General features: G+C 71.7%; 37 protein-coding genes (1 of these 37 cut by a window edge). 16 read left to right on the top strand and 21 right to left on the bottom strand.

The window, feature by feature from the left end:
• Positions 1-206: 206 nt before the first annotated feature.
• Complete coding sequence (locus ACIOC1_RS30610; RefSeq protein ID WP_355338442.1) at positions 207-1,214, bottom strand: sugar phosphate isomerase/epimerase family protein; 1,008 nt, start codon at positions 1,212-1,214, stop codon at positions 207-209.
• Positions 1,215-1,238: 24 nt separating this feature from the next.
• Positions 1,239-2,393 (bottom strand): Gfo/Idh/MocA family oxidoreductase, encoded by a 1,155-nt coding sequence (locus ACIOC1_RS30605; RefSeq protein WP_355338795.1) that lies wholly within the window; start codon positions 2,391-2,393, stop codon positions 1,239-1,241.
• Between the two features lie 239 nt (positions 2,394-2,632).
• On the opposite strand from ACIOC1_RS30605, the gene ACIOC1_RS30600 reads away from it, so the two are divergent.
• Entirely contained in the window at positions 2,633-3,814 is a 1,182-nt protein-coding gene (locus tag ACIOC1_RS30600; protein ID WP_355338445.1) for an ROK family protein, read from the top strand.
• Positions 3,815-3,909: 95 nt separating this feature from the next.
• On the opposite strand, the gene ACIOC1_RS30595 is transcribed toward ACIOC1_RS30600, so the two are convergent.
• The 4 genes from ACIOC1_RS30595 to ACIOC1_RS30580 form a co-directional block, all read right to left on the bottom strand.
• Positions 3,910-4,647 carry an ABC transporter ATP-binding protein gene (locus tag ACIOC1_RS30595; RefSeq protein WP_355338448.1) on the bottom strand — a complete coding sequence of 246 codons (738 nt, stop codon included), beginning with the start codon at positions 4,645-4,647 and terminating at the stop codon, positions 3,910-3,912.
• 200 nt (positions 4,648-4,847) lie between these two features.
• Complete coding sequence (locus ACIOC1_RS30590) at positions 4,848-5,621, bottom strand: DUF3710 domain-containing protein (protein ID WP_355338451.1); 774 nt, start codon at positions 5,619-5,621, stop codon at positions 4,848-4,850.
• Positions 5,622-5,623: 2 nt separating this feature from the next.
• Positions 5,624-6,154, bottom strand: a complete 531-nt coding sequence (gene dut / locus ACIOC1_RS30585; protein WP_188282019.1) for a dUTP diphosphatase — start codon at positions 6,152-6,154, stop codon at positions 5,624-5,626.
• Between the two features lie 37 nt (positions 6,155-6,191).
• On the bottom strand, positions 6,192-6,797 hold the full coding sequence (locus ACIOC1_RS30580; protein ID WP_355338454.1) for a PaaI family thioesterase: 606 nt from the start codon (positions 6,795-6,797) through the stop codon (positions 6,192-6,194).
• Positions 6,798-6,952: 155 nt separating this feature from the next.
• Between ACIOC1_RS30580 and ACIOC1_RS30575 the strand changes: the two genes are divergently transcribed.
• Positions 6,953-7,846 (top strand): SDR family oxidoreductase, encoded by an 894-nt coding sequence (locus ACIOC1_RS30575; protein ID WP_355338457.1) that lies wholly within the window; start codon positions 6,953-6,955, stop codon positions 7,844-7,846.
• 27 nt (positions 7,847-7,873) lie between these two features.
• Positions 7,874-8,323, top strand: coding sequence for a DUF3093 domain-containing protein (locus tag ACIOC1_RS30570; protein ID WP_355338460.1), 450 nt, complete (start codon positions 7,874-7,876; stop codon positions 8,321-8,323).
• Between the two features lie 54 nt (positions 8,324-8,377).
• Here ACIOC1_RS30570 and ACIOC1_RS30565 read toward each other — a convergent pair whose 3' ends face one another.
• The 4 genes from ACIOC1_RS30565 to ACIOC1_RS30550 all read right to left on the bottom strand — a co-directional run bounded on the left by ACIOC1_RS30565 (position 8,378) and on the right by ACIOC1_RS30550 (position 11,906).
• Entirely contained in the window at positions 8,378-9,142 is a 765-nt protein-coding gene (locus tag ACIOC1_RS30565; protein WP_355338463.1) for a hypothetical protein, read from the bottom strand.
• 117 nt (positions 9,143-9,259) lie between these two features.
• A complete protein-coding gene (locus ACIOC1_RS30560; protein ID WP_103884889.1) occupies positions 9,260-9,559 on the bottom strand; it encodes a DUF4193 domain-containing protein in 300 nt (99 codons plus the stop codon).
• 419 nt (positions 9,560-9,978) lie between these two features.
• On the bottom strand, positions 9,979-11,247 hold the full coding sequence (locus tag ACIOC1_RS30555) for a HAMP domain-containing sensor histidine kinase (RefSeq protein WP_355338466.1): 1,269 nt from the start codon (positions 11,245-11,247) through the stop codon (positions 9,979-9,981).
• Between the two features lie 5 nt (positions 11,248-11,252).
• On the bottom strand, positions 11,253-11,906 hold the full coding sequence (locus ACIOC1_RS30550) for a response regulator (RefSeq protein WP_391163844.1): 654 nt from the start codon (positions 11,904-11,906) through the stop codon (positions 11,253-11,255).
• Between the two features lie 289 nt (positions 11,907-12,195).
• Between ACIOC1_RS30550 and ACIOC1_RS30545 the strand changes: the two genes are divergently transcribed.
• The gene (locus tag ACIOC1_RS30545) at positions 12,196-12,369 is read left to right on the top strand and encodes a hypothetical protein (protein ID WP_188282026.1); all 174 of its coding nucleotides are present in this window, start codon (positions 12,196-12,198) and stop codon (positions 12,367-12,369) included.
• Between the two features lie 199 nt (positions 12,370-12,568).
• Here the strand turns inward: ACIOC1_RS30545 and ACIOC1_RS30540 are convergent, their stop codons facing one another.
• Both ACIOC1_RS30540 and ACIOC1_RS30535 read right to left on the bottom strand, forming a co-directional pair.
• Positions 12,569-13,387 carry an inositol monophosphatase family protein gene (locus ACIOC1_RS30540; protein ID WP_401857158.1) on the bottom strand — a complete coding sequence of 273 codons (819 nt, stop codon included), beginning with the start codon at positions 13,385-13,387 and terminating at the stop codon, positions 12,569-12,571.
• Positions 13,388-13,483: 96 nt separating this feature from the next.
• Positions 13,484-14,617: a ferrochelatase gene (locus ACIOC1_RS30535; protein ID WP_391163845.1), complete on the bottom strand. Its 1,134-nt coding sequence runs from the start codon at positions 14,615-14,617 to the stop codon at positions 13,484-13,486.
• Between the two features lie 216 nt (positions 14,618-14,833).
• Here ACIOC1_RS30535 and ACIOC1_RS30530 point away from each other — a divergent pair, with 216 nt between their 5' ends.
• The 3 genes from ACIOC1_RS30530 to sepH all read left to right on the top strand — a co-directional run bounded on the left by ACIOC1_RS30530 (position 14,834) and on the right by sepH (position 18,856).
• Positions 14,834-16,096, top strand: a complete 1,263-nt coding sequence (locus tag ACIOC1_RS30530) for an MFS transporter (protein ID WP_391048896.1) — start codon at positions 14,834-14,836, stop codon at positions 16,094-16,096.
• Complete coding sequence (locus ACIOC1_RS30525) at positions 16,035-17,375, top strand: D-arabinono-1,4-lactone oxidase (protein WP_355338479.1); 1,341 nt, start codon at positions 16,035-16,037, stop codon at positions 17,373-17,375. Before ACIOC1_RS30530 ends, ACIOC1_RS30525 begins: the two co-directional genes overlap by 62 nt.
• Positions 17,376-17,749: 374 nt before the next feature.
• Positions 17,750-18,856 carry a septation protein SepH gene (gene sepH, locus ACIOC1_RS30520; RefSeq protein ID WP_355338482.1) on the top strand — a complete coding sequence of 369 codons (1,107 nt, stop codon included), beginning with the start codon at positions 17,750-17,752 and terminating at the stop codon, positions 18,854-18,856.
• A gap of 161 nt (positions 18,857-19,017) precedes the next feature.
• On the opposite strand, the gene ACIOC1_RS30515 is transcribed toward sepH, so the two are convergent.
• Positions 19,018-19,851: a sulfurtransferase gene (locus ACIOC1_RS30515; RefSeq protein ID WP_401857155.1), complete on the bottom strand. Its 834-nt coding sequence runs from the start codon at positions 19,849-19,851 to the stop codon at positions 19,018-19,020.
• 227 nt (positions 19,852-20,078) lie between these two features.
• On the opposite strand from ACIOC1_RS30515, the gene ACIOC1_RS30510 reads away from it, so the two are divergent.
• Both ACIOC1_RS30510 and ACIOC1_RS30505 read left to right on the top strand, forming a co-directional pair.
• A complete protein-coding gene (locus ACIOC1_RS30510) occupies positions 20,079-20,846 on the top strand; it encodes a VOC family protein (protein ID WP_391163847.1) in 768 nt (255 codons plus the stop codon).
• A 33-nt stretch (positions 20,847-20,879) separates the two neighbouring features.
• A complete protein-coding gene (locus tag ACIOC1_RS30505; protein WP_401857152.1) occupies positions 20,880-21,086 on the top strand; it encodes a hypothetical protein in 207 nt (68 codons plus the stop codon).
• Between the two features lie 110 nt (positions 21,087-21,196).
• Here ACIOC1_RS30505 and ACIOC1_RS30500 read toward each other — a convergent pair whose 3' ends face one another.
• Positions 21,197-24,430, bottom strand: a complete 3,234-nt coding sequence (locus tag ACIOC1_RS30500) for an AfsR/SARP family transcriptional regulator (RefSeq protein WP_401857150.1) — start codon at positions 24,428-24,430, stop codon at positions 21,197-21,199.
• A 166-nt stretch (positions 24,431-24,596) separates the two neighbouring features.
• On the opposite strand from ACIOC1_RS30500, the gene ACIOC1_RS30495 reads away from it, so the two are divergent.
• Entirely contained in the window at positions 24,597-27,029 is a 2,433-nt protein-coding gene (locus tag ACIOC1_RS30495; protein ID WP_401857148.1) for a tetratricopeptide repeat protein, read from the top strand.
• Between the two features lie 442 nt (positions 27,030-27,471).
• Here the strand turns inward: ACIOC1_RS30495 and ACIOC1_RS30490 are convergent, their stop codons facing one another.
• The gene (locus tag ACIOC1_RS30490) at positions 27,472-28,707 is read right to left on the bottom strand and encodes a hypothetical protein (RefSeq protein WP_401857146.1); all 1,236 of its coding nucleotides are present in this window, start codon (positions 28,705-28,707) and stop codon (positions 27,472-27,474) included.
• Positions 28,708-29,000: 293 nt separating this feature from the next.
• Between ACIOC1_RS30490 and ACIOC1_RS30485 the strand changes: the two genes are divergently transcribed.
• The 4 genes from ACIOC1_RS30485 (at position 29,001) to ACIOC1_RS30470 (ending at position 33,680) form a co-directional block, all read left to right on the top strand.
• Entirely contained in the window at positions 29,001-31,547 is a 2,547-nt protein-coding gene (locus tag ACIOC1_RS30485; protein WP_401857144.1) for a DUF4118 domain-containing protein, read from the top strand.
• A gap of 56 nt (positions 31,548-31,603) precedes the next feature.
• Positions 31,604-32,287 (top strand): response regulator, encoded by a 684-nt coding sequence (locus ACIOC1_RS30480; RefSeq protein ID WP_401857173.1) that lies wholly within the window; start codon positions 31,604-31,606, stop codon positions 32,285-32,287.
• 118 nt (positions 32,288-32,405) lie between these two features.
• Positions 32,406-32,804 (top strand): OB-fold nucleic acid binding domain-containing protein, encoded by a 399-nt coding sequence (locus ACIOC1_RS30475; RefSeq protein WP_188282613.1) that lies wholly within the window; start codon positions 32,406-32,408, stop codon positions 32,802-32,804.
• Between the two features lie 114 nt (positions 32,805-32,918).
• Positions 32,919-33,680 carry a DUF3159 domain-containing protein gene (locus tag ACIOC1_RS30470; protein WP_401857171.1) on the top strand — a complete coding sequence of 254 codons (762 nt, stop codon included), beginning with the start codon at positions 32,919-32,921 and terminating at the stop codon, positions 33,678-33,680.
• Between the two features lie 211 nt (positions 33,681-33,891).
• Here the strand turns inward: ACIOC1_RS30470 and ACIOC1_RS30465 are convergent, their stop codons facing one another.
• Both ACIOC1_RS30465 and ACIOC1_RS30460 read right to left on the bottom strand, forming a co-directional pair.
• A complete protein-coding gene (locus ACIOC1_RS30465) occupies positions 33,892-34,575 on the bottom strand; it encodes a TrkA family potassium uptake protein (protein WP_355338506.1) in 684 nt (227 codons plus the stop codon).
• On the bottom strand, positions 34,575-35,240 hold the full coding sequence (locus ACIOC1_RS30460) for a TrkA family potassium uptake protein (RefSeq protein WP_355338509.1): 666 nt from the start codon (positions 35,238-35,240) through the stop codon (positions 34,575-34,577). The genes ACIOC1_RS30465 and ACIOC1_RS30460 overlap by 1 nt, the downstream gene beginning before the upstream one ends.
• Positions 35,241-35,485: 245 nt before the next feature.
• Between ACIOC1_RS30460 and ACIOC1_RS30455 the strand changes: the two genes are divergently transcribed.
• Both ACIOC1_RS30455 and ACIOC1_RS30450 read left to right on the top strand, forming a co-directional pair.
• The gene (locus ACIOC1_RS30455; RefSeq protein WP_355338512.1) at positions 35,486-37,549 is read left to right on the top strand and encodes an APC family permease; all 2,064 of its coding nucleotides are present in this window, start codon (positions 35,486-35,488) and stop codon (positions 37,547-37,549) included.
• Positions 37,550-37,717: 168 nt separating this feature from the next.
• Positions 37,718-39,055, top strand: coding sequence for a class I SAM-dependent RNA methyltransferase (locus ACIOC1_RS30450; protein ID WP_401857140.1), 1,338 nt, complete (start codon positions 37,718-37,720; stop codon positions 39,053-39,055).
• A gap of 174 nt (positions 39,056-39,229) precedes the next feature.
• Here the strand turns inward: ACIOC1_RS30450 and ACIOC1_RS30445 are convergent, their stop codons facing one another.
• The 4 genes from ACIOC1_RS30445 to ACIOC1_RS30430 all read right to left on the bottom strand — a co-directional run.
• Positions 39,230-39,946 (bottom strand): FCD domain-containing protein, encoded by a 717-nt coding sequence (locus tag ACIOC1_RS30445; RefSeq protein ID WP_391048870.1) that lies wholly within the window; start codon positions 39,944-39,946, stop codon positions 39,230-39,232.
• 148 nt (positions 39,947-40,094) lie between these two features.
• Positions 40,095-42,863 carry a fibronectin type III domain-containing protein gene (locus ACIOC1_RS30440; RefSeq protein WP_401857138.1) on the bottom strand — a complete coding sequence of 923 codons (2,769 nt, stop codon included), beginning with the start codon at positions 42,861-42,863 and terminating at the stop codon, positions 40,095-40,097.
• 52 nt (positions 42,864-42,915) lie between these two features.
• Positions 42,916-43,842: a carbohydrate ABC transporter permease gene (locus tag ACIOC1_RS30435; RefSeq protein WP_355338524.1), complete on the bottom strand. Its 927-nt coding sequence runs from the start codon at positions 43,840-43,842 to the stop codon at positions 42,916-42,918.
• Positions 43,842-43,930 carry the end of a sugar ABC transporter permease gene (locus tag ACIOC1_RS30430; RefSeq protein ID WP_355338527.1) on the bottom strand. It continues 805 nt past the right edge of the window, so 89 of the gene's 894 nt are visible here — the last part of the coding sequence; its start codon lies beyond the right edge, outside the window; its stop codon occupies positions 43,842-43,844. The genes ACIOC1_RS30435 and ACIOC1_RS30430 overlap by 1 nt, the downstream gene beginning before the upstream one ends.

Here is a 43,930-nt window from a genome sequence, read left to right as displayed (position 1 = left end):
CCACCCCCCGCCCCCCGGTGAGCACCCGGCGGGCCCCCCCCCGGGGCGCCTGCCCGGGTTGCGCGTGCGGGCGGGGGGGCTCCCCCCCCGGGGGGCCCCGCCCCCGGGGGGGGGGCCCGCCGCGCCGAGCGCCGCCCGGCAGGCCAGCCTGTCAGGACCGGGCCCGCCGGGAGGAGCCGCAGGACGTCAGCGACGATCCCAGACGTTCATGAGGACGAGCTGAACGCCGAGTCGAAGGAGGCCGCGGGCGGCTCGATCGCGGCCAGCGCCCGTACGTGCGCGAGCGCGGCGGGCGCGCCCGTCATCCGGTCCATCCCCGCGTCCTCCCACTCCACCGAGATCGGCCCCTCGTACCCGATGCTGTTGAGCATCCGGAAGACCGGCTCCCACGGCACGTCGCCGTGCCCGGTCGACACGAAGTCCCAGCCGCGCCGCGGGTCGCCCCACGGCAGATGCGAACCGAGCCGCCCGTTGCGGCCGTTGAACTGCTTGACCGACTCCTTGCAGTCCACGTGGTAGATACGGTCGCGGAAGTCGTACAGGAAGCCGACCGGGTCCAGGTCCTGCCACACGAAGTGGCTGGGGTCGAAGTTGAGCCCGAAGGCCGGGCGGTGGCCGATCGCCTCCAGGGTCCTCACCGTCGTCCAGTAGTCGTACGCGATCTCGCCCGGGTGCACCTCGTGCGCGTACCGGACCCCGACCTCGTCGAAGACGTCCAGGATCGGATTCCAGCGGTCGGCGAAGTCCGCGAATCCGCGGTCGACCATCTCCTCCGGCACCGGCGGGAACATCGCCACCGTGTGCCAGATCGACGAACCGGTGAAGCCGACCACGGTGTCCACGCCGAAGGCCGCGGCGGCCCGCGCGGTGTTCTTGATCTCCTCCGCCGCCCGCTCCCGCACCCCCTCGGGCGAGCCGTCGCCCCAGATACGGGCGGGCAGGATGCCGCGGTGCCGCTCGTCGATCGGGTGGTCGCAGACCGCCTGGCTGGTCAGATGGCAGGAGATGGTCCAGCTCTTGAGTCCGTGCTTGTCCAGGGTGTCGCGCAGCCGCGGCAGATACGCGTCGTCGCTGAGCGCCGCCTCCACGTCGAAGTGGTCACCCCAGCAGGCGATCTCCAGGCCGTCGTACCCCCACCGCGAGGCGAGCGCGCACACCTCGGTGAAGGGCAGGTCGGCGAACTGGCCGGTGAAGAGCGTGACGGGTCGGGCCATGTGCGTCCTCCAGGGATCGGGGCTTCAGGACTGAGGAGCGGGCACCGGGATGTGCACGCCGAGGGCCGCCGCACTGGTCTCCACGGCCGCCAGCACCCGCTGCACCTGGAGCCCGTCGGCGAACGACGGCCGCGGATCCGTACCGCCCGCCACCGCCTCGGCGAAATCGCGCACCTGGTGCGTGAAGGAGTGCTCGTAGCCGATCAGATGGCCTGGCGGCCACCACGCGTCAAGGTAGGGGTGGGTGGGCTCGGTGACCAGGACGCGGCGGAAACCGGCGGTGTCCGGGTCCTCGGAACGGTCGTGGAAGGCCAGCTCGTTCATCGACTCGGCGTCGAAGGCGAGCGTGCCGCGCGAGCCGCTGACCTCGATCCGCATGGCGTTCTTGTGCCCGGTGGCGAAACGGGTCGCCTCGAACACGCCGATCGCGCCGCCGTCGAACCGCGCGGTGAACAGCGCCGCGTCGTCCACCGTGACCCGGCCGCGCTCGGAACCGCCCTTGCCCGACAGGCCGCTCGCCGACTCCGGCAGCGGCCGTTCGGTCACGAAGGTCTCCAGCAGCGCGCCGACCGAGCTGATCCGCTGACCCGTCAGATACTGCGCCGCGTCGATGCTGTGCGCGCCGAGATCGCCCAACGCCCCTGACCCGGCGCGGTCCTTGCGCAGCCGCCAGGCCAGCGGGAACTCCGGGTCGACCAGCCAGTCCTGGAGGTACTGCGCCCGCACCTGGTGGATCGTGCCCAGCCTGCCCTCCTCGATCAGCCGCCGCGCCAGCACCAGCGCGGGCACCCGGCGGTAGTTGAAGGCCACCATCGAACGCACCCCGGCCTGCCGGGCCTTGTGCGCCGCGTCGACCATCGCCTCGGCCTCCGCCACCGAATTGGCCAGCGGCTTCTCGCACATCACGTGCTTGCCCGCCGCGAGCGCCGCCTCCGCGATCCGCGCGTGGCTGTCGCCCGGCGTGCAGATGTCCACCACGTCGATGTCCGGCCGCGCCACCAGCGCCCGCCAGTCGGTCTCGTACGACCCCCAGCCGTACCGCTCGGCGGCCGACGCCGCCCGCTGGGCCGACCGGCCGCAGACGGCGGTGAGTTCGAGCCGTACCGGCAGGTCGAAGAAGCGGCCCGCGGTGCGCCAGGCGTGGGAGTGCGCCGCGCCCATGAAGGCATGGCCGACCATGCCGATCCGCAGCGCGGGGACCGGGGGTGGTGTCGTCGTCACGTACGTCCTCCTGGCGGAATGCCGCTCCTGGTACGGGCCGTGAATCGTTATTCATCCGGCATCGACTGAAACTCACGGCGCCGGATAGAACAGTTCGGCAGTTTCTGCCTGAACTTCGGCATAAGTCAAGGCTCTTGACGTCGGTGACGGCAACAGGGCACCGTGCGGTTGCCGAGACGTCACACATCCGGGGGGCAGTGATCGACACTCCAGTCAATCTCCGCGAGGTCGGCAGGCTCCGGGTCCTCGAGGCCCTGCACACCACCGCACGCAGCAGCAGGCCCGAACTCGTGCGCGTCACCGGCCTGTCCAGGGCCACCGTCTCCTCGCTGATCGCCGACCTCATCACCGTCGGCCTGGTCACCGAGGACGAGGGCCCCGAGGAGCCGGAGCCCCGCCGCACCGGACGGCCCGCCCAGTCCCTCTCGCTGGTCCCCAGCTCGGGCTACGCCATCGGCGCGGACATCGGCCACCAGCACGTACGCGTCATCCTCTGCGACCTGTTCGGCGCCGTCCTGTGGGAGCACTGGGTCGCCAAGGACGTGGACCGCGCCCCGCAGGAGACCCTCGACCTGGTCGCCGTCCTCGTCGGCCGCGCTCTCCAGGAGACCGGCGTCGCCCGCGAACGCGTCCTCGGCATCGGCGCCGGAATCGCCTCCCCGGTCGAGAAGGGCAGCGGCGCCCTCGGCGCCGAGGGCATCATGCCCGGCTGGGTCGGACTGCGCCTCACCGACGAACTGCGCCACCGCACCTCGCTGCCGGTCCGCGTCACCAACGACGCCAACGCCGGCGCCCTCGCCGAGCGCATGTACGGCGCCGGACGGCAGGCGGGCGACATGGTCTACGTCCGGCTCTCCGCCGGTATCGGCGCGGGCATCGTCAGCGACGGCCGCCTCCTGCTCGGCTCACGGGGCCTCGCCGGGGAGATCGGCCATCTCCCGCTCATCACCGACGGCCTCATCTGCCGCTGCGGCAACCGCGGTTGCCTGGAGACCGTCGCCAGTCCGGTCGCCATCGCCCGCCTGCTGTCCGACAGTTGGGGCGAGACCGTCGCACCCCGTGACCTCCCCGCCCTCATCCGGGACCGCAACACCGGCGCCCTGCGCGCCGTCCGCGACGCGGGAGACGCCGTCGGCCGCGCGCTCGCCACGCTCGTCACCCTCCTCAACCCGCGCCTGATCGTGGTCGGCGGCGACCTCGCCGCCGCGGGCGCCGACATCCTCGAACCCATGCGGGCCGGTGTCCGCCGCCACACGCTGCCCTCCGCCGCGGAGGGCCTGGAGATCGTCACCGGCGGTCTCGGGGACGGCGCCGAGGTCCGCGGGGCGGCCGGTCTCGTCCTCGCCGACGCCGCCTCACTGCTCGCCGGAGCGGCCTGACCGGAAAGCGGCCTGCCCCGGAGCTGTCTCACCCGGAAAGCGGCCTGACCCGGAAAGCGGCCTGATCCGTACCGGCCTGACCCGCGTCAGGCCGCTCAGTCCGTGGTCTGGACGATCTGCCCGTCGCGCAGTTCCAGGACGCGGTCGGCCAGGGCGAGGAGCTGCGTGTCGTGGGTGGCGACGAGGGCGGTGACGGACTCGCTGCGGACGACCGCGCGCAGCAACTCCATGACGGCCAGGCCCGTGTCGGCGTCGAGCTGCCCGGTGGGCTCGTCCGCGATGAGCAGGACGGGGCGGTTGGCGAGGGCGCGGGCGATGGCCACGCGTTGCTGCTGGCCGCCGGAGAGTTCGCCGGGGCGCTGGGCGGCGTGGTCGGCGAGGCCGACGAGGGCCAGGAGGAGTTCGACGCGCTCCTCGCGCTCCCGCGGCGGGGTCTTGCGCAGCCGCATGGGGACCCCCACGTTCTCGGCGGCGCTGAGGATGGGGAGCAGCCCGAAGGACTGGAAGACGAAGCCGATACGGTCCCGGCGCAGGGCGAGCAGTTCGTCGTCGCCGAGCGAGGCCAGATCGGTGCCGTCGAGCATGATCCGGCCGCCGTCGGGGCTGTCGAGACCGCCCACGAGGTTGAGGATGGTGGTCTTGCCCGAGCCCGAACGGCCCTTGAGCGCGACGAGTTCGCCGCGCGGGACGGAGAACGAGACACCGCGCAGGGCGTGCACGGCGGTGTCGCCGCTGCCGTAGGTGCGGCGCAGATCCTCGACGACGACCATGTCCCCGGACGGCGGACCGTCCGCGACCGCCGTCGCCGCACGTCCCGTGGACCCCTCGCTCATGCGTCCTCCCCGTCCTGGCCGCGTCCCCTGCCGGCCCCCGCCCGCGGCGCGCCGGCCACCGTACGGCCGTCGCGTATCCGTACGGTACGCGCAAACGCCGTGGACGGTACGCGCAAACGCCGTGGCCCGGACCCGTGGGAACGGATCCGGGCCACGAGGGGCCACGAAGGCCGCGAACGGCGCGTACGCGGAGCGACGCCTCAGTGCAGCTCGGTGATCTCCGGGCCGCGGCGCAGCGGGTCGATGCCGTCGCCGAACTTCGACGGCTCGCCCTGCTCGGTCGGCGCGGCGCCGTCCGGCACCATCTGCGCGTCGTTCGGCAGCTTCAGCACGATCGGGTCGCGCGGCGCCATCGGGGTGTCGCCGCGCAGCACCACGGTGTCGCGGAAGACGGACTCCAGCACACCGGCGGCGGCGGGCTGCACCGCGCCCTGGCCGGAGATCACCCCGCGCAGGAACCAGCGCGGGCCGTCGCAGCCGATGAACCGCACGAGCTGCACGCCATTGGTGCCGTCGGGGAGCTGGACGGGCACCTGGGCCCGCAGCTCCCAGCCGAGCGGCCCCTCCAGCTCGTCGACGATGCCGCCCTGCTGGGTGATACCGGCGGCGATCTCCTCGCGGACCTCGCCCCAGATGCCCTCGGACTTGGGGGCGGCGAACGCCTGGAGCTGCACGGCGCTGTCCCGCAGCACCACGGTCGCGGCGACGATGGACTCGCCCGCGACCTCGACCCGCAGCTCCATGCCCTCGACTCCGGGCACGAACAGTCCGCCGAGGTCGACGCGGCCCTCGCCGGGCTCACTGACCTCGCTCAGGTCCCACGGGCCGTCGGGCCTCGGGGCGGGCGGAAGGTTGTACCGGAGGGACTCACCGGAGTCGTCCGACTCCTCGGCGTCCTCGACCTGCTCGTCAGGGCCTGCGGCCTCGTCGAGCTCGTCGAGATCGTCTTCGCGCTCCTTGCGACGACGGAACACGGTCACTGTCCTTCCCGGTCTGCAACGACCGATGCGAATCCGACTCTGGACGTGTCGGCCGACGGCGTCTCCACCGCGGCATGACCCCCCGTGGAGCCGAAGCCCCCCGCGGCCCTGGCAGAGCCGGGCAGCTCCGCCACCTCATGGAAACGGACCCGCTCGACCTGCTGGACGACCAGTTGGGCGATCCGGTCACCTTTTTCGAACCGCACGGTCTCGCGCGGATCGAGGTTGACGACGATCACCTTGATCTCTCCACGGTACCCGGCATCCACCGTTCCCGGGGCATTCACCAGGGCCACACCGCAGCGCGCTGCCAGCCCGGAGCGGGGATGCACGAAGGCCGCGTACCCGTCGGGCAGGGCGATCGACACCCCGGTGGGCAGGACCGCGCGCTCACCGGGCGCGAGGTCCGCCGCCAGCGTGGTCGTCAGGTCCGCGCCCGCGTCACCGGGATGCCCGTAGGACGGTACGGGCACGGACTCGTCGAGCCGGTGCAGCAGTACGTCCACCGGCTGTCGCTCTGTGCTCACGGGTTCACCTCGCTGACGAGGCGCAGCGGCTCACGGCTCATGGGTTCACCTCGAAGGCGCGGGCGACCTTCACCTGGTCGGGGTCCGACATCGCCGCGCGGATCTCCTCCGCGCGGCCGTTCTGCGTGAAGTGGTCGAGCTTGACCTCGACGAACAGCGCCTCCGCGCGGACCGCGACCGGCCCGTCGTGGCCCCCGATCCGGCCCTCGGCCGAGCTGTAGATCTTGCGTCCGGCGACCGCGGTGCAGCGCGCCGACAGGTACAGCGTGGCGCCGACCGGGACCGGCAGCAGGAAGTCCGACTCCAGCCGTCCGGTGACGGCGATGGCGCGCAGCATCCAGTTGACCGAGCCCAGCGTCTCGTCCAGCGCCGTGGCCAGGACCCCGCCGTGGGCGAGGCCCGGCGCGCCCTGGTGGGCGGGCTTGACGGTGAACTCGGCGGTGACGCTGACGCCCTCGCCCGCCCGCGCCGCCAGGTGCAGCCCGTGCGGCAGACCCTCGCCGCAGCCGAAGCACTGGTCGTAGTGCGCCCCGAGCAGCTCGCCCGGCGCCGGGGCGTCCGGGTGCCGCGTGGGCGCGGTGGCGTCGGGCGGCGGCGTCAACGACGACCGTCCGGCGCTTCTGGGTGTGTTCGCTCCACTCACGCCCGAGACCCTACCCTTCCGCGGGATCCTTTCCCTGCCGGTGTCCGTTGGTCCCGGGGGAGCCGCCCGGCGGCCGGCGGAAACCGCCCCCTGTACCACCCTCGTACCGCCCCCGCAGTCCCCCCGTTGTCATCTGGTAGCACCGGAGCGCGCGCATGTCCCCAGGAGTAGGCCAGTCCGTCGTCGTCACCGGAGCCGGACGCGGCATCGGCCGTGCCATCACGCTGGAGCTGGCGCACTGCGGCTTCGACGTGATCGGCACGGTCCGCAACGACCGGGACGCGCGGGCCCTGCGCGCGGCGGTCGACCGTACCGGCGCGGCGGTGCGCACCGCGGTGCTCGACGTGGCCGACGCGACGTCCTGCGTCCGGGCGTTCACCGAGATCGCCACGATGACCGACGGCGGGCCGTGGGCGGTGGTCAACAACGCGGGGTTCGCGCAGCCGGGCGCGGTGGAGGACGTGGACGACGAGCAGGTACGGCGCCAGCTGGAGACCAATCTGGTGGCGCCCGCGCGGATCGCCCGCCTGGTGCTGCCCGCGATGCGGGACCGGCGGGCGGGCCGCATCGTCAACGTGTCGTCGATCGCCGGGCGGGTGTCGCTGCCGATGCTCGGCTGGTACTGCGCGAGCAAGCGCGGCCTGGAGTCGGTGACGGACGCGCTGCGGATGGAGACCGCGCCGTTCGGCGTGCAGGTCTCGCTGATCGAGCCGGGCTCCTACGGCACCGGGATCTGGGAGACCGGCGCCGGGCTGCTGCCCGACGAGCGGGCGTCGGCGTACCAGGAGCAGTACGCGGCGGCCGGGGACGTGCTGCGCGGCAGCCGCGACCTGCCGGGGCCGCGCCCGGTGGCGCTCGCGGTGCGCAAGGCGCTGACCGCCCGGCACCCGCTGCCGCGCTATCTGGTGGGCGGCGGCGCCCGCTCGACCGCGGTGCTGGACGCGGTGGCGCCGACGGCGGCCTCCGACTGGGCGAAGCAGCTCGCCACCGGGCTGCGGCAGGCGCCGCCGAGGGTCACCCGTGCGCTGGCGCGCCTTCGCGGCAGATAGCACAGGACCGCATGGCAGTCTGGTGCCATGCAGCCTTACGACGAACGTCTCACCGTGCCGCGCTCCTGGTGGTTCCTGGCCGCCGGGGTGGGTGTGGCGATGGCGCTGATCCTCTTCCCGTTCGGCCCGCTGCCGATGCTGGCCGGGCTCGCGGCCGGCGCGGCCGTCGCCATGATGGCGGTCAGCTCGTACGGGTCCGCGCGGATCCGGGTGGTGGCGGGTTCGCTGGTGGCGGGCAAGGCCCGGATCCCGCTGGCGGCACTGGGCGAGGCGACCGTGCTCGACGCGGCGGAGACGGTGGCCTGGCGCTCCCACAAGGCCGACCCGCGGGCGTACATGCTGCTGCGCTCGTACGTGCCGACGGCGCTGAAGGTCGACGTGACCGATCCGGACGACCCGACGCCGTACGTCTATCTGTCGACGCGTTCGCCGAAGCGGCTCGCGGAGGCGCTGAAAGCCGTGAAGGCGCCCCAGTAGGACCGGCCGGGCCGCACGGTGCCGGGCGGCCCCCGCGGGGGCGCCCGCGGCCGGTCAGGGCTCGATGGCGGGCGGCTGCCACAGCGTGCCGGTCAGGGCCGCGTCGGCCGGTGCGCCGACGGCGGGCAGCTCGGGCCACGGGAGCTGCGCGGCGCGCAGGTCGTGGCGGATCCGCTGGGCGAGCTTGCGGGTGTCGCGGCGGTTCATCACCGCGCCGACGGCCGCGCCGATCATGAACGGCGTCAGCGTCGGCATATTGCGCAGCGTGCGGCGCAGCAGCCGCTGGCGCATCTCCTTCTTCATGCTGCTGCCCAGGGCCACGTTGACCGTGGAGAGTTTCAGCACATCGATACCGCGCTGTTCGGTCCAGGACCACAGATACGCGGTCGCGCGCTCCCGGGAGTTGCCCGGGACACGCAGTCCGTAGACCTCGTGCAGTTCCGCGATGAGTTTGAACTCGACCGCGGCGACGCCGAGCGTCTCGGCGGTCAGTTCGGCCGGCATCGCCGGCGGGGTGGGCAGCATCGCGGCGGCGCCCACACCGGCGCCGACGGTCATGGTGCCCTTCACCGCGGTGGCGATCAGCCGGTCCGCGATGTCCTCGGGGCCGAGACCGGGAAACTGCCCCCGCAGCGTCGCCAGGTCACGCACCGGGATGCGCGGGGCGACCTCGATCAGCCGCTCGGCGACCGAGCCCATGCCCGCCATCGCCTTCCTGCCGCCGTAGCGCGCCCCGCTGCGTATTCCGCGCGCCCCGCGCGCGGTCGTGGCCGCGAGCGAGGCCCTGCGGCCCCGCTCGTCGCCTTCTCGGCCTTCCACCCGGCCTTCCGTCGGACCTTCCACCGGGCCTTGTGCCCGGTCCTGGTCCTGGTCCTGCGCCCGGCCGGCGTCGTCCGCCCGGCCGTCCCGCCGTGAGCCCGTCACCGCGCCCGCGGATCAGGCCGCGCAGTCGCGGCAGATCGGGTTGCCGTTCTTCTCCGCCGCGAGCTGGCTCCTGTGGTGGACCAGGAAGCAGCTCATGCAGGTGAACTCGTCGGCCTGCCTGGGCAGTACGCGAACCGACAGTTCCTCATTGGAGAGGTCGGCGCCCGGCAGCTCCAGGGACTCCGCCTGGTCGAACTCGTCGACGTCCACCGCGGAGGTGGACTTCTCGTTCCGCCGGGCCTTCAGTTCCTCGATGCTGTCCTCGTTGACGTCATCGTCGGTCTTGCGTGGGGTGTCGTAATCCGTAGCCATTTTTCGCTCTCCCCCTGTGGGTGTCTGCGGTGTCTCCAGCGCACGTAACGCGCGGGAGGCCGGACTTGTGCCCGACCCGAGGCGGAGATTTTGCCTCACATCAAGGCCTGTTACTCAATCGACACCCAAGGTCGCCCCCGAAGGGGTGATCGCACGGGTGGCCGATCGTCACTCGCGACAGTCTGAAAGTCGTATGTCGCGGGTGCCATCACGTGTACTTCCCGTGATCATGACCTGGGGAAACATGGATTTTCCGGTCTTTTTCCCCAATGTCTTGATCACTGTGTGTAGGTGTCCCTCCAATAGCATGTGCTGTCGATCACAACGGTTCCCGGCGGGGAACAGACCGCGAAATTTCTCGCATAGCGAACACTCGTCGGTGCTGTCGTCGCCGGTGGCCGTCCTGGGCGTGACGCGGTTCACAACGGGATCGCGACCCGCATGACCAGGCCGCCTCCCTCGCGCGGCTCGGCCACGATGACGCCTCCGTGCGCCCGTGCCACCGACCGCGCGATGGACAGTCCCAGTCCCACCCCCTTGTCACTTCCCGTCCGCTCGGTACGCAGACGCCGGAACGGCTCGAAAAGGTTGTCGATCTCGTACGCCGGAACGACCGGTCCGGTGTTCGCGACCACGAGCAGCCCCTGACCGCCCTCCACGGCCGTGGAGACGTCGACCCAGCCGTTCTCCGCCACGTTGTACCGCACCGCGTTCTGTACCAGGTTCAGGGCGATCCTTTCCAGCAGCACGCCGTTTCCCTGGACGACCGCGCCGTCGAGCCGGGAGCGCAGCTCCACGCCCTTGCCCTGTGCCTCGGCGCGGGTCTGGTCGAGCGCCCGGGAGGCGGCCTCCGCCAGGTCCACCGGCTTGCGGTCCACGATCTCGTTGTCACTGCGGGCGAGCAGCAGCAGGCCCTCGACCAGCTGCTCACTGCGCTCGTTGGTGGACAGCAGCGTCTTGCCGAGCTGCAACAGGTCGGCCGAGGCGTCCGGATCGGAGAGCTGGACCTCCAGCAGCGTCCGGTTGATCGCCAGCGGTGTGCGCAGCTCGTGCGAGGCGTTGGCCACGAAGCGGCGCTGGGCGTCGAAGGATCTCTCCAGCCGGTCGAGCATCTCGTCGAAGGTGTCGGCCAGCTCCTTCAGCTCGTCGTCCGGGCCGTCCAGCTCGATCCGGCGCTTGAGGTCGGAGCCGACCACGACCCGCGCGGTCCTGGTGATCCGCCCGAGCGGCGCGAGCACCCGCCCGGCCATCACGTAGCCGAAGACCAGCGCGACCACGGCCAGGCCGATCAGCGCCAGCAGCGAGCGCTTGAGCAGCACATTGAGCGCCGCCTCGCGCTGGACGGCCATGCACTGCGCCAGGGCGGAGTTGAAGCGCCCCGAATCCGTCTCGTTGATCAGGCTCGGGCAGGTGTTGCTGACGATGTTGACCCGGCCGCTGTTGACGGTGAACAGCGGCTCGCTGCCCTGGTGCAGGGCCTGGGCCGCCAGCAGATAGATGATCCACAGCAGCAGCACACCGGCGATCAGGAACATGCCGCCGTACAGCACGGTCAGCCGTATCCGGATGGTCGGGCGCAGCCAGGGCAGCGGGCTCTCGCCCGGCAGCGGGTCCCAGGGGGGCCTGGGCGGGGTCGGCGGGGCCGAGGGCGGTGCGGGCGCGGGGGAGCCGGCGGAGGGGGACGCCACGCGGATCAGATCCGGTAACCGGAACCGGGGACCGTCACGATCACCGGAGGCTCACCGAGCTTGCGGCGCAGTGTCATGACGGTCACCCGCACCACATTGGTGAACGGGTCGGTGTTCTCGTCCCACGCCTTCTCCAGCAACTGCTCGGCGGAGACCACCGAGCCCTCGCTGCGCATCAGCACTTCGAGGACCGCGAACTCCTTGGGCGCCAGATGCACCTCCGCGCCGTCCCTGAAGACCTCGCGGCGGTTGGGGTCGAGCCTGATGCCGGAGCGCTCCAGGACCGGCGGCAGGGCCGCGGTCGTACGACGGCCCAGCGCGCGGACCCGCGCGGTCAGCTCGGTGAAGGCGAAGGGCTTGGGCAGATAGTCGTCCGCGCCCAGTTCAAGACCCTCCACCCGGTCGCTGACGTCACCGGCGGCGGTGAGCATCAGCACCCGGGTGGGCAGGCCGAGATCGACGATCTCGCGGCACACCTGGTCGCCGTGGACGACCGGGAGGTCGCGGTCGAGGACGACCACGTCGTAGTCGTTGACCCCGATCCGCTCCAGGGCGGCGCCGCCGTCGTAGACCACGTCGACGGCCATCGCCTCGCGGCGCAGCCCGGTGGCAACCGCATCGGCGAGCAGTTGCTCGTCCTCGACGACCAGTACGCGCAAGGCGCTGTTCCTTCCAGAGCGGGGGGACATGAGCGGTCCTGCGGCGGCGCGGAGCCGCGGCCGGAACGGCATGAGCTGTGCGAATGCTCCACCATCCTGCACCTGAGGACCGTAAATCGGCGGTAAGGGACCGACGACGGAATATTCCTCCGGCCGACGGAGGTTTCCGCTCCGAAGCGGTTGGGCAAGACGACTGCACACCCACCCACCACGCCTCGCCACGCGTTTCCCTCGCGTGGTACCTGGCTTGACACACCCCGTGTCAACGACGACGACGAGGGGGCGCCTAATGGACGCGTTCACCACCGGAATCCTCCAGCGCATACACAGCACGGAGACCGATTTGCGCCGGGCCCGGGAGACAGGCGACGACTTCCTCGCCGACGTCGAGCAGGCGGAACTGGAAGACCTCCGCCGACTCGCGTCGGAGAACGGCGTGGACGTACGGCCGAAGGTCGCCTGATCCACACCGGCTGACCCCGAGCCGCACGCCCCGGACACCTCACAGGTGCCGGGGCGTTCGCATGTCTACGCGCGAATATCAGCCGCTCATCGGATGGTCGGCGTGACACGCGCTGGGAGCGCTGCGAGCCCCGCGGGGTCCTACGAGCGCGGCGAACGCCACGGTCCGGCCCGCCGCCCCCGCCGCCGTGTCGACGGCTCTAGTCGTGCCAGGCGCCCAAGCCGTCCAGGAGCTCCTGGAGCGGTTCGAAGAGGCCGCCGGGGGCCGCGACCGTCAGCTCGCCCGAGGCGGTCTCTCCCGGCCGTCCACCGGTCAGCGCGCCCGCCTCGCGGGCGAAGAGCGCCCCGGCCGCGAAGTCCCAGGGGTTCAGGCCGCACTCGAAGTACGCGTCCAGCCGCCCGCAGCCCACGTCCGCGAGGTCGATCGCGGCCGAGCCGCCGCGCCGGATGTCCCGGACCCGCGGCAGCAGGGCGCTCACCACCGTCGCCTGCGCCGCCCGGCGCTCGGACAGGTAGCCGAAGCCGGTGCCGACCAGCGCGTGCGAGAAGGCCGGGGCCGGACGGCAGCGGGCCCGCTCGCCGTTGACGAACGCGCCGCCGCCGCGTACCGCCTGGTACGTCTCGCCGCGCATCGGGGCGGCCACCACACCGGCCACCGCCTCGCCGTCCACCTCCGCGGCGATGCTCACCGCCCAGGACGGCAGGCCGTAGAGGTAGTTCACCGTGCCGTCGAGCGGGTCGATCACCCAGCGCACCCCGCTGGTGCCCTCGCTGCTCGCGCCCTCCTCGCCGAGGACGCCGTCGTCGGGGCGCAGACCGCTGATGTAGGACGTGATCAGCTTCTCGGCCGCGATGTCCATCTCGGTGACGACGTCGATCGGGCTGGACTTGGTGGCGGCCACGCCCAGGTCGGCGGGGCGGCCGTCGCGCAGCAGCTCACCGGCCCTGCGCGCGGCTTCCAGGGCGATCTCCAGCAGCGCGGCGGGCTCGGTCGACGACGCGTCGGGGGTGGGGCTCAACGGGGGGCTCCTTAGTCGGTTCCGGTCACAGCCGGTCTCCGGGCGGGGTCGGTACCTGTCGGTCGTGTCCCGCCGCCCGGCTCCGGTCGGTACCGGTCAGTCGGTTCCGGCGGCGGCGGGCAGCGGGGTCCTGGCCGGGCAGCAGCCCGCGGGACAGATGTCGTGGCTGGGGCCGAGCGCGCCCAGCGCGCAGCGCGCCGGGGCCGCTCCCCGCTCGGTCGCGGCCCGCTCCAGCACCAGGTCGCGCACCGCGGCGGCGAAGCGCGGGTCGGCGCCGACGGTCGCGGCGCGGCTGACCGGCAGCCCCAGCTCCGCGGCCTTCGCGACGGCCTCGGTGTCCAGGTCGTACTTCACCTCCATGTGGTCGGAGACGAAGCCGATCGGCACCATGACGACCGCGGGCGCGCCCTGCGCGTGCGCCTGCTCGAGGTGGTCGCAGATGTCCGGCTCCAGCCACGGGATCTGCGGGGAGCCGCTGCGCGACTGGTAGACGAGCTGCCACGGCCGGTCGACGCCGGTCGCGGCGCGTACCGCGTCGGCGATCACCCGGGCGGTGTCCAGGTGCTGCGCGACGTACGCGCCGCCGTCGCCGTGGCCCTCGACGGGTCCCGAGGTGTCGGCGGCCGAGGTGGGGATCGAGTGCGTGGTGAAGGCGAGCCGGGCGCCGTCGCGTACGTCCGCGGGCAGCGCGTCCAGCGCGGCCAGCGTCGCCTCGGTCATCGGCTCGACGAAGCCGGGGTGGTTGAAGTAGTGCCGCAACTTGTCCACCCGCGGCACCGGGAGGCCCTCCCGGGCCAGCACGGCCAGCGAGGCGGCCAGATTCTCGCGGTACTGCCGGCAGCCGGAGTACGAGGCGTAGGCGCTGGTGGCCAGCACCAGGACCCGGCGGTGGCCCGCCCGCGCGATCTCCCGCAGGGCGTCGGTCAGATACGGCGCCCAGTTGCGGTTGCCCCAGTAGACCGGCAGGTCGAGGCCGTGCCCGGCGAAGTCCTTGCGGAGCGCGTCGAGCAGTTCGCGGTTCTGCGCGTTGATCGGGCTGACGCCGTCGAAGAGGAAGTAGTGCCGCCCGACCTCCTTCAGCCGCTCTTTGGGGATGCCCCGGCCGTGGGTGACGTTCTCCAGGAAGGGCACGACGTCGTCGGGTCCCTCGGGGCCGCCGAAGGAGAGCAGCAGCAGGGCGTCGTACGGCCCGGCGTCGTGGGGGTCGCGCTGAGGCGGCTGATCGGACATGTCATCGATCCTGCCACCCCGCGACGATCTCGCCGCGCTCCGCCTCCCCGGGCGGGTGCGCCCGGTCACGCGGTGGCTCGCGGTGGCCGCCGCGGGCGCCCTCCGCGCGGTGGAATCCGGGGCGCCGCGCGGCACAATTCGGTTGCGCGGACTCGTAAGCTGTACGCGCCAGCTACGTTCCTTACCGAGAATTCGGCGACGCCGCCGGGAGCGCCCTTGTCCAGCCCCTATCGCGCGATCTTCACCGCTCCCGGCACCAAGGCGTTCTCCGCCGCCGGGCTGATCGGGCGGATGCCACTGTCCATGCTGGGCATCGGCATCGTGACGATGATCTCCCAGGTCACCGGGAGGTACGGGCTCGCGGGCGCGCTCGCCGCCGCGCTGGCCTTGTCGGGGGCGGCGATCGGACCGCAGATCTCCCGGCTGGTCGACCGGTACGGACAGCGGCGGGTGCTGCGTCCCGCGAGCGCCGTGACGGTGCTGTCGGTGGCGGCCCTGCTGATCGCGGTGCGGGCCGGTTCGCCGGACTGGGTGTACTTCGTGTGCGCGGTCGGCGCGGGCTGCACGCCGAGCATGGGCGCCATGGTGCGCGCCCGCTGGTCGCGGATCCACCGCGGCTCTCCCGAACTCCTGCACACCGCCTACTCCTTCGAGTCGGTGGTGGACGAGATCGTCTTCATCCTCGGGCCGATCCTGTCGATCGGGCTGTGCACGGCCTGGTTCGCGGAGGCGGGCCCGCTGCTGGCCGCGGTCTTCCTGGGCACCGGCGTACTGCTGCTGACCGCGCAGCACGCCACCGAGCCGCCGCCGCATCCGCGCGACCGCCTCTCGGACCGGTCGGTGCTGCGCGAGCCGGGGCTGCTGGTGGTCACCGGCGTCTTCGTCGGCACCGGGGCGCTGTTCGGCGCGGTCGACGTGGCCACCGTGGCCTTCGCGGACGAGCGCGGGCACAAGGCGCTGGCCAGTCTGGTGCTGGCGACCTACGCCCTGGGATCGTGTCTGGCCGGGCTGGTCTTCGGGCTGATGACCCCGCGCGGGACGCCCACCGGGAGGTTCCTGCTGGGCATCGCGTTGATGACTGTGAGTATGATCCCGCCACTACTGGTCGGAAACTTGCCGTTTCTGGCCGTGGCGCTGTTCTTCTCGGGCCTGACCATCGCTCCGACGATGGTGACCGCGATGGGCCTGATCGAAGGGTTGGTACCGCGGACGAAACTGACCGAGGGCATCACGTGGACCTCCACGGGGATGGCGGTCGGGGTCGCCGCAGGGGCCTCGGTGGCGGGTCGGGTGATCGACTCGCACGGGGCGTCGGCGGCTTTCGCGGTGCCCGCCGCCTCGGCGGTCCTCGCCGTGGCGGTGGCGTTTCTCGGGTATCGCCGGCTCAAGCCGGCGCCGGAGCGGGAGGGGCCGCGCGATGAGCACGACGGGCAGTACGGCACGCACGACAAGCAGGGCCGAACAGAAGGCGTGGCGTAACTGGGCGGGGAACGTCTCCGCCCGGCCGGCGCGGGCCGTGGCGCCCGCCTCCGTGGGCGAACTGGCGGCCGTGCTGCGGCGGGCCGCCGAGGACGGCCTGCCGGTGAAGGCGGTCGGCTCCGGGCACTCCTTCACCGCCGCGGCGGCCACCGACGGGGTGCTGATCCGCCCCGAGGGGCTGACCGCGATCCGCGCCATCGACCGCGCGGCGGGCACCGTCACCGTCGAGTCGGGCGTCCAGCTCAAGCAGTTGAACGCGGCGCTGGCCGCCGAGGGCCTGTCGCTCACGAACATGGGCGACATCATGGAGCAGACGGTGGCGGGCGCCACCAGCACCGGCACGCACGGCACCGGCCGTGACTCCGGTTCGATCGCCGCCCAGATCACCGCGCTCGAACTGGTCACCGCCGACGGCTCGGTGCTGACCTGTTCGGCCGAGGAGAACCCCGACGTCTTCGCCGCCGCCCGGATCGGGCTCGGCGCGCTCGGCGTGGTCAGCGCCGTCACCTTCGCCGTCGAGCCGGTCTTCCTGCTGACCGCGCGCGAGGAGCCGATGGCGTTCGACCGGGTGATGGCGGAGTTCGAGCAGCACGCCACGGAGAACGAGCACTTCGAGTTCTACTGGTTCCCGCACACCGACAGTTGCAACACCAAGCGGAACAACCGCAGCCAGGGCCCGGCCGCGCCCGTCCCCGCCGTACGCGGCTGGATCGACGACGAGCTGCTGTCCAACGGCGTCTTCCAGGCCGCCTGCGTGGTCGGCAGGGCCGCGCCCGCCGTCATCCCCGGCATCGCCAAGCTCTCCAGCCGCGCCCTGTCGGCCCGTTCGTACACCGACATCCCGTACAAGGTCTTCACCAGCCCGCGCCGGGTGCGCTTCGTGGAGATGGAGTACGCGGTGCCGCGCGAGGCGGCGGTCGACGCGATCCGCGAGCTGAAGGCGATGGTCGAGCGGTCCGATTTGCGGATCAGTTTCCCGGTGGAGGTACGGGTCGCGCCCGCGGACGACATCGCGCTGTCGACGGCGTCCGGCCGGGACAGCGCGTACATCGCGGTGCACATGTACCGGGGCAGCCGCTACCAGGAGTACTTCACCGCGGTCGAGAGGATCATGACCGCGCGCGGCGGGCGCCCGCACTGGGGCAAGATGCACACCCGCGACGCGGAATACCTCGCCTCGGCCTATCCGCGCTTCGGCGAATTCACGGCGCTGCGGGACCGGTTGGACCCGGACCGGCGGTTCACGAACGACTACCTCCGGCGGGTGCTGGGCTCGTAGTCGCTTCATGCGGGAAAGTCCGCATTTGCACTCGGCGCGCAACCCTTTCGTGTGAGCCGTGCCACTCAACTCCCGCGCTCCTGGCCCAGATTCGACGGCGCGGCAGCCCACCCCGCTGGCCCAAATGGAGTACCGTGGCGAATCCTGGCTCCCGGTTGCCCGTCCGGGTGGTCGGTAGCTGGTCCGGAACGGCGGGAGGGGAGCCCGACGGCACTCGTCCCGGGGTGCCGCGATCGGTCACGCTGAGTGGCCAATCGACCACCGTCCCATAACGGCGTGTCACCGTGTCACCCCGACACGCCGGGTAACTCTGCAAGGTTGTGGCACGCTGCACCCGGGCAGGCCACACTCGTCCAACGGGAGCAGCGACGCACGTGACGTCGGCAGGCACCACCCGGGAGGTAACCGTGCCCGAACTGCGGGTTGTGGCCGTCAGCAATGACGGCACACGACTGGTGCTCAAGGCTGCCGACAGCACGGAATACACACTCCCCATCGACGAACGGCTGCGCGCCGCCGTCCGCAACGACCGGGCCCGTCTCGGACAGATCGAGATCGAGGTCGAGAGCCATCTGCGGCCCCGCGACATCCAGGCACGTATACGTGCGGGTGCGTCGGCGGAAGAGGTCGCGTCGATGGCCGGCATCCCGGTCGAGCGCGTACGGCGCTTCGAGGGTCCCGTCCTGGCCGAGCGCGCCTTCATGGCCGAGCGGGCCAGGAAGACGCCCGTACGCCGCCAGGGCGAGAGCACCGGGCCCCAGCTCGGCGAGGCCGTCGCCGAGCGGCTGTTGCTGCGCGGCGCGGAGAAGGACACCGTCCTGTGGGACTCCTGGCGCCGCGACGACGGCACGTGGGAAGTCCTCCTGGTCTACCGGGTGGCCGGTGAACCGCACTCCGCGAGCTGGACCTACGACCCGCCGCGCCGCCTGGTCGCGGCCGTCGACGACGAGGCCAGGGCGCTGATCGGTGAGAACGCCGCGCAGCAGGAGAGCACGAAGGAACCGAGCTTCCCCTTCGTGCCCAGGATCGCCCGCCTGCCGCGCGACCGGCCTCTCGACCGGGCCCTCGACCGGCAGTTGGAACGGCCTGACCGGCCGGACCGCGCCGACCGCGAGGCCCGTGCCGAGGACCGGCCGGAGCCGGAGGAGCGCGACTCGCTGACCAGCCTGCTCGAAGCGGTGCCCAACTTCCGCGGCGACATGGTCGTGCCCGCGCCTCCGCCGGGCCCGCCGGGTCCTCCGGACGTCGTGCCCGCCGTGGAGCCGGAGGAGGAGACCGAGGAAGAGGCGGCTCCGGCCGCCAGCGCCGGGTCCGCCTACGCCGACGTCCTGATGCCGCGCGCCGTCGCCGGTCACCGCGACCGTCTGGTCGGCACCACCGACCGCCAGGCCGAGGCCGACGGGGTCCGCCCCGGACGCCGGGCCACGGTGCCGAGTTGGGACGAGATCGTGTTCGGGAGCAGGCGCAAGAAGCAGGAGTAGCGCGTGTGGCGCGCGGCTTGGACAGACCGGGAGCCGACGGCCGTCAGGGGCAGCCACCTTGGTGGCTGCCCCTGACGCGTTGTGCGGCGGCTCGCGTGTTACCGGGTCGCGTGCGGCCGGTACGGGGCCCTGCCCGGGCCTGGTAGGGAGTGTCGCTGGGGTCAGCCCGGCTGGGGGCCGGTGGCGACCGGGTTGGCCGGGTCGGCGGACCATTCGCTCCAGGAGCCGACGTAGAGCGCGGCCGGGATCCCGGCCGCGGCGAGGGCGAGGACCTCGTGGGCGCCGGAGACCCCCGAGCCGCAGTAGACGCCCACTTCGGCGTCCGGCCCTGCGCCCAACCCGGTGAAGCGGTCGGTGAGTTCGGCGGCGGGCAGGAACCGGCCGTCGGCGCCGGTGTTCTGCGTGGTGGGTGCGTTGACGGCGCCGGGGATGTGGCCGCCGACGCGGTCGATCGGCTCCGAGTCGCCGCGGTAGCGCTCGGGCGCGCGGGCGTCGAGGAGCACCCCGCGGCGGGCGAGGTCGGCCGCCCCGGCCGCGTCGAGCAGCGGCAGGGCGCCGGTCGCGGGCACGAAGTCCCCCGCGCCCCCCGCGGGTTCGTCCCGGCTCAGCGGGTGTCCGGCCGCGGTCCAGGCCGCGAGGCCGCCGTCGAGGACGCGTACGCGGGTGTGCCCGGCCCAGCGCAGCAGCCACCAGGCGCGGGCCGCGCCCCAGCCCTGCCAGTTGTCGTACACGACGACGTCCCGGTCGCCGCTCACCCCGGCCCGGCGCATGGCGGCGCCGAACTCCTCGGGGTCGGGCAGCGGGTGCCGTCCGCGGGCCCCGGCGGGCCCGGCCAGTTCGGCGTCCAGGTCGACGTACCGCGCGCCGGGCACGTGGCCTTCGAGGTAGGCGGGGTGGCCGGGAGGGCCGCCGAGCTGCCAGCGCACATCGAGGACGGTGACGCCGTCCCGCTCTGCGGCGGAAGCGAGTTCGGTCACGGAGATGAGGGGTTCCATACGCACATTGTGGTCGACCGGTCGTAGCCGCCGTACGGCGGGACACCGTACGGCAACGGCCGCGAAACGGAAGCGACATGACATTTCGGTTGCCGCGCGGCACCAGGGTGATGAATGCGGCGCGGTCACGGCGCGCGCCGCTCCGGGTGGTGCGACGATCGGCTGTGCCACACCATTCCCGACCGGCGGGGCACGCCGTGCCGGCTGCCCGCCAGGAGACCGTAGCCATGACCGAGGTACCGAACCGTCGCCCACCTGGCACCCCTTGCTGGGTCAGCCTCATGGCGCACCGGGCCGACCTTGCGCGGAGTTTCTACGGCGCGCTGTTCGGCTGGGAGTTCGTACCGGGACCGCCCCAACTGGGCACGTACGCCCTCGCCGAGCTGGACGGCCGCCGCATCGCGGGTATCGGCGAGGGGGCGCCGGAGCCGCACCGGCCGGTCGCCTGGACCACGATGCTCGCCTCCGACGACGTCGACGAGACCGCGGAACTGGTCCGCGAATGCGGGGGCACCGTCGGCATCGGCCCCCTCCAGGTCAACGACGAAGGACGGCTCGCCCTCGCCGTCGACCCCTCGGGCGCCGTCTTCGGTGTCTGGCAGGGCGGACTCCTCGGCGGCGCCGAGGCCACCGGCGAGCCCGGCACCCTCGCCTGGAGCGAGTTGGTGACGCGGGACGCCTCGCTCGTCGGCAAGTTCTACGAGGCCGTCTTCGGTCTTGAGGCCGAAGACGCCGCTTCCGACTCCGACGACGTCCTGCTCCGCGTCGGCGGCCACCCCGTCGCCGCGATCCACGGTGTCGGCTCCCGCGTCCCGCGCGACCGAGGGGCCCACTGGACGACCCACTTCGCCGTGGCGGACGTCGATGACGCCGCCGCCCGCGTCACGGCTCTCGGCGGCCACGTCATCCACCCCGCCCACCCGTCCCCCCATGGCCGCACCGCCACCCTCACCGACCCCGAAGGCGCCCCCTTCACCCTCCAGAGCCCGCCGTGAGCCGTTCTCAGGGGCCCGAGGGAAGCCGGTCACATGGGCATGCAGACGTCCTCGTGGAACCGGCCCGCGGTTGATCCGGCGGAGGGCGTCTGCCCGGCGAAGGCGTGGGCGCTGACGGTGTGGCCGCCGCGCGGAGCTGAATTCGCTTCCGCGGTCTGTCCGGGCAAGGTGATTATGACCAAGCCGACGACAATGGCGGCAAAGTTGACCCGCATGCGTGATGCCCTCAAGTTCCGTTGAATCTATTGGAGGGCAAGATCCTGCGTGATCGCATTGGGTGCGCGCAAGCATTCGAAACGTGCTGGCATATGCCAATTAGCAGATGCCAGGGCCGGGGTCGCGGTGCGCTATCATGCTTCTCTCTGCCAGCGATTTGACCGAGTTCGGTCAATCCTGATCAGGGTTTCGCGAATTCGCTCTGCCGCCATGTCGTTGAATGGCTCGAACAGCGCGAGTGCGCGCCGCCACAGGCCCCGTGCCTCCTCCGGACGCCCGTCGTCGAGGAGCAGGCCGGCGAGCGCGTCGCAGGCGAGCGCTTCTTCGTCCGGTACGCGGATGCGGAGGGCCACTGTGGCCGCCGCCTCCAAGTACTCCCTCGCTTTTCCGAGTTGGCGGGCCGCGCCCGCGGCGATCCCGAGCCCGCGGAGCGCGGCGGCCTCGTCGTCGCCGACGCCCAGTTCACGAGCCAGGCGGAGTGCGGCGTCGTGATGGATGGCGGCCTCCGCGTGGCGGCCCGCTTCCCGGTACACGGTCCCCAGTCCGTTGAGCGCGCTCGCCTCGTTCTTGCGGTCCCCGAGGCGGCGGAAGGCGGCCAGGGAGGAGGTGTGCATGTCCACGGCGGCGTCGAATTCCTCGGGAATTCTCATGGTGGTCGCGATATTCATGCGAATGGTCGCCCGGTCGGCCTCGCTCCCGGAATCGTTGTTCAAGGCGAGCGCTTCCTGGAAGGCGGTTCTCGCGGATTCGATGTCACCCGCCCGGCGCCGAAGGTCTCCGATATTGCTCAGTAATCTGGATTCCAGACGCAAGTCGCCCAATTGGCGCATGTCCTGGAGCGAGCGGGTGAATGATTCCAACGCGTTCCTGTGATCACCCATGTGGAGATAGGCGATCGCCAGGTTGTTCAAAGTCCTGGCCCGGTTCCACCGGTCGTCGCCCCTCAGTTCCAGAGATTCCTTGAGGATGGTCACGGCCGCCTCGCACTCACTCACATGCCAGTGCAGAACGCCGAGTTGGTTGAGCGCCTCGGCTGTGGTCGCGTCGTCACCGGCGTCGCGGGCCAGGGCGAGGGCGCGCTCGGCCGCTTCCGCGGACCGCGGGTACTGGCTGGCGCGGGCGTGGACCGCCGCGAGGGAGAGAAGGGCGCGGGACTCGGCGCGGGGGGAGGCGGAGGCGTTCCAGTGGGCGACCGCTGCCCGGTGCATGGCGACCGCCTCGTGCCAGTAGCCCTCGGACTCGGCGAAGTCGGCCAGCGCGTGCGCGAGCCACGCGGCTTCGGCGGTGTGGCCCACCCGGCGCGCGTGCTGCTCGATGGAGAGTAGGCACTCCATCTCCTCGTCGAGCCAGCCGTGGGCCGCGGCGGCGTCGGGGAAGGAGGGGACGAACACCTGGTGGGCCGGTGCGGGCAGGTCGAGGCGGAAGCGGTGCGGGCGCAGCAGGCGGTCGGCGCGGTCGGCGGTCCGCAGGGCGTACTCGGTGAGACGCAGAAGCGCGTCGGCGTTGGCCGCCTTCTCCGACTCGGCCAGCAGCGTGGCGTACTCGGCGAGCAGGTCGTGGAAGCGGTAGCGGTTCGCCCGCGGTTCCTGCAGGAGATGGCACTCCAGCAGGTCCTCGATCAGCCGCTCGGTGCGGTCCAGTGGTTCGTCGATGATCGCGGCAGCGGCGTACGCGCCGAAGTCGGGGCCGGGATGGAGGCTGAGACGGCGGAAGGCGGCACGCTGTGGTGCGGACAGCGCGTTGTAGGAGAGTTCGAATGCGGCGGCCATCTCCTGGTGGCCGTCCCGTATTTCGAGCAGACGACCGGGTCGGCGGGACAGGCGCTCGATGAGATGGCCGAGATTCCAGGAGGGCCGCGCCTTGAACCGGCTGGCCACGATTTCCACCGCGAGCGGCAGCAGCGCGCAGCGCTTGACCACTGCCTCGATCTTGGCCGGGTCATTCGCGCGTTCGGGTCCGACAAGCCGCCGGAACAGGCCGATCGCATCGTCGAGCGGGAGAACATCCACGAACATCGGCCGCGCGGACGGGAGTTCGGTGAGGCGGTGTCTGCTGGTGATCAGCACGAGTGAGGCGCTGTCGTCCGGAAGAAGCGGTACGACCTGCTCCGAATTCTGTGCGTCGTCGAGGACGATGACCGCACGTTTTCCCGTGAGAACGGTCCGCCACAGCGCGGTACGTTCCGGAAGATCGTGCGGAATCTCACCCGGCGGGATACCGAACGCGCGCAGGAGCGCGGTCAGTCCCGCCTCGGGCGTCATCGGCGGCCGGGACGCCGAGTGGGTGTGGAGGTCGATGAAGATCTGCCCGTCCGGGTACCGGTCGCCGAGCCGGTAGGCGGCGTGGAGAGCCAGCGCGCTCTTGCCGACGCCCGCCATGCCGGAGATCGCCTCGATGGTGATGACCGATCCCGCGGTCCCGAGCGCCGCGTCCGCGGTGAGAAGCCGGTTCAGTTCGCCTTCCCGGCCGACGAGTTGCTGGCGGCGGGGCAGATTGCGCGGGCCGCGGGCGGCCGGTGGTCCCGTGGACTCCTCCGGGCGCAGATCGGGGACGAGTTCGCGCAGCGGAGCCTGGCGGAGAATCAGGCTGTGGGTGTGGGTGAGGCGTTCGCCGGGATCGGTACCGAGCCGGTCCTGGAGCAGCCGCCTGGTGCGTTGGAACGCCGCGAGCGAGTCGGCGTGCCGACCGCTTCCGTACAGCGCCACCATCAGGTGCCGGGCCAGCGTCTCGTCCATGGGATGGGCCTCGGTCAGCTCCGTCAGCTCGGATACCACGTCGGCGAACTGCCGTAGCCTCATGCGCAGTTCGAGCTTCGCGTGGGTCGCCGTGAGCCGGCGTTCCGTCATCGCGGTACGCGCCGCGTGCGCCCAGACCCCGGGCAGCCCCGCCAGGGCCTCGCCGACCCACAGGCTCTCCGCGTCCTCGAACAGGGCCAAGGCACGGGCGTCCTTCTCCGCGTCCTGGCCGGGGCCTGAACCGGTGCCCGCCGCCGCACCGGTCTCCGGGTCGTGGACGGCCCTGGCGTCGCCGGACAGTCGCAGGTACCGGTGCCAGTCGATGATCTCCGGATCGGCTTCCAAGGTGTACGAATGCGCGCGCAGCGTGATGACGGCGTCAGGGCGCCGGCCGGTCGCTTCGGCCGCGTCCCGTATGACGCGACGCAGCCGGGAGATGTAGGTGTGGAGATTCGCGCGCGCGTGCTCCGGGGGTTCCTCGTCCCATAATCGGGCCGCCAGGACATCGCGGGCGACCGGCCGACCGACGTCCAGGGCGAGTGACGCGAGGAGACAGCGCTCGCGGTCGGATCCGAGTCGCGGGACCGTCCCGTTCGCCGATAACTCGACCGCCCCCAGGAGATGAATCTCCATCGTCGCCCCCACCCGTCACACCGTCTCGAAATGTGAGCATGACACGACGGTGCGTCACCGTGCCATACCACCCAGGCCCGTAGCGGGGCGGAAATAGCTCATACTGTGCGCGGGTGACAACTTCATCTGCTATATGCGGCCAGTTGGAGCGACGGGGGAACGAACCGTGGACGCGATCACTCTCGACGCCATCGAAGGGGCATTGAGCCGCGCGAGTACGACGGCCCGTGCCACGGCCGCCGCCCTTTTACCGGACCCGCCCGCCGACTTACCGGATCAGGCGACCGGCGAGGGCGGGTTGGCGCGGGCACTGCTGGACGCGGTCTCAAGGAATCCGGCGCTCCTTCGCGACCTGACCCACTGGATGGCGGTGGTGGAGGCCGAGGCGCCGCGCGAGGTCTCGACCGTCCGCGTCGACCACCGCAACACGGTCGTCGGCGGCGACCACCGGGCGGGTATCGTCCAGGCCGGCACGGTCGGCGACATCCACTGGCACGCCGCGCCCGCTCCCGTGCCCGCAGCGCTGCCTGTGCCGCGGCAGTTGATCGCGGGGCCCCGGCGGCTCGCGGGCCGCGAACGCGATCTCGAGGCGCTGGACGCGTTGCGCCTCGGCGCGGAGCGGCGGGACGGCCCCTTGGTGGCCGTCGTCAACGGGCCCGCCGGTGTGGGCAAGACGGCTCTGGTGTCGTACTGGCTGCGAGGGCAGGCCGACGACTTCCCCGACGGGCAGCTCTACGCCGACCTGCGCGGGCACGCCCCCGAAGGCCCTGCCGATCCGTCGGAGGCGCTGGGCATGTTCCTGCGGGCCTTCGGGATGAACTCGATACCTTCCGGTCTCGCGGAGGCCGCCGCGCTGTGGAGGTCGGTCACCGCGGGCCGACGCCTGATCCTCATGCTGGACAACGTCATCTCCGCGGCGCAGGTCAGGCCCCTGCTGCCGGGCGCGGAGCAGAGCATCGTCGCGGTCACCAGCCGAAGGCGGCTGACCGGCTTGGGACTTGAGGGCGCCGTTTTCCAGCCCCTCGGCTTCCTCGACGACGACGCGTCCGCCGAGATCCTGCGCCAGCGGCTCGGCGCGGGGCGGGTCGCCGCCGAACCCGCCGCCACCCGCCGCGTGGTGGACCGGTGCGGCGGCCTGGCACTCGCGGTCTGCGTGGCCGCCGCACGGATGGCCGCCCGCCCGGGACAGCCCCTGGCCGCGACCGCTGAAGCGCTGGACCGCGGGGCGGAACGGCTGACCGTGCTGCGCGTCGGAGAGGGGATCGCCGTGCAGAGCGCCCTCGATGCCTCCTACCGGTTTCTCAGGGAGGATTCCGCGGCCCTGTACCGGCTGCTCGGGGTGCTGCCCTTCGCCGAGTTCACCCCGGAACTCGCCGCGGCGGCGGCGGGCCTCGGCCGTACCGACGCCGAACGGCGGACCGACGCGCTGGCGGAGGTGAGCCTGCTGGAGGAACTCGGCGACGAACGGCACCGCTTCCACGACCTGGTCCGCCTGCACGCCCGCGGCCTCGCGGAGGCGCGCGACCCGGAGCCGGTCCGTACGGCCGCCGTACGCCGGGCGCTGGAGTGGTACCTGGCGACGGCGACGGCCGCGGAGGAGCTGATCAGCCCGTCCCACCGCACCTTGGACCGCGACTACGAATTTCCGCCGGACGCGGAGCCGGGACCCCGTTTCGCCACCGAGAAGGCGGCGCTCGGGTGGCTGGGGCGGGAGCAGCGCCACCTCATGACCGCTCTGCGCACGGCCGTGGACGCGCGGTGGAACGGTCTGGCCTGGCAGCTCGCCGACGCGATGTGGCCGCTCTTCCTGCGGCTGCGCCCGTACGACCTGTGGGTGGAGGCGCACCGGCTGGGGCTCGACGCGGCGCGCCGGGACCGGCACGCGCAGGGGGAGTTGCGGATGCTGACGTCCGGCGGGGCGGGGCTGCGCAACTCCGGTCACCCGGAGGAGGCCGTGGTCTGGTTCGGCCAGGCGCTGGACCTGGCGCGGCTGCACGGCGACCGGTACATGGAGGCCCAGGCGCTGCACGGCATCGGGCAGTCGTACCACCTGGCGGGACGGCTGGACGAGGCCGTGGGACCGTTCGCCGAGGCGCTGGGGATCAGGGAAGCGATCGGCTACCGCAGAGGGGCCGGGCTGTCCCGGCTGTGCCTCGGCGATGTCGCGCTCTCCGGAGGGCGGCCGGGCGACGCGGTCGAGCCGCTGCGCCGGGCACGGGCCGACCTGCTCACGGCGTCGGACCCGTACGACGCCGCCAGGGCGCTGGCGCTGCTCGGCCGTGCGCTCGGCGAGGTCGGTGAGACCGACCTCGCCGAACGCCATCTGCGCAAGGCGGCGGAGGAGTTCCGCGACCGCGGCTCCGCGCACTGGGAAGCACGGTCGTGGGAACTGCTCGGCCTCCTGTACCAGCGGTCGGACCGCCCGGACGACGCCCGGCGGGCGTTCGAGCGGTCGCTGCGGCTCTACGAGAGCGTCGGCGCCCCGGACGCGGACCGTCTGACCGAGCGCGTCGCCCGCCCCGGCGGCGCTACCGGCACCTCGCCACCCGAGTCCCCAGCCCTGTCGTCCGACGGGCCCCCCGGCCCCGGCGCGAACTGAACCGAGCCGAGGCCGTGCACGAGCAGCCCCACCGGCAGGTCCACCGGAAGGCGGGCCACCAGCCAGGCGTGCAGGAGTGAGCCGACCGCCGCGACCGCGGGCCACGTGCCCGCGGTTCGCAGGCCCGCCCGCGCCGTCAGCGCCAGCGGGGGAGCGGTGGCACAGACCGCCACGCAGCGACCCTGCCCGTACCCCACGCAGACCACCCGCGCTCCGGGACTCCCGCGGAGCACCGCCCCGGCCCGATCGGCCGCGGCGGCCATGGTGACGGCTTCCTCGGCGTCCCACAGGACGTCGGCGCAGTGCCGCCAGCGGGCATCGTGCCCGCTGTCCAGCCGGGCGCTCACATGCTCGTCGGTGAAGGCGGCGAACGGCGGGGAACCGGCGTCGTCGGGCCGGGGAATCCGCAGCATCACCCGTACCTGACGGTGGCCGGACGGCGTCACCACGTGTCACCTCCCCGTACCGCCGCGGTCGGCAGCGGCTCCGGAAGCGGCAGCCGTCTGGTGGACGGCTCGTGCGCGGGTTCGCCCAGTCCCAGGAACCGGTACAGCAGACCTCTCATGTTCTGGTTGAAGCGGCCGGGCTCCGAGGAGATCCGGGTGGAGATGTCGCGGTACGCCTGCGGCTCGTACCGGCCCTCGGCGTAGGCGAGTTGACGGGACAGCGGGTGGGTCGGCGACAGGGCGGGCGCCACGGTCGCCAGCACCGCGGCGGGCGAATGGGGATTGACGTCCTGCTCGACGAATCTGGCCATCACGATCGGTACGTCGCACATCGTCGCGTAGAGCGTCACGGATCCGTGGTCGCCGATGACGAAGTCCGAGGCGATCACCAGCGGGCGCCAGTCGGTTTCCGGGCCGATGAGCGGGACGGCGCCCAGACCGTTCTCCGTGAGCCAGGCCCGCACCTGCCAGCCGCCGTGCCCGGCCCACACATTGGGATGCAGCAGCAGGGCCTTGCGGTAGCCGTCCTCAGGGGCCAGTTCGGTCAGCAGGCGCGGCAGCAGTGCCTCCAGCCGGTTGAAGCTCGACCCGAGGCCCCAGGTGGAACAGACCAGCACCAGCTTCTCCCCGTCCCGCAGGCCCAGCGCCCTGCGGTACTCGTCCCGGCGCCCCAGGCTGCGCGCGATCCGGTCGTACGAGGCGTCCCCGACCACCTCGGCGATGGGCAGCGCCTCGGGGCAGGACCGCGACAGCAGCGCCAGGTCGTCGCGGTGGGCGAGGGCGTACGCGCAGGGCACGACGCGGTCGCCCCACATCAGGTAGTTCCTGCCGAGCCCGCCGACAGCGCGTTGCGGCCCGTCGCCCGGACGGGACAGCTTCATGTGGCCCGCCCCGTGCGGGACGCGGACCAGGGGACCGCGCAGTTGCTCCATCCCCTGGGAACCCGCGGCGAGGACGAGGTCGAATTCGGTGGCGACCGCCTTGGCCCAGGGCAGCACCTGGGCGTCCAGGGCCTCGAGGAAGCGGCGAACTCCCGGATTGAAGGCGTGCGGTGCGATCGTGAACATCACGTGGATCCGCAGATCGGAGCGGAGCAGCTCGAACACGTCCTGGAGCCGCTGCCCGTAGACCAGGGTGTGGACCACGACCAGGACCTTTTTGCAGCCGGACAGTGTGGCCCACTGTCCGGGATCGCGTATGACCGGGCCGCTCGGCCCGCTCACCGTTGACATGGGTGAAACCCCCCGTCGGAACGACGTTCAACGACCGGTGCCCGGCCGCTGCCGACGGCTTTCCCCGACCGTCTGGCGGAAGGCATGCCAAACCCTTGCGGAAACCTTGCGGCACAGGCGGCGGGGCCCTCATCCGGTGGACGCCCGGTCCCGCTCGGGGCGTCAAGACGCCGTCAAGGTCGCCCCGGCGGTGGCCGCGCGCCCGGAATATCCCGTTGCGCGGTTCTAGAGTCGGAGGGTGCGCCTGCCGGGCCGTCCGGGCGAAGGGGGCGGCGGAGCGGGACGATGGAGACATGGCACGCGGGAAGCTGCGCATTTATCTGGGGGCGGCACCTGGTGTGGGGAAGACCTACGCCATGTTGTCGGAGGCGCATCGGCGTGCGGAGCGCGGTACGGACGTGGTGGTCGGGTACGTGGAGCACCACAGGAGGCCGCGGACCGAGGTGATGCTGGCGGGCCTGGAGGAGATCCGGCGCAAGGAGATCGACTACCGGGGGACCGTGTTCACGGAGATGGACGTGGACGCGGTGCTGGAGCGGGCGCCCGAGGTGGTGCTGGTCGACGAGCTGGCGCACACCAATGTGCCGGGGTCGCGGAACGCGAAGCGGTGGCAGGACGTCGAGGAGCTGCTGAAGGCCGGGATCCACGTCGTCTCGAACGTCAACATCCAGCACCTGGAGTCACTCGGTGACGTGGTGGAGTCCATCACCGGGGTGAAGCAGCGCGAGACGGTGCCGGACGAGGTGGTGCGCAGGGCCGACCAGATAGAGCTGGTCGACATGTCGCCCCAGGCGCTGCGCCGCCGGATGGCGCACGGCAACATCTACGCCCCCGACCGGGTCGACGCGGCGCTGTCCAACTACTTCCGCCCCGGCAATCTGACCGCGCTGCGCGAGCTGGCGCTGCTGTGGACCGCGGACCGGGTCGACGAATACCTCCAGCAGTACCGGGCCGACCACCGGATATCGGCCGCGTGGCAGGCCAGGGAGCGGATCGTGGTCGGCCTGACCGGCGGCCCCGAGGGCCGCACGCTGCTGCGCCGGGCGGCCAGGATGGCCGCCAAGGGCTCGGGCAGCGAGATCCTGGCCGTGCACATCGTGCGCAGCGACGGCCTGGTGTCCGGCTCGGCCAAGGAACTGGCCGTCCAGCGGGCCCTGGTCGAGGACCTGGGCGGATCCTTCCACCACGTCATCGGCGACGACGTGCCGGACGCGCTGCTGGACTTCGCGCGCGGCGTCGACGCCACCCAGATCGTGCTCGGCACGAGCCGCCGCAAGGCGTGGCAGTACGTGTTCGGGCCGGGCGTCGGCAGCACCGTGGCCCGCGACTCCGGCGACATCGACGTCCACATCGTCACCCACGAGCACGCCGCCAAGGGCCGCGGGCTGCCCTCCGCGCGGGGCGCGAAACTCGGCCGCTCCAGGGTCGTGGCGGGCTGGCTGACCGGCGTCGCGGGCCCCGTACTGCTCGCGGTGCTGCTCACCCGCTGGCACCCCGGCATGAGCCAGGCCACCGAGATGCTGGTCTTCCTGACCATGACGGTCGCCGCGGCCCTGATCGGCGGACTGCTGCCCGCGCTGGCCGCGGCCCTGGTCGGCTCGCTGCTGCTCAACTACTACTTCACGCCGCCGACGCACTCCTTCACCATCGCCCAGCCAGAGAACATCATCGCCATCGCGATCTTCATCGTCGTCGGCGCCGCCGTCGCCTCCGTGGTGGACCTGGCCGCCCGCCGCACCCAGCAGGCCGCGCGGCTGCGCGCGGAGGCCGAGATCCTGTCGTACCTGGCGGGCAGCGTCCTGCGCGGCGAGAGCTCGCTCGAAGCGCTGCTGGAACGGGTCAGGGAGACCTTCGGCATGGACGCCGTGGTGCTGCTGGAACGGGACGACGAGCACGCGGCCTGGCACTGCGCCGCGAGCGTCGGCAGCACCCCCTGCGTACGGCCCGAGGACGCCGACGTGGAGGTGCCCGTCAACGACCGGCTCACCCTCGCGCTCACCGGCCGCGTCCTGCCCGCCTCCGACCGCCGCGTGCTGTCGGCGTTCGCCGCGCAGGCCGCCGTGGTGCTGGACCGCAAGCGGCTGACCGACGAGGCGGCCAAAGCCAGGGAGCTTGCCGAGGGCAACCGGATACGTACGGCCCTGCTGGCCGCCGTCTCGCACGACCTGCGCACCCCGCTCGCCGGGATCAAGGCGTCGGTGTCCTCGCTGCGCTCCGCGGACGTCGCCTGGTCGGCGGAGGACGAGGCGGAACTGCTGGCCGGGATCGAGGACGGCGCCGACCGCCTGGACCACCTGGTGGGCAACCTCCTGGACATGTCACGGCTCCAGACCGGCACCGTCTCCCCGCTGATCCGCGAACTCGACCTGGACGAGGTGGTGCCGATGGCGCTCGGCGGCGTCCCCGAGCAGAGCGTCGCCCTCGACATCCCCGAAACGCTCCCGATGGTCGCCGTCGACCCCGGCCTGCTGGAGCGCAGCGTCGCCAACGTCGTCGAGAACGCCGTCAAGTACAGCCCGGAGGACGAGAAGGTGCTGGTCGCCGCCAGCGCGCTCGGCCACCGCGTCGAACTGCGCGTGGTCGACCGCGGCCCCGGCGTCCCCGAGAGCGCCAGGGACCACATCTTCGAGCCGTTCCAGCGGTACGGGGACGCGCCGCGCGGCAACGGCGTCGGCCTCGGCCTCGCGGTGGCGCGCGGCTTCGTCGAGGCGATGGGCGGGACACTGGTCGCCGAGGACACACCCGGCGGCGGCCTCACGATGGTGCTGACGCTGCCCGCCGCGCACGGGGCCCCCGCAGCGCCCGGCGTTCCCGACCGGCCCGCCACGGCCGTCTCATGACCGAACAAAAGAGCGCACAGAAGATCGAACAGAAGAGCGAACAGAAGAGGACGCACATGTACCGGGTGCTCGTGGTGGACGACGAGCCGCAGATCGTCCGCGCCCTCGTCATCAATCTGCGGGCCCGCGCCTACGAGGTCGACGCCGCGCACGACGGCGCCACCGCGCTGCGGGTCGCCGCCGCCCGCCACCCCGACGTGGTCGTCCTCGACCTCGGGCTGCCCGACATGGACGGCGTCGAGGTGATCCGCGGCCTGCGCGGCTGGACCCGCGTGCCGATCATCGTGCTGTCCGCCCGGCAGGCGTCCGACGAGAAGGTGGAGGCGCTGGACGCGGGCGCCGACGACTACGTCACCAAGCCGTTCGGCATGGACGAGCTGCTGGCCCGGCTGCGCGCCGCGGTCCGCCGCGCCGCGCCCACCGGACCCGACGACGACGCCGCCGTCATCGAGACCGAGTCCTTCACCGTCGACCTGGCGGCGAAGAAGGTCAACAGGGACGGCGCGGACGTACGCCTCACCCCGACCGAGTGGCACCTGCTGGAGGTGCTGGTACGCAGCCCCGGCCGGCTGGTCAGCCAGAAGCAGCTCCTCCAGGAGGTCTGGGGGCCCGCCTACGGCACCGAGAGCAACTACCTGCGGGTCTACATGGCGCAGCTGCGCCGCAAGCTGGAGGCCGACCCGGCCCGCCCCCGGCACTTCATCACCGAACCGGGCATGGGGTACCGCTTCGAGCAGTGACCGGGCTTCCGGTGGCGACCCGGTCCGGCAGTGACCCGGTCCGGCAGTGACCCGGCTCTCCCGGAGCCGCCCCTTCGGGGCAATGACCGGGCTCTGACTGGCCGGTACCCTGGGGAATATGAGTGGTGCCATCCGTTCGGACCGACCCGCGGGACGTTTCCGCCGCATGCTCGACCGCCTGTCCTCCTCGCAGGAGGAGCTGCACTCCGAGGAGCTGCAGAAGGACGCCCTGGCCGTCGGCTGCACGAGGATCTGCGACTGCTCCGACCGCCAGATAGTGTCCGTCACCGGTACGCTGCGTACGGTCACCCTCCGTCCCCGGGCCGGTGTGCCCGCGCTGGAGGCGGAACTCTTCGACGGGTCCGCCGCGCTGGACGTGGTCTGGCTCGGCCGCCGCAGTATCAGCGGTATCGAACCCGGCCGTCGGATCATCGCCTCCGGCCGGATCTCCATGAACCGGGGTCGTCCGGTGCTGTTCAACCCCAAGTACGAACTGCGTCCGGTCGGACAGGAGTAACAGGTGGCGTCGATCGACAACACGGATCAGACGGTCCGCGCGGATTCCCGGCCGCCCGGCGGGAGCACGGACGGTACAGGGACCGACGAGGTCACCGGCGAGGCCGCGGGCGGGATCACCGACGAGTCGCGGGCGGTCACCGAGGCCGCACTCTTCGACGCCTTCGGCGGGCTGCGCGGCATGGTGGAGACCACCGTGCCCGGCCTGGTCTTCGTCGCGATCTACACGGTCAACAAGGACCTCAAGAGCTCGGCCATCGCCGCCCTCGCGCTGTCGGTGCTGATGGGCGTGGCGCGGCTGGCCCGCAAGGACACCCTCAAGCACGCCTTCAGCGGGGTCTTCGGCGTCGCCTTCGGCGCGGTCTTCGCCATGATGTCGGGCAACGCGAAGAACTTCTATCTGCCCGGCATGCTCTACACGCTCGGCCTGGCCGTCGCGTATCTGGTCTCCGCCGCCGCGGGCTTCCCGCTGCTCGGCCTGATCCTCGGGCCGATCTTCAAGGAGAACCTGTCCTGGCGGAAGCGGAATCCCGGACGGCTGCGCGCGTACACCAAGGCGAGCTGGGCCTGGGGCCTGATCCTGCTGGCCAAGTCGGCGATCCTCTTCCCGCTGTACTGGTGGGGCAACGCGACGCAGCTCGGCTGGGTCAAGGTCGCGCTCGGCATCCCGCCGTTCCTGCTGTCGGTGTACCTGACCTGGATCTTCCTGGTGAAGGCGCCGCCGCCGATCGACGTGATCGCGGAGATGGAGGCGGCCGAGGCCGCGGAGAAGGCCGAAAAAGCCGAAAAAGCCGAAAAGGGCGGAACGGCAGAAAACGCGGAAAAGGCCGAGCGGACGGGCACGACGGGGAAGTCCGCCAAGCACGCCAGGCCCTGAGCCGCGCGTCCGTACGGCATGCGAAAAGGGGGCGGGGGGGGCCCCCCCGGGGGGGGGGGGGGCCCCCCCCCGGGGGGGGGGGGGGGGGGGGCGGCGGGGCCCCGGGGGCGGGCCCGGCCCCCCCCCCCCCCCCCGCCCCCCCCCCGGGGGGGGGCCCCGCCCCCCGGGGGGCCCGGCCCCCGCCCCCTTTTCGCGGGTCGTCAAGGAGCGACTACTCCGTGGCGGTGCCGCCGTCGCCCTGGAGCGACAGCAGATCCTCCAACTGCTCCTCCCGGTGCGGCGCGGCCACGAACAGCAGCTCGTCACCGGCCTCCAACGCGTCGTCCTTGGACGGCGTCAGCACCCGGTTGCCGCGGATGATCGTGACCAGTGAGGTGTCCTGCGGCCACTCCACGTCGCCGACCCTGGTGCCGACCAGCGCGGCCTCCTCCGGCAGCGTCAGCTCCACCAGATTCGCGTCGCCCTGGCTGAAGCGCAGCAGCCGTACGAGATCGCCGACGCTCACGGCCTCCTCGACCAGCGCCGACATCAGCCGCGGGGTGGAGACGGCCACGTCCACGCCCCACGACTCGTTGAACAGCCATTCGTTCTTGGGGTTGTTGACCCGGGCGACCACCCGGGGGACCCCGTACTCGGTCTTCGCCAGCAGCGAGACCACCAGATTGACCTTGTCGTCACCGGTGGCGGCGATGACCACGTTGCAGCGCTGGAGCGCGGCCTCGTCCAGCGAGGTGATCTCGCAGGCGTCGGCCAGCAGCCACTCCGCCTGCGGGACCCGCTCCACGGAGATGGAGGTGGGGTTCTTGTCGACGAGCAGCACCTCGTGCCCGTTCTCCAGCAGCTCGCCGGCGATGGACCGGCCGACGGCCCCCGCCCCGGCAATGGCGACCCTCATCAGCGCGCCTCCTCGGGACCCTTGGCGAATGCCGCCTCGACCTCGGCGACCCCGTCGGTCCGCATCATCACGTGCACCAGGTCGCCCTCCTGGAGGACGGTCTGGGACGTCGGCACCATCGCCTCGCCCAGCCTGGTGAGGAACGCCACACGGACGCCGGTCTCCTCCTGGAGCGTGCTGATCTTGTGCCCGATCCACGCGACCGACGTGTGCACCTCGGCGAGCTGTACGCCGCCGCTCGGGTCGCGCCACAGCGGCTCGGCACCGGACGGCAGCAGCCGCCGCATCATCTGGTCGGACGTCCACCGCACGGTGGCCACGGTGGGGATGCCCAGGCGCTGGTACACCTCGGCACGGCGCGGGTCGTAGATCCGGGCCGCCACGTTCTCGATGCCGAACATCTCACGGGCCACCCGGGCCGCGATGATGTTGGAGTTGTCGCCGCTGCTGACCGCCGCGAAGGCTCCCGCCTCCTCGATTCCGGCTTCGCGCAGCGTGTCCTGGTCGAACCCGACTCCGGTCACCCGGCGCCCGCCGAACCCGGAGCCCAGGCGGCGGAAGGCCGTCGGGTCCTGGTCGATCACCGCGACCGTATGACCTTGCTGTTCGAGGGAGTGCGCGAGAGTGGAGCCCACTCGCCCGCATCCCATAATCACGACGTGCACGACCGTCCTTCCGGCTGTCAAACGTTTGTGGCCGGGCTCTTGTGGAGCCCCGCGGAGCACTGTTGGTCAGCACAAGCGTCTCAGACCGCGGCCAAAGCTACACACGCGTGCGGCGGGCGAGAAGGTTGCGCCGACCGGACGCACAACTTCCCCACCGAAGCCGTACCCCGCCCGTCACCAAGTCCCCCACAGTCCTTAGGGCAGTGGGGGGAGCGCCCGTATTGACGATCCCTTAACATCGCGGGGTGTCCAAACTGACCGACCTGCCGAAACGGATCCTGATCGGCCGGGCGCTACGCAGCGACAAGCTGGGGGAAACGCTCCTCCCCAAGCGGCTCGCGCTACCCGTCTTCGCCTCCGACCCGTTGTCCTCCGTCGCGTACGCGCCGGGCGAGGTCCTGCTCGTCCTGTCCATCGCGGGGGCCTCGGCCTACCACTTCAGCCCGTGGATCGCCGTCGCGGTCGTCGTGCTCATGTTCACAGTGGTGGCCTCCTACCGGCAGAACGTCCACGCCTACCCCTCCGGCGGCGGCGACTACGAGGTCGCCACCACCAACCTGGGGCCCAAGGCCGGACTCACCGTCGCCAGCGCGCTGCTCGTCGACTACGTCCTGACCGTCGCCGTCTCCGTCGCCTCCGGAATCGAGAACCTCGGTTCCGCCGTCCCCTTCTTCGCCGACCACAAGGTGCTCGGCGCGGTCGGCATGATCTTCCTGCTGATGGTCATGAACCTTCGCGGGGTGCGCGAGTCCGGGAGCATCTTCGCCATCCCGACCTACGCGTTCGTCGTCGGCGTCTTCTGCATGATCGCCTGGGGCACCTTCAAGATCGCCACCGGACATGACATGCAGGCGCCCACCGCGCACTACACCATCCACGCCGAGACCTCGGGCATCGGCGGCTTCGCGCTGATCTTCCTGCTGCTGCGCGCCTTCTCCTCCGGCTGCGCCGCGCTCACCGGCGTCGAGGCGATCAGCAACGGCGTCCCGGCGTTCAAGAAGCCCAAGTCCAAGAACGCCGCGACCACGCTCGCCGCGATGGGCCTGCTGGCCGTCACCATGTTCTGCGGCATCATCGCGCTGGCCATGAACACCAAGGTGCACATGGCCTCCAACCCGGCGACCGACCTGCTGAACAACGGCGTCCCGGTCGGCTCCGGCTATACGCAGGACCCGGTGATCGCGCAGGTCGCCGAGGCGGTCTTCGGCCACAATTCGATCCCGTTCATCTTCCTGGCCGCCGTCACCGCGCTCGTGCTCTTCCTCGCGGCGAACACCGCGTACAACGGCTTCCCGGTCCTCGGCTCGATCCTCGCCCAGGACCGCTACCTGCCGCGCCAGCTCCACACCCGCGGCGACCGGCTCGCCTTCTCCAACGGCATCGTGCTGCTCGCGGGCTTCGCCGCCGTCCTCGTCTACATCTACGGCGCGGACTCCACCCGGCTGATCCAGCTCTACATCGTCGGCGTCTTCGTCTCCTTCACGCTCAGCCAGACCGGCATGGTCCGGCACTGGAACCGGCACCTGCGCACCGAGACCGACCCTGCCAAGCGCCGCCACATGCACCGCTCCCGCGCCATCAACACCTTCGGCGCCTTCCTCACCGGCCTGGTGCTCGTCATCGTGCTGCTGACGAAGTTCACCCACGGCGCCTGGGTCGCGGTGCTCGGCATGATCGCCTTCTACGCGCTGATGACCGCGATCCGCGGCCACTACACGCGGGTCGCGGACGAGATCGCCGCCGAGGACGAGCCGGGCGACGACTACGTGCGCCCGTCGCGCGTGCACTCCATCGTGCTGGTCTCCAAACTGCACAAGCCCACCCTGCGGGCCCTGTCCTACGCCAAGCTGATGCGCTCCGACACCCTGGAGGCGCTCAGCATCAACGTCGACCCCGACGACACCAAGGCGCTCCAGACCGAATGGCAGCGCCGCGGCATCGACGTACCGCTGAAGGTCCTCGACTCGCCGTACCGCGAGATCACCCGGCCGATCATCGAGTACGTACGGGGCCTGCGCCGCAGCAGTCCGCGCGATGTGGTCAGCATCTACATCCCGGAGTACGTGGTCGGCCACTGGTACGAGCACGTGCTGCACAACCAGAGCGCGCTGCGGCTCAAGGGGCGGCTGCTGTTCACCCCCGGTGTGATGGTCACCTCGGTGCCCTGGCAACTGGAGTCCTCCGAGGTCGCCAAGGCGCGTGCCAGGCGCCGCGCGGACTGGAACGCGCCCGGTGCGATCCGCCGCGGTCCGGTCGGTCCGCCGCGCCGCGACAGGGAGCACACCGGCAACGGCGGACGCCAGAAGTGACGCCCGGCCCGCGGCCCCGGTCCCGGCCGGGACCGGGGCCGCGGGCCGGGACCGGGATTCCGGCCGGGCGCGGGCACGTAGACTGGAGGGCTTGTCCCCTCGGACACCCCGGCACGCGCGGGGCCCGTCCCCGCGCACCCCACCTTGAAGCTCAGGAGCACCGCCCCCATGCAGACCGAATCCGCACCGTCACTGGTCGGCCAGGAGTACGAGGTCGAGGTCGGCCAGGTGGCGCACGGCGGCCACTGCGTCGCGCGCACCGACGCCGGGCAGGTGCTCTTCGTCCGGCACGCGCTGCCCGGCGAGCGGGTCGTCGCGCGGGTCACGGAGGGCGAGGAGGGCGCGCGGTTCATCCGGGCCGACGCCGTGAAGGTGCTGACCGCGTCCAAGGACCGGGTCGAGCCGCCGTGCCCCTTCTCCGGGCCCGGCCGCTGCGGCGGGTGCGACTGGCAGCACGCGGCGCCGGGCGCGCAGCGCCGCCTCAAGGCGACGGTCGTCGCGGAACAGCTCGAACGGCTCGCCGGGCTCACCCCGGAGCAGGCCGGCTGGGACGGCACCGTGATGCCCGCCCCCGGCGACAAGGTCGCCAAGGGCGAGGTGCCCGCGTGGCGGACCCGCGTGCAGTACGCGGTGGACGCCGAGGGCCGCGCCGGACTGCGCAAGCACCGCTCCCACGAGGTCGAGGTGGTCGACCACTGCCTGATCGCCGCCCCCGGCGTCAGCGACCTCGGCGTCGAGGACCGTACGTGGCCGCAGATCGCCACCGTCGAGGCCATCGCTGCCACCGGTTCGAACGACCGTCAGGTGATCCTCACCCCGCGCCCCGGCGGGCGGCTGCCGATCGTCGAGCTGGACCAGCCGGTGTCGGTGCAGCGGATCGGCGAACGCGACCACGCCGTGCACCGCGTCCACGGCCGCCCCTTCGTCCGTGAGCGCGCCGCGGGCCGCACCTGGCGCGTCGGCGACGGCGGCTTCTGGCAGGTCCACCCGAAGGCCGCCGACCTGCTGGTGGAGGCCGTCATGCAGGGCCTGATGCCGCGCAAGGGCGACATGGCGCTCGACCTCTACTGCGGGGTCGGCCTCTTCGCGGGCGCGCTGGCCGAACGCGTCGGCGACCAGGGCGCCGTCCTCGGCATCGAGTCGGGCAAGCGCGCCGTCGAGGACGCCCGGCACAATCTCCAGGACTTCGACCGCGTCCGCATCGAGCACGGCAAGGTCGAGCAGGTCCTGCCCAAGACGCGGATCGACGAGGCCGACCTCATCGTCCTCGACCCGCCGCGCGCGGGCGCGGGCAAGCAGACCGTCCGCCGGCTCGCCGCCCTCGGCGCCCGCCGCATCGCCTACGTGGCCTGCGACCCCGCCGCCCTCGCCCGCGACCTCTCCTACTTCGCCGAAGCCGGCTACCGCCCCACCACCCTGCGGGCCTTCGACCTCTTCCCGGTCACCCACCACGTGGAGTGCGTCGCGATCCTCGTGCCGGAGAAGCCGGAGAAGAAGGACGCCTGACGCCGGAATGACGCGCGGGGCATCCGGCTCGCCCTGGTCGCCACGGCCGCCGAACACGAGCGGCTGATGGACCGGCTGTCCGAAGTGCTCCGCCCCGACCCGGACCACGAGGGCCCCTGCCCGGTCCCCTGGGCGATGCACAGCATCAACGAGGACGCCCTCCCGCTCCGACAGTCAGTCCGTGAAGTAGTCGGGGTACTGCTCGCGCAGGGCGACGCCGTAGCGGCGGACGCGGCTCACGTGGTCGCTGAGCAGGCGACGGCCGCCGGTGACGTCGGCGGCTTCGAGGGCGTCGACGATGGCCGTGTGCTCGGCGACCAGGGCGCGGACGGTGTCGGGGTCGGGGAGGCTGAGGCGGCGCAGCCGGTCGAGCTGGAGCTTCATCGGCTGCATGACGGTCCAGACGCCGTGGTAGCCGCTGATCACGAAGATCTGCTCGTGCAGGGCCTCGTCGGCGTCGAAGAATCCGGCGAGGTCCTGTTCCGCCTCGCAGCGGACCTGTTCCGCCAGCAGGGCGCGGCATACGCCCAGGCGGCGGTCCGGAGCGGCGCACGCGACGGCGAAGGCGGAGATCTCCAGACTTTCGCGGACGAACCGCGCTTCCTCGACGTCGCGCAGGCTGATCTTCGCCACGGTGGTGCCGACTTGGGGGATGACGGTCACCAGTCCGTTGTCCACCAGGCGGGCGATGGCCTCGCGCACCGGGGTCCTGCTCACCTGGAGCCTGGCCGACAGGTCGGTCTCGGACAGCGAGGCGCCGGGCGCGATGCGCAACGTCCTGATCGCCGAGACCAGCTCTTCGTAGACGCGGTCGGAGGTGCGGGCGCGACCGCGGACGACCGGACGCAGCGGGGAGCCGCCGCCGCGCGCTTCCGCTGGGGGGCTGTTCAACGATCGTTCCACCCTCGTAAGATTTTCGGGCCAAACTCCTCGTCAGGATATCGGGATTCGTCCGTCGGGCAGCGGGTCCCGCGCACACCGCGGCCGGCCGGGTCCCGCGACCCGGCCGGCCGTGTGTCTCATCGACGCGACGCGGCGGTCAGCGCTTCGCGCTCTGCGTGCCGGGCGTCACCGTCCACTGGTCGAAGTCGTACGCGACCGACTCGTCGCCGACGGTCGCGGTGAACGTCGAGCCGAGCTTGTCCTGCTGGAGCCACGGCGTGTCGAACAGCTTGAAGCTGTCGTAACCGATCGCCTGGCCGTTGATCAGGTGGGTCGCGCCGGGCGCCTGGGACGCCTTGTCGTAGGTGAGGTCGAGGTCGTCCCCGGCCAGGCTGTGGTAGACGACGCGCGGGGTGGCGTCGTTCACGTGGCTGGTGTCCAGGCCGGTCTGCGTGGTCAGCGCCGTCGCGAAGGCGTCGAGGCCGGCGTACGCGGAGGCGTCGGCCGTCTCCAGCACCCACGCGTTGGTGTCGGCCTGGCTGCGCAGGATGTCGTAGGTGTAGCCGAGCGTCGCGGTCGGGTGGATCTGCGTCGTCGTCTTCACCTTGTTCGACGGGTCGTTGGGCGTCTGGTGGTACCAGGTGCCGGGCTTCGCCAGCTTGAACGCGAAGTACATCGGGCCGGTGCTGACGACCGTCCAGCCGTCCACCTGCTTGCGCTCCACGATCGAACCGTTGTCGGGGAACATCGCGTTGATGTAGTTCGACGTCTGGTCACCCGACGACTTGTAGATGCCCAGCGCCGTCGGACCGTCCTGCATCACCCGGTGGTTGTCGGGCTGGTCGTACGACCCGATCTGCGCGGTGCCCTGGTCGAGCGAGATCCGGAACAGCGGATTCGCCGCGTTGGACTGCCAGCGCAGCACCATCGGCATGTCCTCGATCCAGTTGTCGACCCTGCGGTACTGCGTCTCGGTGGCCAGTCCCCAGGTGGGCCGCACATAGCTGGTGCGGTAGACGTCCATCGCGTTGCCGCCGGAGTTCTGCAGATTCGACTTGTACGCGCTGTACGACTTGTCGGTCATCTGACCGATCTTCACCGCGAGCGGCGGCGGCGTGTAGGACGTGCCGGACCAGGCCAGCATGCCCACGTACTCCAGGTCGGGCCGGTACGCCGACGGCGCGGTGTTGTCCGACTCGCCCACGCCCTGCTGCGCCCGGTGCTCCCCGAAGTACGTCCAGGCGAGCGTCGTGTGGTCCGCGGACCGCCAGGTCGGGTCGTTGGCGGAGGCCAGGTCGCCCTTGGCGCGGCTCTCCGACGAGATCAGGTAGCCGTTGTCCCAGTCGTTCGCCCACTCGAACCACATGACGTCCATGGCCATCTTGACCTCGGAGCGCAACTGCTGGTCGTCGGACCACTGGTAGATCGCGTTCAGACCGACATACGTCATGATCGTGTACTCGGGGCTCTCGTACTCGGCCCAGCCGCGCCGCACCCCGGCCTTGACCATCTCCTCGATGTTGGCCTTGCTGCTCGCCTTGAGCGCCGCCCCGGAGCTGCCGTTGAGGTCGGCCACGTCCGGGAAGTACTGCCCGACCAGATAGCCGGTGACGTACGTGCTCATCCGCAGGTTCTCGGTCTGCGGGAGCTTCTGGTAGCCGTACTTGGCGAAGTACGCGCGCACGTCCTGGAGCATCGCGGGGCTGAACTGGTCACCCGCCATCAGGTACGTGTACATCTTCGCCATGATCTTGTACTGCTCGTAGTCGTAGCCCTGGTAGAGCTTGTCCAGCTTGCCGAGGTTGGCCGCCACGTTCTGGTGGTCCACCAACTGCGCGGTGTACTGCGCCACGTTGATGGGGCCGTCCTCCTCCTTCATGGCCTTCGTCCGGTCCCACAGCCACTGCGTCCGGGTCTGCTGGGTGCCGGGGAACGGGGCGGGAGCCGCGGGTACGTACGTGGCGGTCGTGACGTGCACGGGGGCGCTCAGCGCGCTGACGTGGCCGAACGCGTCCTTCGCGCGCACCGCGAAGTCGTAACCCGTGCTCGGCATCAGGCCGGTGACGACCGCGGAGGTGCTGGAGCCGCTGACCGAGGAGGCCAGGTAGCCGTCGCGGTAGATGTCGTAGCCGCTGACCCCGGTGTCGTCGGTCGAGGCGTTCCACAGCAGCGGGACGCTGTCCGAGGAGGCCGTCCCGGCGTGCAGGGAGGTCGGCGTGGTGGGCGGCGCGCTGTCGGACACCGCGCCGGCGTCGTACACACCGACGTTGTCGACGTCGATCGCCTCGTCGGTGCCGCCGGTGTCGACGCGTACCTGGAAGCCGAGTTCGACGGTCGTCACGAGCCGCTGGCCGCCGTTGGGCACCACGGTGAAGCGGTACTCGGGGATGTCGCTGTCGTCGACCGTCGCCAGGGCGCCCGACGTGCTCTTGTACGCGGCGGTGCCGGTCAGGCTCACGGCCGGTACGGCGAACCGCGGCACCAGGACGTTGTCGGCGTTGCCGAACTGGATCTCCGCGTAGATGTCCTTGGCGACGGGCTTGCTGCTGGCCGCGGCGCGCTTGAGGTCGAACTTCAGGACGAACTGCTCGGCCGGGCTGCCGACCGGCGCCCCGTAGACGGCGTTGACGCGGCTCACCAGCGAGCCGGTGGAGAACCGGTGGTAGAAGTAGCTGGCGAGGTTGGTCCCCTGGGAGGCGTCGCGCAGTTCGAGCGCGTTGTTCCCGCCGACGCTCACGATCTGCTGGCTGCCCCCGCCCGAGGCGGTGGACATGGTCAGCGGACTGGTGCCGCTGTCCATCGTGGTGTCCATGTCCGCCGCGAGCAGGTTGACCTGTGGGTCGTCGGCGGCGACGGCACCTTGGGACGGTGCCGCGAGGAGCACGATGACGCACGCGGACGCCATGGCTCCGTACAGGACTCTCATTGATCATCCTTTCGTTGGCACTGGCTGACTTGCCGACCGTTGAACCGACCGGCTACTTGACCGACCCCGCGACCAGGCCCTTGCTCCAGAAGGACTGCAAGGACACGAACATGGCGACGACGGGCACGACCGAGAGCAGCGCGCCCGTGACGACGGTCGCGTAACCGATCGGATAGCCCTGCATCTCACGCCAGCCGACGAGCCCCACGGTCACGGGCTGGAGAGATCTGTCGGCGAGCATGAGCGAGGGGAGCAGGAAGTTCGTCCAGATCGCGACGAACTGGAACAGGAAGATCGTCACCATCGCGGGCGCCATGATCCGCATCCCCATCACGAAGATGCGGAACTCGCCCGCCCCGTCGATCCGTCCGGCCTCGATCAGCGCGTCCGGGATCGACGACGCGGCGTAGATCCGGCTCAGATACACGCCGAAGGGGCTGACGATGCTGGGGATGAACACCGACCAGAAGGTGTTGATCACGCCGGTGTGGCTGAAGAGCAGATACAGCGGGACGGCGAGTACGGGGGCGGGCAGCAGGACGGCGGCGAGCACCGTGCCGAAGACCGCCTCACGGCCGGGGAAGGGGAACTTCGCCAGCGCGTAGCCGCACATCGTGGCCAGCAGCGTGGAGACGACGCCGCCGCCGACCGCGTACAGCAGCGAGTTCAGCAACCAGCGGGAGTAGATGCCGCCCTGGGCCTCGAACAGCGTCTGGACGTTGTCCCAGAGGGCGAAGTGCGCGCCGAACCAGAAGCCGTTGCCGGAGAAGAGCTCCCCGCTGCCCTTGGTGGCGGAGACGATCAGCCACCACACCGGGAGCAGGAAGTAGAGGGCGAACAGGCCCATGACGGCCAGCACGAACATCCGCGAGGCCGGGTTCACGGTCGTCAGCGGGCTTCCCGAGGCGCGCTTGGGCCCCGGTCGCGGCTTCGGGGGAGCCGGCGTGGCGGGCGCGGGTGATTCCACGGTGGCGGTCATCAGTCGGTCCTCTTGGCCGACGCGCGGAAGACGGCGACGGAGAGCACACAGATCAGCGCACCGAGCACCACCGACTGCGTGGCCGCGT

This window comes from Streptomyces sp. NPDC088197, assembly GCF_044741185.1.
Taxonomy (GTDB): domain Bacteria; phylum Actinomycetota; class Actinomycetes; order Streptomycetales; family Streptomycetaceae; genus Actinacidiphila.
Note: the sequence above shows the minus strand (reverse complement) of the source record. Positions and strands in the feature narration are given on the sequence as shown.

Bases quoted from the DNA above. Each gene is read 5' to 3' on its own strand.
- ACIOC1_RS30610 (WP_355338442.1), bottom strand. From the start codon at position 1,214: ATGGCCCGACCCGTCACGCTCTTCACCGGCCAGTTCGCCGACCTGCCC.
- ACIOC1_RS30605 (WP_355338795.1), bottom strand. From the start codon at position 2,393: ATGGTCGGCCATGCCTTCATGGGCGCGGCGCACTCCCACGCCTGGCGC.
- ACIOC1_RS30595 (WP_355338448.1), bottom strand. From the start codon at position 4,647: ATGAGCGAGGGGTCCACGGGACGTGCGGCGACGGCGGTCGCGGACGGT.
- ACIOC1_RS30575 (WP_355338457.1), top strand. From the start codon at position 6,953: ATGTCCCCAGGAGTAGGCCAGTCCGTCGTCGTCACCGGAGCCGGACGC.
- ACIOC1_RS30570 (WP_355338460.1), top strand. From the start codon at position 7,874: ATGCAGCCTTACGACGAACGTCTCACCGTGCCGCGCTCCTGGTGGTTC.
- ACIOC1_RS30560 (WP_103884889.1), bottom strand. From the start codon at position 9,559: ATGGCTACGGATTACGACACCCCACGCAAGACCGACGATGACGTCAAC.
- ACIOC1_RS30545 (WP_188282026.1), top strand. From the start codon at position 12,196: ATGGACGCGTTCACCACCGGAATCCTCCAGCGCATACACAGCACGGAG.
- ACIOC1_RS30535 (WP_391163845.1), bottom strand. From the start codon at position 14,617: ATGTCCGATCAGCCGCCTCAGCGCGACCCCCACGACGCCGGGCCGTAC.
- ACIOC1_RS30525 (WP_355338479.1), top strand. From the start codon at position 16,035: ATGAGCACGACGGGCAGTACGGCACGCACGACAAGCAGGGCCGAACAG.
- ACIOC1_RS30515 (WP_401857155.1), bottom strand. From the start codon at position 19,851: ATGGAACCCCTCATCTCCGTGACCGAACTCGCTTCCGCCGCAGAGCGG.
- ACIOC1_RS30510 (WP_391163847.1), top strand. From the start codon at position 20,079: ATGACCGAGGTACCGAACCGTCGCCCACCTGGCACCCCTTGCTGGGTC.
- ACIOC1_RS30505 (WP_401857152.1), top strand. From the start codon at position 20,880: ATGGGCATGCAGACGTCCTCGTGGAACCGGCCCGCGGTTGATCCGGCG.
- ACIOC1_RS30500 (WP_401857150.1), bottom strand. From the start codon at position 24,430: ATGGAGATTCATCTCCTGGGGGCGGTCGAGTTATCGGCGAACGGGACG.
- ACIOC1_RS30490 (WP_401857146.1), bottom strand. From the start codon at position 28,707: ATGTCAACGGTGAGCGGGCCGAGCGGCCCGGTCATACGCGATCCCGGA.
- ACIOC1_RS30485 (WP_401857144.1), top strand. From the start codon at position 29,001: ATGGCACGCGGGAAGCTGCGCATTTATCTGGGGGCGGCACCTGGTGTG.
- ACIOC1_RS30480 (WP_401857173.1), top strand. From the start codon at position 31,604: ATGTACCGGGTGCTCGTGGTGGACGACGAGCCGCAGATCGTCCGCGCC.
- ACIOC1_RS30475 (WP_188282613.1), top strand. From the start codon at position 32,406: ATGAGTGGTGCCATCCGTTCGGACCGACCCGCGGGACGTTTCCGCCGC.
- ACIOC1_RS30465 (WP_355338506.1), bottom strand. From the start codon at position 34,575: ATGAGGGTCGCCATTGCCGGGGCGGGGGCCGTCGGCCGGTCCATCGCC.
- ACIOC1_RS30450 (WP_401857140.1), top strand. From the start codon at position 37,718: ATGCAGACCGAATCCGCACCGTCACTGGTCGGCCAGGAGTACGAGGTC.
- ACIOC1_RS30440 (WP_401857138.1), bottom strand. From the start codon at position 42,863: ATGAGAGTCCTGTACGGAGCCATGGCGTCCGCGTGCGTCATCGTGCTC.
- ACIOC1_RS30435 (WP_355338524.1), bottom strand. From the start codon at position 43,842: ATGACCGCCACCGTGGAATCACCCGCGCCCGCCACGCCGGCTCCCCCG.